Raw genomic sequence first — 48,514 nt, 5'->3', positions numbered from 1 at the left:
CGCAGTTTATATGTTGTAAAGGTATATCAATTTAAGATAAGCCAAGCTCAAGCAGCTTGGCTTTTTTATGCCCTCAGGAATATTGATTCCTTTCAGTTTCGGTTTTTAATTCCATTCAGAATCAATCTTGTGGAGTTTTCTATATTTAAAGAATCAAACAAGATCCAAGAGAAAGTTGTATTCTCGAACTCGATCTGTTAGAGCAACAAGGCCAGGCATACTTTGTCTGGCCTTGTTTATGTCCTAAAGGTATGACGTTAGGCGAAATTGGTCGTTTGAACGCACTGGGAGAAGGTCCATAAGCAGAATGGAGCTTTGTCTTGGGGCTTGTTGAGGATCGATACGACTTGTTTTTAAATAAGGAGTTTGCATTTGGATGGATTAGAAAATGCAAATTGTATTCACGAAGAAGTATTTTATCTCAAGTTTGAAATTGGACGGAACTCCGCCTGTTCCAATTGAAGCTGAGGTCGAGAAGTTAGACAATAAATACCTTCTCAATGTTTTAACGGACGGTATCTATCATTTACTAATTTTGCAGTTAGATCGTTCCTGAGAGGTTTCTTAGGAACGATCTAACGACCAAGCCTTTGTTTCACGGAAGTTTTTTTATCGAAAAATAAAGAATTTCCAAAATTCTGAGGGAATATACATTCTTTTTCGCTCTTAACGGAACCGGAAGAAGTATGGGAAAAAAAGAATACATACTTTCTTCACAGCACGTTCGCTCGCTTTCAAAAAAAGGATCCTTCGAGAGTAAGGCAGAATCCAAAATAAAGCGAGCTTCTTCTTCCGATCTTTGGATTCCAAAACGCTTTGTTCCTACATTAAACAGACGAATTGCAAAATTTGGGTCTCTAAAGAATTTTTTATCCATCATTCTATCGAAGAATCGTTCCAAGTTTCATTCGATGTTTGCGTTTTCAAAAAGTGAAAAGACTATTTATCAAAGTACAAATCTTAATCTGATCCGATTCTCGTTTCGTCCAGATTCTTCAGATTGGGCCGAGCTTAGAGTCGTTGCGAGATATTATGGTCTTTCCATTTGCAATCTTTTTATAATGCTTCTTCAGATTGATGAAGGTCAGTCTCTCGACGACCGTAGTAGATCCATATTCGAGGAGAATAAAGATTTGAGAATCAAAGGAAAAGGAGGCGGAATTTCTTTGATTCAGAGTATTCTTCCTGGAAGAAAGTTTATTTCATTCTCTTTTTTTTCCGAAGGGAATGTAAGGAGAAATTCCATTTTCGATTCTTGAACCTTTACTAAGACGGATCTTCCGAGGGAGTTGGGCTGGTCTTCCGTCCAAAAGGAATCACAGAAAAACATTTCTTAAAAAAAAGAAGTTATCGAGAAATACCCAGTTCAAGCCGAGTGTAAAAAAAAAAATGGAAAAGACGATTTTTTTTCGAAAAACCGCTACCTTTGAAACTCTCTTGGAACCGTAAACGGTATGAGGACAAAAAAAGAAAAACAACCAATCAGACATCTAAGGCTTTTAAAGCCCCATCGTTCTAAAAAAGATCTTTCTTCGGAGAAAGAATCTTTCTTTTTCGAAACCGGAGGATTTCTAAAAAAAATAGGTTCACCTTCGGATTTGAACGTTCCCAAAGAATTGATTCCTTATTTGGAAAAAAGAATTCTCGCCGCAGGTTCGCTAAGAATGCTTCTGAATCAATGTCTTAAGAAAAAAACTCTCTTGGTTTTGATCCAATTTCATTTTCCAAGAAATAAGATCGGTTATCAGAAGCAAAGGCTGAGACTGATCCGATTCTCCTTTCGCCCGTTTGAGGAAGATTGGATCGAACTCAAAAGGTTATCCTTTTTCCATGGAATCTCAATGTGCAGAATGTTCGTAAAACTTTTAGAAATGGATCTTTACCCGGAGTCAAAATTTGCGGAGAATCCCTTCTTAGAGAAATCGGAAGTTCTACTTCCTCCATTTCCCGAATTACGACTTAAAACGGGGACCTAAAAATAAACTTTAGGACTTAAGAAATTCTCGATGAGAGGGGAATTAGAAGAATATTACTTTTCAAATAAAAAGAATCAGAGGGGAACTTCCGCGCCGCTCTTAAGATCTAAATTTGAGAATTTTGTAAATATTTTCTTGAAACTGAAGATTCGAGTCTTAAAGTGTTCGAATCTTAGTCGTTAAGAAAATTTTGGAGTGTAGGATGTTCCGAGAAATGAAAAGAATTATTGCTTTTACTCTTACTTTTGGTTTATTGCTTTTTTCTTCTTCCACTGTTTTTGCAGCAGGGACTTATTCAGAAGGTTGGGCGGTAGTGAGACTCATACAATTTGAGAGCCGTGGGCTTATGTTTGATTCTCACGAAGGTCTTCTTGAATTTACAACCTTTGATAAAGAAGAAAAATGCGACGCTTCGAAAGACGAATGTTTTTCCCCTCTCAAAGAAAAGGTAGAATTTAGTGTTCGCCCGGAGAATGGAGAAGTTGTAAATTTTTTGAATAATAATTTGAATCAAGAGATTCTTGTTCAATATAGAATTCATAGATTTGAACCGATTGCGCTCTCAACGGATTTTGAAGTAATCGGCGCCGTTAAACAACTGCCATCGATTCCAAAAGACGTTTCGGATAAGATCATTGTGGATAAGTCGGGCGCTAAGCGTAATTTCTCTGTTGCTGGAAGAATTCTAAAATTAGAATATCAAGGAACTTTGATCGGAACCTATGAGGGTCTCTATCTGGATGAAGTTCGAGGAAAAGTTCACCCTTTTTCTATCACGAATGAGAATGTCGCTACCTTTGCTTGGGACACGATGAAGTTCGGAGCAAAATACTTTATCGGTGTTTCAGTAGCTTTTGCAACCGGTTGGAGAAAATCCGATTTTGATATTTTCGAAATCAATTATAAATCTCCTGCTGGTGGCGCTTATCCTGAACTGAAGAAGTGATTTCGTTTTAACGAAAGGATTTATTCAGAGAGGACGGAACTCCGCCCTCTCTGAATAAAGAGGACTTTGACGGAAATACTTTTTAGAAGAATTTAACCTTTTTCTTTCTCAAGAGATTTTTCCAGATCAATCAGATCTGTCAGCCATTCCGAAATATTCCCAGCTCTGTCTTTAATTCTCGCTTGAAGTAAAACTCGCCTCTTAAATTTTCCGAAAGCCTTTGGAATTCTTACGAGAATCATTTTCCGATCGGATTCAAATTCAAAAGGATAATTTTCTCCATCTAAGAGGATTTCAGCGCCTCCTCCATAGCCGGAGCCTATATCTGATACGGAATACATTCTTTCTATAAAGGAATCTGGTCGGACCTCCGCCGTAAATCTATGACGGGAGATTAGATAAGGGTGTTCGATCTTTGGTTTTGAACGATCTTCTAAGACCGCAATGATTCCGATCTTATTTAAAACCGCACTCGTTCCTTCTCCGAGAAAAGTTGTCTTAAGGACGCCCCAGCGTTTTGTTCCTTCTTCAAAGAGATAAAGATTTTCCCCTTTTCCCATTCTTCGCCCTTTCCAGAGCAATTTAGCTTCTCCTGACCAACTAATTCCGGTCGATTCGATCTCGATCAAGTCGCTCTTTAGGATTAACCCTTCCGGTAAAAGGTGATCCGGCGGTGTTCCGACCTTCTCAAAGAGAATCTGGCCTTTTCCGAATGTGTTTCCTTTTGGAGTATTCAGTGAAAATCTTTTGTCTTTCGAGAAATACTCGGTCGCGGTAGCTTTTTCGATTCTTCCCTTCGATCCCGTATTTCGAATTCGTAGTTTCAGAGATGAAATATTCTCCTCTTTATCTCCTGCGATGATCTCAAGAGGAATCTCTTCCCCCTCAGGAAAATATCGTAAGTCGATGCTCGATTTTTGATTTGGGAAAAGATTGTATACATAGACAGGGGGATTAAGAGAAGAACGATTAGAATCGTAGATTGATTGGTGCTCCCTTGCTTCCGCATAACTCATCTTTTCAAATTTTCTCTCGTAGAGAGTTTGAAGTCCGGAGAGAAGTTTTGCGAAAAAGACATTATTCTTATTCCTAGAATTCATTCGATCAAAAGCGCCTAACTTGATCCAGACCTCTCCGCCGATCTTGAGAGGTTCGGAATCGTTTGTTTCATAAATTCCGTTTTCTTTTTTTACCAGGGGAATGCGAAACTTCTGTCCGTCGGACGAATCAACGTACAAAACTAACATCTCAGGCGGAGTTCCGTCCTTATCTGTCATTCTAAGATACGCGAGAGGATTGAATGTGTCTCCATTTCCGTGAAGTTCAAAATGTAAATGTGGAACTCCCGTTCCGGATTCTCCAATTCTTGCAAGCGCTTGTCCTTGTTTTATGGAGAATCTCTGATCTGAAAATTTTATTGAGAAAATCCCGTCGCTCAGAAGATGGAGGGCTTGTCTTAGATTCTCCAATTCTTTTTTTGCTCCTTCTAGATTGAAAAGGTGGGCAAACTTTGCTCTTAGACCGGAAGGTGAGCGAACCATCAAATTTAAACCGTATCCACTCGGAGATTCCGAGATCGATTCTACAAAACCGTCGAAAGGTGCGATGGCCGGAAGACCGTTCACATGAAACGTTTTAAAGTCGGCCCCCATGTGCAAATGGTGAACCCTATATTCCGCAAAAGAACCGGAAATCGGAGTTTGAAACTCCATCGGGAACCGGAGCTTTCCCTGAAGTTCGGGAAAGAGCTGAAGTTCTGGTCGGTCCACCGCCCCCAATCCTTCTACGAATAAGAGTAAGATCCATAAGGAGAGACTTTTAAAAACGAGAAATCGATTCATCCTTCCGAGAAACTGGAGCTCAATTCGAAATTTGTAAAGCCGAAAAGCGCTTCCGAAAAATCTCTTGCCCGGAGGTACGACCAAGAAAGATCCTTCTAACTATGTCCTTTGGCCGTCTGGCAGTTTCGATTCTAACAATCCTCTCCCTTTTTAACTGCGCATATTTAACGAGAGAACCAAGAAATCCTCCGAAGATCGACGGGGTTCCGATCCCCGATGACCAGAGAAGAATCTACGTACAAAACTTTAGAAACAATTCTTATGGAATGGGAATCCAAACCCTCCTTACCGAACTCGTTCGATCGGAAATCGATTCGAGAGGAAGGTTTATCCAAACCAGAGAAAAGTCTCTCGCCGCGTATAGACTCTACGGAGAAGTGGTTCATTATCAGCTCGTAGGAAATCTCTTAGACCAGGGAGGACAGTCGATCTCTCGAGAATTGCTCGTGATCGTAAGATTGGAACTCCAGAAAGCCGGAGGACAAAAAATCCTCTTGGAAAGAGAGGAAATTCCTGTTAGAATTATCTTTTCAGATCAAGTTGGATTTCGAGAAAGCGAAAGCCAAGCCCAGTCCCGTCTCCTAAAAATTATGGCAATCCGGATCGCAGAAGAGATGGAAAGAGCCTGGTATTTTTCTATTGCCGGAAAGATTGATCCCTGATAATCTTGACCCGCCCCTTGAGTAATCTCTTTATGAACCGAGAAAAACAAGAAGCCATTCTTAACAAAACCGAACCCGCAGTCCGCATGGAAATGCAGACCTTTTCCGAATACCTTCAGAAAGAAGGACTCAAGATCACCAGTCAAAGGATGTTGGTCGCGGAGAGAATTTTTTCCCTCCACAATCACTTTACCGCAGAGGGGCTCTTGGAAGAATTCAAAGACCAGAGGGACCAGATCTCGAAAGCGACGATCTATAGAATTCTCTCCATCATGGTTTCTGCAGGACTTCTCCAAGAACATAACTTCGGAAAAGATTACAAATATTACGAACACATCATCGGTCACAAACACCACGATCATATCATCTGCACGGTCTGCGGAAAGATTGTAGAATTTGTAGACGAGAGAATCGAACAGCTTCAAGAACAAGCGGCGAAAGACAACGGATTTAGAATCACAGGTCATAGTTTAAACATCTACGGGACTTGTAGCGAACACACTTCCGGTAGATGATTTTTAAAACGACTTCCGAGGATCCAAACACTCGAGCCAGAACTGGGATTCTCGATCTCAACGGAGTGAAGCTAAATACACCCGTCTTTATGCCCGTAGGCACACGCGGTGTCGTCAAAACGCTCGATACGGAAGACCTGGAGGAACTTGAGTATTCTCTAATATTGGGGAATACATATCATCTCTATCTTCGACCGGGAACTTCCGTCTTGGATCGTTTTGGAGGTTTGAAAAAGTTCATGACCTGGAAGGGAGCGCTTCTCACGGATAGCGGAGGATATCAGGTATTTAGCCTCAATTCTCTTTTTAAATATGAAACGGACGGAGTTCGCTTTCAATCCCATATCGACGGAAGTCGCCATTATTTCACACCCGGTTCCGTGATCGATGTTCAGAGGAGCATAGGTTCCGATATCATGATGGTCTTGGATGACTGCGCTCCTTTTGATTCGAGTTCGGAACGTCTGAGACAATCCTTGGACCGAACTCATCGCTGGGCTGAAATGTCAATCGAACACTGGGAGAAGAATAAGAATTCTCAACATCTCTTTGGGATTTTTCAAGGTGGAATCGATCTGGATTTTCGTCTAGAGAGTTTGAAAGCGATCGCCTCATTGCCGTTTGACGGAATTGCGATCGGAGGACTTTCGGTTGGAGAACCGAGAAAGGATTTTATAAGAATCTTAGATGGAATTTCTTCCCACACCGATCGAAGTCGTCCCCTCTATTTGATGGGAGTAGGAACCGTCCCAGATATTTTGGACGGGGTGAAGAATGGAGTCGATATGTTTGACTGCGTACTTCCGACCAGAAACGCAAGAAACGGACAAGTTTTTACTTCTTTAGGAAAGGTCAATCTCAGAAATGAGAAATGGAAGAACTCCGACTCACCGATGGACCCGAATTGTCAGTGTAAAGTTTGCAAGAGATACAGCATCGGCTATATCAGACATCTTCATCACGTTGGAGAAATCACTGCATTTTCTCTTTCAACGTTTCATAATTTATTTTTTATGAAAAACTTTCTCTCCGAGATACAAAAATCCATTCAAGAAGGAGAATTTTTAGAAACCTATGCCAGATGGAAAAATTTGTATGAAAAGCCTGAATTTTCCGGTTGACTATTTAAAGAATCGCCTTTCCTTTAGTAGAGCTGGCCGGAAAGAGACAGAAAGGAGTTGCTGATTATTTATGGAAATAACCAGAAGAGAAAGCGGGAACATTGTGATTCTGGACATAAACGGAGAGATCGATCTCTACAATGCCCCAGAGATAAAAGATGTAATCGCTAAACTCATCGAGGAACAAAAATATTATACCATTATCAATTTGGAAAAAGTTTCCTACATTGACTCGTCTGGTATTGGTGCACTGATTTCCAGCCTCTCCAACCTGAAGAAATATCAGGGGGGACTCAAAATTATCAATGTCTCTGGATCGGTAAGAAAAGTGTTCGAACTCACAAAACTTACTTCTTTTTTCGAGATTTTTGATAATGAAGCAGAGGCAGTGTCTGCCTTCAAGTAAGATCGGATTTTAAATTTATCCTACCTTTTCTGAAACCTGGTGCCGCAATGAAATCAATCCAAAGAAAAATATCCTCCGTTTTTATAATTTTACTCACAGGTGTCCTGATCGCCTGTGGAGCGGAACTTCCGATTCAGGAGCTAAGCGACGCAAAGAATTCGATCACGAGAGCGAAATCTGCGGGCGCCGAGAAATATGCTCCGGCAGAATTAGAAGAAGCTCGTAAGAGTCTATTGAATGCACATCAAAAAGCTTCGGAAGAAGATTTGGCGGAAACGAAAAAGTCTGCGGAATATGCAAGAGCGAAGGCTTTAGACGCTTCCGAAAAGTCGTTTCCTTCCACTGTAGACGAAGCAAAAAAAGAATCGAGTATGGCAATCGACTCCGCTGACGAAGCTTATGCTTCTCAACTGGCGTCCGAACCGTACAATGCTGCGGTTCAACTTCGGAAAGAGGGAGATACGCTTCGCGAAACTGCTGACAGAACCTTGGAATCGTATCCGAGAGAATCCGGAGACGACGCAAAATTAAGAACTCGTTTGGCCGCGTTTGATCAATACGAAGCATCGCATCAGAAATATGTAGAATCAAAAAGAATTGCGGACGAATCCAAGGTGTTGGCTCTTTCCCAGAAACAACAACTCATTGATTCTCTTGCAGACATCGAAAAAAATCTGAATGACGCTGATAAATATGCCGAAGGAAAAGATCCGGAAGTAACGGAGACCAGAAATCGTCTGGAATCTGCGAAAGCGAAGATTGAAGAAGGAAAGATCAAAGACGGCTATGCCGAAATGGATGATATCCGAAAAAAATCCGGGGAACTCGTAGCAAAAAACATAAAGGCCTATGCTGAAAAGCAGAAGGAACTTGCAAAGCAGAGCATTGCATCCGCTACGACAAAATTGGCTTCTTTCGATAAAACAAAAATCAACGCATCCAGAGATTTCCAAGTATCTCATCAGAGAGCTGAAGAAAATTTAAAGGCGGCGGAAGAATCCAGAGTTTCCGCAGAGGATCTTTATTCTTCCGAAAAATATGAAGATTCCATCGCTCGTTCCGAAGAAGCAATTCGTCTTTCCAGAATCGTAGTGGATCAGTCTGCTGAACTCGCCGAGAGAATGGAAAGAAAAACCGGGGATAATGTCGCGAATCGTGATACTAAAACTGAAAAAGATGGAAAGGACAAGACGGAAAATACCACCGACGGAAAGAATTCTTCTCAGAAAATGGGCGAGGACGGCTTACCGGAAGGTTGGAAACGTTATGTGGTTCGCAAAAAAGTTCCTGCGGACTGTCTCTGGAGAATTGCAAAAGATAAGAGACACTATGGAACTTCTAAGTTTTGGAAACGGATTTTTGAAGCGAATCGCGGAAAGATTAAAAATCCAAACTTGATCTTCCCAAAACAAGTATTACTCATTCCTCCTGCAAAAGGACCAACGAAGTTTGATAAGAACAAGGTTCCAAGCAAGAAAAAACCTGCGGCGGAAGAAGTAGAGGCGATTGAACAAAATCAAAAACCTGCAACTTCGGAAGAAGTCGAGCCTGAAACCGGCGGCGAAGATGCGGAGAGCAAAAAGAAAAATGAAGTGAAAGAGCCGGAAACTTCCGGAGACGACGCTGGTTCGGAACCTGCTCCTGAGGAAGAAAACGCCGAAGAGGAAAATCCCGAAAATCTACAGTAAGAATTTTGGTTCTTCCTTAAGACGAAGGCTTGGTCGAGATGACCAAGCCTTTTTTGTGTCCGGAGTTCCGTCCACTTTTTTCAGAGAAGGCCTCCACCTTCGAAAACCTGTCTTTTCCAAACGTTTCCTTTTATCTTAAAAACTCGAAAACTACGCCGATCACGATCGGAATACCGGCCAAAATCGCCGCAACAAGGTTGGTCCGACCCTGTTTTTTGCATTCTTCCAACTTCTCCATCTCGTCCTTTGTCGAATCTTCGCTGATCTTTTGAGTTTTTTTAGAAATAAAATCCAGATAGGTATAATTTCCCATCAGACCGAAGACCAGAATCCCGCCACCGAATGCCGAGTGCGGAAGATCTTTTTCAAAAACATAAGTAAGGATGATAGAAGCCCCGAGAATGAGACCGTAGTAGATGATAGCGATCGAATACATCTTTCTGTAGGCATACCATACCGGTCCAAAAAAAACGGAAGCCCAGTTCCAAGAGTAAATTTTCATGGCCGAAGAGTTTTTTCTCATCCTTTCCCATTTTTTAAAATAGAAGTCGGCTTGGTTCCCGATAAATTCCCGATTTAAGTCCTTCTCATATTCGTTCAAAAGACTTTCCAATCTTTCCTTTCCTCTTCCTTTCACATGGATCTCCTATTCTGATTTTTTCGAGCTTCTCGAGGGTTATTATGGCAACAGGTTTTTGGAAATTTTTTGATTCCTAAATTCTCTCTTTTGTTTTACGTTAGATTCTCTTGAAGATTTTCAATCCGATTGTTTTTTATTTCTTCTTTCGCGGAAATTCCCGGGAATTTTTCCTAAGAATTTTCCGAAAACGGAAAATTTGTTTCTGAAGAGGACGTTCCGCGACTCTCGCTTCGTTTTTTGTTTGAGAATTCCGAAAATTGAAACCTCGAGCTCTTTTTTTGGATAAGATTTTTGACATTCCCTTCTTAATTTTGAAAATTCTTTCCTTTTCGGACTTAGGGGACGGAAGTCCTTCCGCAAAAGCGGATTCTTATTTTGTCATTCTCTTTGAAATTCACTTGATTGTGGCTTCTAAATTGGAAAACATTCTTTTGTATTGAAATGAAGCGCGCCTATACTCATCCAATTTCTTCCGTAAATTATCAAGACTACGAAACCTTAGTCGCCCTCGCCTGGCAGGAAGATTGTCCCGAAGAGGATATCACCTCCGTTTCCCTTTTTTCTCCCGAAAAAAAAGCGAGCGCCAGCCTGAACGCGAGAGAATCCGGAATTCTCTGTGGAACCGGTGTATTAGAAGTATTGAATGTTCTTTCCGGAAATTCCATCCAATACGAATTTTTTAAAAAAGACTCGGATTCATTCGTCAAAGGCGATACACTTCTAAAAATTCAAGGCAGTTTGATCGGAATTCTCCGAATCGAAAGAATTCTTCTGAACTTTCTTCAGTATCTTTCCGGGATCTCGACGCGCACCGGAGAAATCGTTTCCAAATACGGAAAAAAAGGTCTTATGATTTTGGATACGCGCAAAACTCTTCCCGGATATCGCAAACTCTCTAAGTATGCGGTCTATTGCGGGGGAGGAAGTAATCACAGACTCAATCTTTCGGAGATGGCGATGATCAAAGACAATCATCTCGCGATGTATTCCTCCGCGCACGAACCCGTCGGTAAAATCCGTTCCAAGTTTCCGGGAAGACTCGTGGAAGTGGAAATCGATTCTCTCTCACAACTCGAGGACGTGATGACATCCGGCGCCGACGTGATTCTTCTAGATAATTTTTCTTTGGAAGATACGAAGACGGCTTATACGATCTTGAAAAAAAGGGCTCCGAAAATTCAGATCGAATTCTCCGGAGGGATCACCCCTGAAAAGTTGGAAGTGCTTTCCGAATTTTCGGGCGCAGGTGTGAGCATGGGTTATTTGACTCATACGACTCGTTTTCTGGACCTCGGTCTGGATATAGAACAACACTGAGGATGGGATTTTTGAAAGCTCCCGCATCCAAAGAAATGCTTTTAGAAGGAGTCCGCGAGACTCTCGGAGACAACGCTTACGAATCCGTCTTAAAGGCGTATGACGTGTCCGAAAGGGCTCATCAGGGACAATTCCGTCTTTCGGGAGAACCGTATATCGTCCATCCGCTCCAAGTCGGTTATCTCCTTTTCGAACTCGGTCTGGACGAAAAGGTCATCTGCGCCGGACTTCTTCACGACGTAATCGAAGATACCGAGTATTCTCGGGACGATATGATCCGGGATTTCGGAGAGGACATCACGGATCTCGTCGAAGGTGTCACTAAAATTTCCAAGATCAAAAGCCAATCGAAAGAAACCGAAGCGGCTGAGAATATCCGTAAAATCATCGTAGCTACGATTAAGGATATAAGAGTTATTCTTATCAAACTCGCCGACAAAACTCACAACATGAGAACCCTTTCTTTTCAACCGGCGGAAAAACAAAGAAGAATCGCGCAGGAAACCCTTTCTCTCTACGCGCCGATCGCGGGAAGACTCGGGATTTATAAGATCAAATCGGAACTAGAGGATCTTGCGTTCCAGATTCTCAATCCGGAAGAATACCAAGACGTTAAGAAAAACATCAATTCTAAAAAATCGGAACGGGAAGGTTTTATAGAAACTCTGAAGATCATCCTTCTTCAGAGACTCTCCGAAATTCAGATCGACGCCGACGTGGACGGAAGGGCTAAACATTTTTATTCCATCTATCGTAAGATGAAACTAAAAGAAAAAACGTTTCACGAAATTTTCGATCTTCGTGCGATTCGGATCATCGCAAACGAAGTAAAGGACTGTTACGGTGTATTAGGAATCGTGCATACACTTTGGAACCCGGTCCCGGGTCGTTTTAAGGATTATATCGCGACCCCGAAGACTAATATGTATCAGTCGCTTCATACCACGGTGATCGGACCGGACGGAAAACCTCTCGAAGTACAGATTCGAACGAGAGAGATGAACGATATCGCCGAATACGGAATCGCCGCTCATTGGATGTATAAGGAAGGAAAACCTTCGACAACCGGAAAAAGCGTAAAAGTAAAATGGCTCGAACTCCTCAGCTCTTGGCAGGATTCGGCTTTGGATCCGAAAGAGTTCGTAGAAGAATTAAAATACGATCTCCACGAGGACGAGGTCTTCGTCTTCACGCCGAAAGGCGAAATTCTCCAACTGCCAAAGGGCGCCACGATCCTGGACTTTGCGTTTCGGATTCATACCGATGTCGGTTTAAAAGCCAAAGGCGGAAGAATCAACGGAAGAATGCTTCCTCTTCGCACCGAGATCCGTTCCGGAGATCAGATCGAAATCATCACTGACAAAAGGACAAAACCTTCTCCGATCTGGCTTCGGATCGTAAGAACTCCTTCTGCGAGACAAAAACTCCGGGCTTACTTTCGAAGACTCAGAGAAGAAACCAAAAAGGATCTTCAACAAGAAGCGGAGTTCGCCGCGGAGATTACGCTTAACGCGGATGTGCTTGAAGAACTGAAGAAAAAGCCTTCTTCGAGACCTACGAAACAAGTCGACTTAGCTGCAGGCAAAGTTGTCGTCGCGGGTCTTCGAGGAATTCCGGTTCGACTTTCCGGTTGTTGTTCTCCTCTCCCCGGAGACGAGATCATCGGATTTGTCACAAGAGGAAGAGGTGTGAGCATTCACAAAAAAGGATGTACCACCGCCAAACAACAGGAACAAGAAGAATCCATGCGAGTCATCACGGTGGAATGGGACTACGGTCAGAGCGAATCGATTCCCGTTTTGATCGAAGTCAAATCCAAGGACCGCCAAGGAATTTTTATGGAGATCGTGAAATCCATTTCCAACACACAGACCAATATCCGAGAATCCAAAGCCTCCACGGATCAGAGAGGAAATCTCGTTGCCAGTTTTGAAGTGGAAGTGGAACATTTGGACCAGCTCAAGGAAATCCTGAGCAATTTAAAACAAATCCCGGACGTTTACCAGGCTCATCGAATTAAAAATTAACACGAGGTGACTTTTTTTGAAAAAGATCTATCAACTTTTTATTTACTCTTCTTTTCTTTTTATTTCCGCAGGCGCCCTCATTCAGTGTGGAGAAAAAGAAGAAGCCGATACTTCTGCGGTTGTAGAAGACGTTCCTTGGAAGGGAAGTTCGGATTCGATTCCGGCGGCGCTCCGAGTTCAAAATCCGATCGTTTCTCCGGAAGCGAAAAAGGGCGGAACCTTTCGGATCTACAGTCATCAATTTCCGAAATCATTGAACTATTATTTGGATCAATTCTCCACGACCGCCCATATCTTCGGTCTGATGTTTGAGCCGCTTCTCGACTATCATCCGATCACTCTCGAACCGATTCCTCATCTTGCTTCTTCTTGGAAAATTTCTCCGGATAAAAAGAAGTTTTCCTTTACCATCGATTCGAACGCTACCTGGTCGGACGGAAAACCGATCACGGCGCATGACGTTCTTTTTACTTACGAAACTTTGATGGATAAGAATAACAATACTGCGGTTTTTCGCATCGATCTTTCCCGTTTTGAAAAACCCGTTGTTCTCAGCGATCGAGAAATCGAATTCACTCAAAAAGAAATTCATTGGTCCAATTTTAATACGATCGCAAATTCCCTCTACGTTCTTCCGGCGCATCACTTTCAAGGAAGGAACTTTGATAAGGAGAATTTCGATTTTCCGGTCGTTTCGGGGCCTTATTCTATGTTGTCCGCAAAAAAAGGCCGTTACGTAAAAATGAGAAGAAGAGGCGACTATTGGATGCGGGCTTATCCTTTTTACAAGGGCCTCGACAACTTCGATACGATTCTTTTTAAGGTCTATAACGAAGAGCCGATCGCGTTTCAAGCATTCAAAAAAGGTGATATAGATATCTACCCTACCTACACGGCTTCTTTTTGGGTAAAGGACGCGGTGGGGGATAAGTTCGAAGAAAACTACATTCTTAAACAAAAAATCTACAATTCCAAACCGATCGGTTTTCAAGGTTTGGTTTTTAATACTCGAAGAGAAATTTTTTCCGATGTGAGAGTGAGAAAGGCGTTTGCACATCTCGTGGATCGAAAACTTCTCATCGAAAAACTGGCTTACAACGAATACGAGGAAACGAACGCTTTTTACCAAGATCTTTGGCCAGCAAATTCTTCTCCCAATCCTCCGATCGATTTCGACGTGAAAAAAGCGAGGGAGCTTCTCGCTCAAGCGGGTTGGAAAACAAACGCGAGAGGAATTCTGGAAAAAGACGGTAAAGAATTCAAGTTTAGCATTTTGGAAAGAGATAAGAAGTCCGAAAAATATCTGACTCTGATTCAAGAAAGAGCGAAAGAAGTCGGAATCATCATCAGTCTCGAATCTACCGATCTCGCGGAATGGAGTTCGCGGATGGATAAGTATGATTTCGATATGACCTGGGCCGCTTGGGGCGGAGGGATTTTTAAAGATCCGGAAGCGATGTGGTATTCTAAATACGCGGAAGAAAAAGGACAACCGAATCTTGCGGGTTTTAAGAATCCTGAAGTCGATAAACTCATCGAACAACAGAGGGCCGAATTCTCAGTTCCAAAAAGAAACGAGATTCTTAAAAAAATAGATAAGATTCTTACATCACAAGTTCCTTATGTTCTTCTTTGGAATACGAGCGCTACAAGAATCATGTATTGGAACAAATTCAAGTTTCCTAAAAATCCGCTCGGTAAATACGGGAGCGAAAAAGAAGCCTCTTCGCTTTGGTGGTTGGATCAAGAACGTTCTTCCCAACTCGAGGAAGCGATCTTAAAAAAGACAAAACTGGCTCCTATTTCTGAAAAGGTTTTCTTTCAGTAAGATTAAGTTTCATGGCTCAGAGAAATCGTTTAGGAGAGTTAGGCGGAGTTATACGCGATTTTTTAAGTTCGCCTAAAATTCCCAACTTTATCGAGCTCTTGGAGAAAGGGCTTGATAAGGAACTCTTCTACGATCCTGAAAAAGCAAAACCTGAAATTCCGATCGAAGATCTTCCTGTCGATTTTCGTCTGAGAGAATCGGGTTTTGTAAGAAAAACTTACGAAAGATTGTTCCCGGTTTCGCATCTATTTCGCATAACGCACCGCTATGAGAGAGAATATCTAGACAACTTTATGCCTCTTTCCGCCGAAAAATATATCGGAAGGGGCTCTTATAAATTCGTTTATGCGCTTCCTTGGAATCAGGTCGTTAAAATCGGAAAGTCCAAACTTCCTTCGGATCCGATTTTCGGTTCCTTATACAAACACGTGAATAAGAATCTGGATCGTTATCTGAAACCCGAGGAAATTCATCTGATGGATTTTTTGAAATCCAATACCTGGACGAGATCGGCTAAAGAGGACATTCAGTTTAAGTTTTCCAGACTAGGTCTCGAGCGTCTTCATTATTGGAAACTGAAATCTCTCATTCCGGATTTGGTTCTTCCGACTCGTTACTTTATGGGTCTTCGCGCGAGAAAGACTCCGTTTGGAATTCCGATTCTTACCCTTACGCCTTGCGACAATCAAAACCTTCTTCCCGGGAAACACTTAAAAGAATTCATTCGTCTCAACGAGAAGATCCGACAAAACCCTTTGCAGGACGCGTTCTTTCCGAAGTGGAAGTTGAATTTTGACACTCATAAGTTCGGAGTGATCAGCCGTTCTAAGTTGAAAAAGATCGCTCTGGATTTTCACAGGGTGATCGAAGTGACAAAACACCTCGCGGAAGAGGAGAAGTTGATCTTCGATATTCATTCGGAGAATATCATCATTACGTTTCCGGATTTTTCTCTTAAAATTTTTGATTATCACGTTTTTGACGAGCATCTCTATGAACCGAGTAAGGAGAATCCTTCTCCCGAGATCGACCATATCAATACGATCCGTGAATTTGTGCGCTCTTTTGAGTTAGGTTGAAACGTGGACGGTAGACCGTCCGCTTCTTTTACGGTAAAACCGCGCTTGAGAGGAGGATGCTGGGTCGTCGGATCCTAAATTCTAAAATTGAAATCCCGTTTTTTAAATCTACAATAGTAATCGTTTAGAGGATTCTGACTGGCGGAGTTCAAATTCGTTTTCACGAGAATTTCGATCGACCCTTTGTCAGACCAAGGATTTCTCGTCACAAAGTGGACGGAACACCGCACACGTTTCCCCTTTTGCGGCGAATCCAAATCTCATTTTGTCGGTCCAATTTTTCTTTTTACAGAAAGGCCTTCTATAGAAGAGTGGACTTGAATTCACTTTCCTAAAAGGACCTTCCAGCAATGATCGATCGATATTCCAATCCTGCGATTTCCAAAATTTGGGAATTAGAAAACAAATTTGAAATCTGGAAAGAGATAGAAATTCTCGCCTGCGAAATCCGGATGAAACGCGGAGAAGTTCCGACCGAGGATTTCCAAGAAATCAAAACAAAAGCAAAGTTCAAAGTGGATGAAATTCTTGAGATCGAAAGTAAGGTTCACCACGACGTCATCGCATTCTTAACGAATATGAATTCCTACATCGGACCTGCCGGACGTCACGTCCACTACGGACTTACGTCCTCCGACATCGGGGACACGGCTCTCTGTGTGCAGATGGTTCAGGCCATGGATCTTATCCTAAAAAAAACCGACGAGTTGATCGTTGCAGTAAAAGAAAAGGCGATTCAATACAAGGATCTCCCTTGTATCGGACGCTCTCACGGGATTCACGCCGAGCCGATGACGCTCGGACTCAAGTTCGCATTATTTTTTGAAGAATTAAACCGAAATCGGAAAAGAATGGCGGACGCAAGAGAAGAAATCGCGGTCGGAAAACTTTCCGGTGCGGTGGGAACATATTCCAATATCGATCCGGAAATCGAAGCTTATGTTTGTGAAAAGATGGGACTTCGTGTGGACCCGATTGCAACCCAGGTAGTTTCGAGAGATCGTCATGCGTTTTATCTTTCCGTTTTGGGAGTAACGGCTTCCTCTTTGGACCGTATGGCAACGGAGATCCGGCTTCTTCAAAAGACAGAAGGAAGAGAAGTGGAGGAACCTTTTTCAGTCGGGCAAAAAGGCTCATCCGCGATGCCTCACAAAAGAAACCCGGTTATCTGCGAAAGAATCTCGGGGCTTTCCAGAGTCATCCGCGCGAACGTAAACGTTGGGCTCCAAGACGTTGCTCTCTGGCACGAACGGGATATTTCCCATTCATCCGCGGAAAGAGTCGTACTTCCGGATTCTACGATTGGATTGGAATATATCCTGGATAAGATGCTCTTTGTGATCAAGAACATCCACGTCTATCCGGATGCGATCGAAAGAACGTTAGGCGTCACACGAGGGTTGATCTTTTCGCAAAAGGTTCTTCTTGCGCTTATTGAAAAAGGAAAAATTGTCCGAGAGGACGCGTATATCATCGTTCAAGAACACGCGATGGCTGTCTGGGGGAATCCATCCGAAACTCTGAAAGGAAGACTCGAAAAAGATCCTCGAGTCAGTCAGGTTCTTACGCAAAAAGACCTGGATGATATCTTTAAGATCGAACCTTATCTCGAAAAAGTCGGACTCATCTACAAACGTCTGGGATTGGGTTAGTGCAAAACGTATCCGTATTCGGGCTCGGTTATACCGGGAAGCGTATTGCTGAAAAACTCCAAACGCTTCCTAAAATCTCACTTCGCAGTTTCTCCTCTAAGACCCGGATTTTCGAGACGGAGAATTTTGATTTCTCCGATCGTGATTCTCTCGCGGCGTTTTCAAAAAAAGTTTCTCCAAAGGAAATCGATCTTGGGATCGTAACGTTTCCGGTTCAAAAACTAAACGATCCATCTCTTTTTCTCGAAGTTCTTTTTTTATCGGTTAAGAATTTGATTCTTCTGGGAACGACGAGTATCTATCGAAGAGACCCGGATATCGTAGAATCGACTCCTGTTTTGAGCGATCACGACCGATTCTCCTTGGAGGAAGAATGGTTGCAGAGAGGGGGCAAAATTCTTCGTCTCTGCGGGATCTACGGACCCGGAAGAAACCCTGCGGATTGGGCGAGAAAAGGATTGGTTAAGAAGAATTCGAGACAACTCAATCTCATCCACGGCGACGATATCGCTCAAACCGTAGTTCGTCTAACACAGTTGATTCGAGAAAAAGGTTTTGAAGTCCTTCCGAACGTTCTCAATCTCTCGGACAATCAGTGGCACACTTGGAAAGAAATTTTTTCCTTCCTGGAAGAACACCGTAAAATTCCTAAATCCGAAATCGTGGAATCCGAACGAGAAGACAGTTTTATTGATAGCGGACTCTTACGGAGCTTGCTTCCTGATTTACAAACAAAAGACTTTTGGACAGAGTTGGAAAATCTGGAAGGAATCATTGATCTCTGAAATTACAAATATCCTCCATTTTTTTTCGATCGGCGGACTTATCTCGCTTCTTCTCTTTTTTTCGTTACGTTATTGGTATGATATTCGAGGAAGGATCGCGGTCTTTTTTATTCTTTCCATTCTTTCTTATCTAATTCTCAACCTGGACGTAAACGTTCAGATCCCTCCGATGATTCGAAATCTTCTTTTTCTTTCGGTTTTGGCTTTGCCTTTTTTTTATTGGCTCATTACGTTAGCCGCCTTTGAGGATCATTTCGAAATTAAAAAATGGTTTTGGGCTCTTCTTGCCGGAAAGCTGATCCTTTCGACGATCGCGACCTATCCGACACTGGGACAAATTTCACTTCGTGGCCCGGTCGAGTCCGAGAAGATTCTTTCCAGTATTCTTTTACCATCGATCTTTTCCCTCGGTTTTGTTTTGACCGCAATCATACAGACTTACATCGGAAGAAAGGACGACCTCGTAGAGTCCAGACGGACTCTCAGACAAATTCATATTCTCATTTCCGGAACGGTGATCGCGCTCAATATCTTCTCCCATCTTTTTTTGAGAGGAAAAGAAGTTTCCGAAATCTTAGATCTGATCAACGGAGTTCTCGCCTGGGGACTCATTCTTGCGTTTCAATTTTTGATGTTCGAACTCAAGGACGGACTGATCCAAAAAAAGGCCGGGGTTGTGGAAGAGGAGAAGCCGCTCGCACTGGATCCGATTCTTCAAAAAAAACTCATCGATTCTTTCGAAAAAGACAAGATGTATCGTTCGGAAGGTTTGACCATACGGAGTCTTGCGGATGAACTTCAGGTGCACGAGTACAAACTCAGAAGGCTCATCAACGGGAATCTCGGGTTTCGTAATTTTAACGACTTTCTCAACCGGTATCGGATTCAAGAAGCCTGTGAGATCCTGTTGGATCCGAATAAGGATGAGATTCCAGTCATTCGAATCGCGATGGATCTTGGATATCAATCCTTAGGTCCGTTTAATCGGGCTTTTAAGGAGCTTACCTCTCTCACTCCGACCGAATATCGAAAAAATCGAGTCGAACCGAAAATAAACCTAAACGATTTTGAAAATAGTAAGCCCAAATAAATTCTTCAGGCCATAATTATAAATGAAGTTCTTTGAGTCTTATCTTAGAGAAGCCGGAGAGAATAAAAATGACGGAATTGATTTCAAAGGTCGGTTATACCGGATTTTTCGGGATTGTATGGGGCACGTTATTCCTACGTTATTTGCTCTTTGCCGGAACCGCTTTTCTGGTGGTCTGGATACTTTTAGGTAAAAAACTTTCGCACAAGCTCATCCAAGGTAAAAAACCGGAATCCGAGAGGATCCGGCATGAAATAAAATATTCCCTGATAACATTTTTTATCTTTGCCTTTTCTGGAATTTTTACCGCCTGGTCTCAAGTAAACGGATACAATTTGATCTATGAAAACGTTTCCGATTACGGAACCGCGTATTTGATCTTTAGCATTCTTGCTTTGATCTTTTTGCACGATACCTACTTTTACTGGACTCATCGAATGATGCATCACAAACTCCTATTCAAAAGTTTTCATCTCGTTCATCATAGATCGACAAATCCTTCTCCATGGGCCGCGTTCTCTTTTCATCCGTTGGAAGCAGTCGTAGAGGCCGGAATTATTCCTCTCGCCTCCGTCTTGTTTCCACTTCATCAGGGAGCGATGCTCGTATTTTTTATTTATATGACTTCGCTTAACGTTTTGGGTCACCTATCCTATGAACTGTTCCCTTCCTGGTTTTTAAAAAGTAAATTTACGAACTGGCACAATACGACGACACATCACAACATGCATCATAAATATTTCAACTGCAACTATTCCCTCTATTTCAATTTTTGGGATAGAATGATGGGAACAAACCACGAGAAATACAAAGAAACTTTCGAAGACGTTGCGTCTCGAACTTCGAATTCCACCGAGGCGGTAATATCCAATCCGATGCGAAAAACAAAGGAAACCGCCGCAGTGTGACCTCTTTCGAAAGATTTTTTTATTTGAGGGGAAAAAAGATTCGTGTCGTATAACCGTCATTAGACGCCACTTCTTCCAAACGGCCTTTTAACTGGTGTGTAAGAAGAGAAATCAATTCCATACCTAGGGAATCTTTATTGGGTGGAGAATTCGGATTTTTGCCGGGTCCGTTATCGCTTACTTCGAGACAGGACAAATTCTGTTTCCCCATCGTAAAACTTACCGAAAGTTTTTTAATTCCCTGTATCTGCGGAAACGCGTGTTTCATAGAATTTGTAATGAGTTCGTTCAGAATCAATCCCAAAGGAATTAAGATTCCTTGATTTAGAACGAGAGATTCGCAATGAACGGTAGTCTGAAGGTCTTTGTCGTCGTATCCGAAAAAAAGCATAAGATTGGAAATAAGTTTTTGAATATAATCCGGAAGAAAAATCTGACTCTCCACGCTTTTCGAATACAATGTTTCGTGAATCATCGCCATGGATGCGATCCTATTTTGACTCTCCTCTAAAACTTTTTTTGCCCCGGGTTCGGTAGAATACTCCGATTGAAGTCCGATCAAGCTGGATAAAACCTGCATGTAGTTCTTGACCCGGTGATGGATTTCTCTTAAGAGTAATTCCTTCTCTTTTAAGGAATTACTGATCAGCTCCTCCGCTTGTTTGGGCAACGAGTAATCGATGATGACTCCTTCGAGCGCCAGTAATTCTCCGTTTGAATTAAAAACGCCGATTCCCTGTTCAAAACACCACTGAATCTTCCCGTCCTTTTTCCGGATCCGATACGTCAGTTGATAAGGAACTCCAGCTTGGATAGATTCGGTGACCCCGGATTGGACGAAATTTCGATCTTCTTCTAAGATGATATCTCCGAAATCCAAGGTTTTGTTTTCTAAAAACTCGTTCGGAGAATAACCGGTAAGTTGTTGGCACCCTTCGCTGATATATTCCATGCTCCAGCGAGGCGGATCGTTTTTACAACGATATACGATTCCGGAAATGTTGCTGATGACGGTGGAAATCTGCCTTTCGCTTTCCTTTAGTTTTTCCTCGACCATCTTCAAAGAAGTAATATCTACGATCATCGCGAGCGCTCCGTCGTAATTGCCTAGATCATCATACAACGGATTTGCCGAAGCGATCGCGAATTTTTTTTCACCCAGCCGATTTACAAAATTATATTCGGATATTTCGGTTTTTCCTTTTTTCCTTTCTTCCAGGCGAGCAGCGACTGAACTTCTGCGTTCCGGTTCGACAACTTCCAAAATATTCATACCGAGCATGTCTTCGGATTTTATTCCATAGAGATCGCCGATTTTCGAATTCGCAAACGTTGTTTTTCCCTCCTTGTCTATGATCCAAATCCCTTCTTGGGAAGTCTCTATGATCTTTTTGTAAAGTGAGTCGAACCTGGTCTCCGATTCTTTCGACCACTCGAAATATATCAGCAAAATTGAAATCGCGGAGCTCAGTCGGAAAAATCCGCCTAACAAGAATCCTACGACTGCAAGACTTGGAGTGTCGCGTATAAGAGGATAGTCGAGGATATGGATTCCCCAGAGGATAAAGTTCCATCCCACGATTTGGTTTCCTCGATAATACGCGGAAGGAATTTTTAGGAATAGAATACCCGAATAAATATGAGCGCCGCCGACAATCAAGTAGATCGGAGTCGAAGCGAGGACCGAACCTTGGAAATAAATTTCTTCGACGATAACCCACAAAAAACCGATCGGAAACGCCGAGTAGATACTTTTAGGAATTTCCTTTTTTAGAAAAAGAAAACAACCGGCCAGTAAAAAGAAAGCGCTGGTTATATCCGCGAAATGGGTTACAACCGAAATCCATTCATCGGGGCCGAGCGTTGCGCGATAAAGGTTTCCAAAAAGGAAAATCAATTGGAAAAACCACGATAACAACCAAAATAAGAGGAATTTATGTTTCTCGGTCAAATATAAGAATAAATAGACAAGATTGAAAATGATAACCGCAGTAAGTGCAAAAAAAATGGAAGGAATGATCCAGGAAGGCTGCATAGAAGATTTAAAATCAATGCTAGAGTAGACGGTTCTTTCACAATCCTGCAATTCATTTTCTAGGAATCCGACTTTCAAAGTTTGGCTTTTGTCCATCCGATTCTTTTTGCAGATCGTAGAACGAATAAATCTATGAGCGGAGAATTCGAATTCTTAGGATCCAACGTCGATGGACCTCCCGAGTTGTAAGTTCGAGACGAGAGTAAGTACGAAACTATCCTTTCTAGTTAGGACCTCGTTAAAGAAATACTAACTTTTTTTTCGTTCTTATTGAATCGAATATTCCCGAAGACAATAGTTTCCGGAAGGATGTTTGTACTCTTTTCTGAGAGTTGTATTTTTGCCGACTGCGGCGGAACGGATCGCAAACTTATCCATCATTTCCTTTTGGCCGCAGCTCGGAGTAATCACAAGCACGGCTGAAAATTCTTCCCAAGTCTTCCATTTGTGTCTGGAATCGTTGCGATACTTTCCCTTTGCAAAAGTTTTCATTCTCATAAGAAGATCGATTTCGGAGGCGATCAATCTTCCTTTTTTGTCGAAGTTGAATTCTTCGTGAAATCCGTTAAAGACTATGTATTTTCCTTCCGCAGAAATTTTGCTCGTGAGATCCCTGGCGGGCTGAAAGAGGTCGGTTTGAAATCCTTTCAAACAAAAATACTGAACCTTTTCAAAACTTTTAGTCAAAAGTCCGCCTTCGCTTACATAGAGACTCGCACTCCACAAAAAAACGATCAAGCCGAGACAGGTCGCGGCGATTCTTTCTTTTTTAATCGGACTTTCGATAAAACGAAATACCCAAAGGGAGAATATCGTAAACAGCGCGGGCAAAGGAGGGAATACGTGGCGAAGTTGTTTGTTTCCGGTGGTCGCATCTATAATGATATATTGCAAAAATAGAATACTTGTAATTGCTACGAGAGGATCTCGAAACGTTTTAGTTATCGATGTAAGAATCGAATCTTTCTTTTCCTGAATTCGGTTTTTAAAAAACCAGACCATCAGTGCGATTACGCCGAAGAAAAAAATTCGAAAGATCCAGGGTTCCTGAAAGACGTGACTGACCGGACTTGTCGTGGTCGGCGAAGAAAAAAGCGCGAACACAAAACTTTTCACGTATTCGTTTACGATCATTTGCGCGTTGATAAGACTCATCACTCGATCGGGATTGGCAAATATCCACGCAAGAGAAGGAGCGATTGCATAAAGATAAATCACTCGAATGGAAGAGGGAGCGATCTTTTTCCATTCTTCTTTTTGATAGTAGAGAAAAAAATTGAAGTCGATAAAAAGAAGAACGGAGCAGTAGTAGATGATCAGTTTGAATTGTCTTTGATCCAGGTTTAGGTTTGTCGCCACTCTTAGGATCGGAAGCGAAAGAACAAGCGCCACGACAAGGATCAGGAAAATTCTTCTGAAACCTTTGTAACGTTTTGCGAAAGCAAACTTTACGATTTCGGAATATTCTTTCGGTTTGGAAATCGCTTCGTAGGCTACGATCGCGATAAACAAAAGAAGGCCGTATGGATATTTCGTAAAAAACAATCCGAAAAGAGACAACACAACCGATAATTCGATCCTTTCTTTTTGATCGAATTCGCTTCGATACGGATCATCTTCGGTTTGTTTATAAATTTTATAAAGAGTATAATAAGTCCATAATAGAAAGAACATCCCCTGTGTTTCGAGCATCGAGGATAGGCTGTAAGAAGGCGCCTCCGTTGTGTGAAGCGTCAGAGCCAAGGTAAGAATCGAAACAAGTCCCGCTTTCCAAGCAGATCCCGTAATTTTAAAAACTATATAAAGAATCGCGGGAAAACAAAGGACGTAAAACACGAGTCCTAAAAATGAATCCTTCCAAGTGATCGGCATATCGCCGGGCGTCAAAAGGAGTAAAAGGGAAAGAAAGGAACGAAGGGGAGGCCAGGTCGGAGATTCTAAAAACGGGAAAAATGCGCGCCAAATTCTAAATTCCTTAAAATCCTGATACTGGTCGAGGACTACATTGAGTCTTATGTTTTCGTCCCAGGTCAAAAGATCCTTGAGGCTACAGGTCCTGATAAAAATTTCCCAGTTTGTATAACCCATGTAAAACGCAAGTCCCAGGGATAAAAAACAAAGTAGAATGCCCGGAACCGGAAATTTGTCTTTTTTCATCTTCGTCTCCGTAAAAAGGGATGGTGTTCCACTTTTATCTTTTCTTTGTCTGTTTTGCGTTTTTGGAAGAATACACGTTTTCGATCACATACAGAGGTCTGTTTTTAGACTCGTCGTTGACACGACTTAAGTATTCCCCGATCATCCCGAGGGCGAGAAGCTGAGTTCCGCCTAATATGAGTACTACGATCATCATCGAACTCCAGCCTGTGATCGTCTCGGAAGTAAAAATTCTTAGATAAATGACGAATAACGCGTAGATCGCGCCGCCGAAAGCGGTGAAAAAACCGAGATAAGAGGACAACTTTAGAGGAGCGGACGAGAAGGACGTGATTCCGTCTAACGCGAACTTGAGCATCTTTCCTACGGAGAATTTTGTGACTCCCTCGAATCGTTCCTCTCTTTCGTATTCGAGTCCGGTTTGTTTATATCCGATCCATGAAATGAGTCCCCGTATATAACGATGTTGTTCTCTCATGGAACAAAGAACGTTCGTAACTCTTCGGCTCATGATTCTAAAATCGCCAGTGTCGATCGGAATGTCGAACCTCGTGATCTTCTTTAGAATTCTGTAAAATACGTGAGCGGTCAAAAGTTTGAACCAGGATTCTCCCGGTCTTTTTTTTCGTTTTGCGTAAACTACGTCGTATCCTTCGAGTAGTTTTCCGTAAAGATCTTCCACAAACTCGGGAGGATCCTGTAAGTCGCCGTCCATAACAACTACGGCGTCTCCTCTTGCGGTATCGATGCCGGCTGTAATCGCCGTTTGATGACCGTAGTTGCGGGATAGATTTACGAGATGAAAGCCGTTTGTCTGCGCGCAGAATTTTTTAAGAACTCCGAAACTATCGTCTCTGGATCCGTCGTTGACAAAGAGAACTTCTAAGTCGTCTTTTTTGAAGGAACGATTTTGGATCAAGAGGTCTTGGAGAATAAAAAGTCTTCTCGTAAGTTCCGGAATGGTTTTTTCTTCGTTGTAGATCGGGATGACAACGGAAAGGAGAGGAGGTCTTTCGGCCATAAGATGTACCCGTTAGGATTGCAGGAGTCGGCTTTTTGTCCAGAATTATTCCCCGGCTTTTGTCCCAAGACTTCTTGCTCTCTTCTTTGCCGGTATGTCGCTGAAATCGGGTTTTTGCCCTGATTTTTAGTGCTATGCTTAAAAATTCTCTTTACAAATTGCTAGGAAATTAAATTATACTTGCATCCAATATCCAAGTCAGGGTTATGAAAATTAAAGTCACCACGAAAAACGACGTCCACATCATCAAGATTGAAGGGCCGATCAAAGCAGGGAATGAGTTCGAGCTCGGACAAAAAATAGAAGAATACATTTCCAAAGGTGACGTTCCGAAATTTATCATCGATTTGAAAAAAGTTCCCTTTATCAACTCCGCCGGTCTTGGTATGTTTTTGAATATTTACAAACACATCGACGGCTTAAAAGGAAGAATGGTTTTTACAAACCTCAACTCCGATATAGAGAACTTAATGGAGATTACCAAGCTCGCCAGCATCTTTGAAATTTATAAGACTCTGGAAGAAGCTCTTGAATCTTTTGAATACTGATCCAATCAGAAGTCGTGGAAACTTTCAAACGTCATTTCCAACGCCATAAACGACTTTATTACTTTTTCTTTAGTCTATTATTTATTTACAAATTAGTCTTCAACCGATTTACGGGACAGTTTGTTTTTGACAAGGTTCTATCGGGTTCCATTCGAGGAACCGCGAATTTTACGGTAACAAAGTTTTCCCTTTTTTACGGAATCACTCTGGAAGATCTGATCTTGAGGTCGGATGTTTCCTTTGAAAACAAACCCGTACTTTCCCTAAAGGAACTGGATCTTTCCTACAATCTTCCGTTGATCTTTTTGGGAAGGGCCAAACTTTCGAGGATCGCTCTCGTCGGTCTCAACCTGGATCTAAGACAAAAAAAAGGAGAATGGAACGTTTCCAAACTTTTTCCTCCTTCGAACGAATCCACAGAGAAAGAAAAACCTTCCGATCCTTTGGAAGAGATAGCGACTTATCTTCCGGTAAGCGCGTATCTCAAGTTCGAACTCAAAGATCTTTTTGTCCATGTCACATCCGAGTCCGGTCTTTCCTCTTACAAGGCGGGACTAGAAGGATTCAATCTGGCGCTGGAATTGGATACGGTTCGTTTTCGCAAAATTCCGATGAATCTTAGAATTCTTCAACTCATCGATACGCTTCGTTTTCAAATGAATCCAGAGAAGACGGTTCAGATCTACTTTGAAGACAATTCTAAATCTCTCAATCAACCCTTTCGGATGAATCTCGAACTCACAAGAGACGATTCAATTGCGGGCGGTCTTCTCGTATCGAAAGCCGATATCGGTTCCGATGCGGTTCCGATCCGTGTCCGCAATCAACTCTTGGCTCCTTTCGGTTTCGCGTTCCGTTATCAACTCGGTTATCTCGAAAAGGAAGATAAACTCAAACTCGAAAGTTTAGAATGGAAGGTCAATCAGGACGTTTGGTTACAAGGCGCGGGTGAGATGACGGGAGTTTCTTCTAAAGAAAGGGAAGTTCGATTCTCCATTCAGAAGTCTTCGATTCGTTTAAAACCGCTTTCCGATTTTTTATCCACGATTCCCGGAATTCCAAAAATGAACTTGGATGGAGAATTGAGCCTGGCGCCGATTACGATCTCGGGAAAAGATACTCGTTTGAAAGTGTCCGCGGATATTTCCGCGAAAGATCTTTTTGTTTCCATCGGCGGTAAAAATCATAGAATTCCGACCTTACGTTTGGCGGCGGATTCTATTCTTCATCCTCTCACACAAGAAACGGCAACCGCGTCTAAACCGCTTCCGATCCTCGAAAATCTGGAATTGAAAGAATTGACCCTCGTTTACAACGGGATAGAACTCGCCGCGACCGGGAGTATTTTCCGAGGATCCGAACTTGATCTGAATCTCGCCGTTCAAAAATTAAATCTTACCGATTACGTAAAAACTCTCAACGGGATTCTCGGGCTTCAGCTTAAGATCGGCGGTTCATTCCATTCTTTGAATATACTCGGAGGGGTTCAAATCGGCGGTTTCCGTTTTCCGATGGGAAGGGGAAAGTCCTCGCCGATTCCGGTCGGACTCGATCTAAAATCACAGATTCAATTTGAAAAACCGTTTGTCCCGAGTATCGTAAAACTCGATTCTTTTTCTATTCTCACAAAGGGTGTGGAGGGAAAAGAATCTCTTTCGATCTTTGCAAAAGGATTTCTTTCTTTAGAAAAAGGGTTTCGAATGTCCCTTTCCTCCTTACAATTGAAAACCACACTCGATCGCCTAACGCCTACACTTCCCCTATCGCTTCGCGAAAGTCTGATTCCTGTGAGAAACAATTTAGGAAATCAGATTCATCTCGACGGAAACGCGGATTACGCTCTTGTCGATGGAGCCCAATCCGTTTCGGGAAAACTTCTTTTTGATCTTCCGGGAATCCAAGTGCAGGATTTAAAACTGGATCTGGAAGTGAAGATCGCAAAGGATTCTTCCATTCATCTTCCTAAACTGACTCTTACTGCGTTTCAATCCAGATTTCGGATGGAAGCGAGCGGAAATCTTAGAAAAGCCGCAAAGACGGAAGAGGGAGTGTTCGGCGATCTTATTCCCGATCTCAAAGGCGGCGTTGTTTTTAAATCCGAAAAACCCGCTTATCTTTTTAAAGGGATTACGTTTGCGGGACTTTTTTCGATCGACTTCCGTCTGAAAAATTCCGTCGTTAGCGGAAATCTTCTTTCTAAAAATACGAACATCGGTTATGCGAATTCCTTTTGTCCTGGCGAGGACTGTAAACTCTATCAGATCGAGGGAATGAACGCGGAATTTCCGTTTGTCCACGATCTTGCTCTCAGAACGACCGCAAATCTCATCGACGGAAACAAGGAAAAATTCATCAAAACCTATGGAAGAATTCCAGTTCCGAATTTTACGATCAGACAGATCGTAGGAACTCATCCGTCGATCAACGGACTCCCTTTCGACTACGTAAAGCCGAAGGGCGGTCAACCCGGTCTCTCGGCGAGAATCGATTACTCCGAAAACTTTCTCAAATTAGAATATTTGAAAATTCTAACATTAGACGGACTTGTCGCGGGAAAGGACATTCTCGTAAACGTCGGAGAGGGAAAACCAGAGAAGATGGAATTTAGCGCGGTCGTTCAAATCAAGGACATCGACCTAAAACAACTTCTTCCTCCGAAAAGCAGATCCAAGATCGACGACGGAAAAATAAAGGCGGACCTCAACGTTTCGGGAAGAAATCTCGCGGATCCGATTCCGAATATCAATCTTTTCTTTAGCGTCTTTCAGATCGGTCAGGACTTTGCGAAAAGCGCCGTGAACGTCTTCACTCCTTCGAACGTTTTTACCGATTTTATCTATAACAGCTACGCAGTGGACAAGATCGAAGTCGAGTTGTCAAAGGGGCTCGTCTATGCGGTCATTCAATTCAAACGTTCTATTTTAAATACGATCATCAATTTGGAAAACAGTCAGATTTCACAACAAAGAATGCCTCTGGCAAATTTCTTAAAAAGGGCAAGATCCGAAATCGACACGTATCAGTGAAGGAGTCCCAACATGAAACAATTTCTTTTCCATCGAAACTTTAACATCCTATTTTTAGGAATTTTATTCTCCGGTTGTATCATCAAGTCTCCTCTGATCACGTTTACCCAAACTCAGACTTCCTCCGAAAAACAGATGATCGGAGAGGATAGGATTCTCGAAAAGGACGGTTGGCTTATCTCTTCGATCAAAACTTCCTCCGCGGGTTCGGAGGTCTGGAAAAAGGATTATTCGGGAGATTCTTATTCTCAAGGAGATAAGAATATTCTAATGTCCTTAAGAGCTCTCGCCTATCTCGCCCCCGAGATCAAAACTTGGAAAGAAGAGGGTTTTCTTGCCGAGGGGAGGGACGGTAGACTTAGAATCAACCCTTCCGCCGGAGACGCGGGAATCAAAAACGAACTTTCGAAAAAAGAAATCAAAACTCGGATCGACTCCCTCGTAACTCTCGCAAACGAACACAGAATCAAGGTGATTTCCACAAAGATGAGCGCCCAGACAAAAACGGATTCGAAAGAATCGTCCGCAAATCTTCGCACGCATCTGGAACAAACCTGGTATCGTCTTGTGGAAAAAGGGGAATACTACGAGCAGTCTCCCGGTAAATGGATTCGTAAGGAGTAGGTGATGATTCGTTTCTCCTGGCTTTTCGGTTTTATTTTTTTCTGTCAATGTGCGCTTTTGAAATCGAGCGCGAAAATCAAGCCGCTTGAGTTCAATTATTCTTCGATCGCGGTAAACTATTTTACTCCCGAAAACGAAAAACCTTTTCCGCTCACTGTTCAAAGAGGAAATAACTTATACAATTCCGCGACTGGGGACGGGAGATATCTTTTTTATACGACGGGACAAAAGGGAAACTACGATATCTGGTTTCGCGATCTCAAAAGTTCGATCACCGTTCCGGTCACCGAACATCCCGCGCCCGAATTAAAACCCGCGATCAGTCCGGACGGAACCAAATTGGTTTTTGTTTCCGAGCAGTATGATTCTTCGGGGGATATCGTTATGCTCGAAATGGAACCTTCTTATTGGGCTGAAAAAATTCTCCAGGGAAAAAGATTTCTAAATTCCGATTTTATTGTATTAACAAATCCTAATTTTGAAGATCCGGGTAAGAAGGACGGCTTTGTCGATACCGATCCTTCCTTTTCTCCGGACAATCGCCGCGTCGTTTTCTCTTCCGATCGTCTGAGTCCGGGCGTTCAAAATCTTGTAGTCTTGGATACCGAAGAAAAGGAACCGATGAAACTTCTCACTCAGAACGGAGGAACTTCCCCCGTTTGGTCGGTGGATGGAAAAACAATCGTCTATCTTTCGTATGAGAATTCGAACTCCGGCGATATCTATGTTTTGGATTTGGCTTCGGGAAAAAAGGAAAGAATCACATCGGATTCTTATCTTAATTTTTCCCCTTCGCTTTCCACGGATAAACGTTATTTGTTTTATACTTCGATTCGAAACGATTCGAACAAAAACGGGCGTTTGGACGAAAGGGACAACAGTTTGATCGTGAGGAAGGATCTAAAAACCGGAACGTCGCGCCAGCTTACTTCCGGAAACGATTCCCTTTTTGACTCCAAATTTTCAACGTTTAACGGAGGTTCGATTCTTTTTACTGCAGCATATTATAATACTCTCAATATCTATTTTATTCCTGCGTCCGGCTCAGTTTCCAAAGAGAAAGACATCATCTCACAATACGAACTCGCCCTTCAGTATAGGGACAAACAAAGTTTTGAGGACTTTCTTTTGGCGGTGGATGCGATCGAATTTTATTTTTCAGAGGATCCGATTTTCCCCGCGATTCACTCCAGGGCGCTTCTTCTCAAATACAAGGAAGCCCGCGATTCCGGAAGAAACACGGTCGCTGAAAATGTGAAGAAGGAAATTTTTTCATCGCGTCTTCATCCTTCCGAGGGTCTTGCCTACGGGTTGTTTTTGGCGGAAGAGCGCAGATCTTTGAACGGATCCGCGATCCAAGAACTGAAAAAATACTATGAACAGATTAAAATCGTCCCGTCGGTTTCCAAAGACGTTCTGGCTTCGCTTTTGGAAGAGGAAGCCGATTTTTTTCAGAGAGCGGGCGATTCGACTTCGTCTCTTAAACTATATCAGGAAATTCTAAATTTATATCCGAATTACTATCGAATTCGGGACATCTATCGAAAATCGGGAGATCTCCAGTTTAAAAACGCAGCGGTTAATTCCTACAAAATTCCCGAAACGTTTTATTCGATCGCAAACGATCCTAAAGCAGGTAAAGAGGATCTCAAACTTCTCTACGCGCAAATCGATCGTGAAGTTTTGGAAGGTAAGAATTTTTCGGAAAGAATGAGCGCCGCGGATGTCGGAATTTCGACCAATTCCTTGGAAAAAAAATCGATTCGTTTGTTTCAATATTTCTTATATATCAAGGCTCTCGGCCTGAACGGAAAAGGCTCCTTTGAAGAAAGTAATTCTTTGATGAACTCCTTTCTTTCCTCGGTCCCGGAAACGGATCCTCTTTTTTTAAAAGGACATCTGCTCAAATCGGACAACTTCAAAGGTTTGGGAGAAGTTCAGAAATCTTTCGACGAACTTCGGATTTATTTGGAGAAATACGATCCGCTTTTGGGAGTGGATCTGGAAGAAAAAGAGATAGAACGTTCGTTTATATACTTTGAAAACAAAGCAAGGGACCACGATCGAAGAGGGAATCTTCAAGACGCGGCTTTTCACTATTTTTACAATACCGAGAATATGTTTCTTGTAAAGAGCAGAAACCTTTTTTTGGAGACCTTATATAAGGAATACGCCGTATATTACCAAAGAATGATGGTTGATTCCGTCTTTAAACTCGCTAGTTTTTTAAGCGAAGAAAAACAAAAAGCTCTACTGAATCAAATCGACATCATCGATATTGCGAGTGTGGATCCTCTCGCGGACGAAGGGCTCGTTTATATCAATCAGTATTATAAGGTGGCGGTTCCGAGATCCCGTCCCGTTTTGGATTTAGCGACGCTCTATGGATATTCCTATTATTTGGTAAATCGAAGCGTGATCCGCGAAACATACTATAACGCCGCAGATTCGATGACTTCCGCGAGAAAGGAGGAAATTCTCAGAGACTTTAAACAAGCTGAATATGAATTGAGATGGATCATCTTCGCCGATCCTCGTTATTACGAAGCATATCAACTTTTGGGTTGGATGTATCAATACATTGACATTTTAAAGGGAAGAAAATCCGGAGAGGATCAGCCGACGGACGAAGAGAAATATGCGGGCGTTTATAAAAAATATTTTCCCGAAAAAAACTTCGAAGAGAATATCGAACTCTACAGCCAGGTTCTCGAACTTTTAGGGGAGAATTTCGAAAATAAAAAGGCTCTTTCCGATTTAAGATTGAATCTCGGAAACAACTACTTCCTATTAAAGAATTATCCGAGAGCCAACGAACAGTTTTCTAAAGTCGATTCTTTTTCCGACTATATCATCTCCAAAACTCAATTCGAGAACTATCGTCAGAAGGCGATGTTCCTTTTTAATTCTGCAAGATCTTCCATTTACGTCGCCGATTATAAGTCCGCCGTGGGAAAACTCAAAGCAGCCGCGGCTTTGTATTTTGAAAACGAGTCCAGAAAAACTCTTACGGGAAAGGATAGCCCCGAAAAACTTCAACAATACAAGTTCAAACTCGCTCTTCTTTTCACGTTAACCGGTCTTTCCTATATGGAATCCGGAGAATTTTCGAACGCGGTTTCGTTTTACAAAGACGCACTTTCTCTAAACGGAGACAAAGGTTGGATCGACCAGGTCAATCTTCACAACGGGCTCGCGCTCTGTTATCAAAAATTAGGAAAGTTTAAACTATCCGAATCGCATCTGCAAGAGGCTGAAAAGATATTTTCCGGAAGAGGCGGAGCGGATTGGATTCCAAAGGGTGTAAAGATTACGTTTTGGGATTATTTCTGGGACTTTGTTTGGGACGTCGCGGTTCCGGACGGGGTAAGAATCTCCGGAGAAGGAAGATTTCCGGAAGCCATTTCGCCTAAGTTTCAACCTTTGATGACTAGCGGCATTCGAGTCAACAATCTCATTCAATCGTATGAAATCGAAAAGGCTATCGAAGAGATCAACTTGCGTCTTTCCTACGTAAAGTCCAAGGGGCTCGGTTCCACACTTGCAGGGGCCCTTATCCGCTCCAATTCGTTTAACGATTTGGGATATTTGCATTTCAAAAGAGATGAATTTAAGACAGCGATGTCCCTTTACGAGGACGCGGAAAAGTTCGAATCCGATCAAGGATTCGTGTCGAAGGCGCGTATTTCCTTTCGAAGAGGACTCTATTCTTTTTTCGGGCATTTGGAAAATTCCAAAGAAGACCCGAACTTGGAATCCGAAACCTTACTTTCGGCGCTCGACACTCTGCTCGGCTCGAAACGGAGTTTTGTGGACCATTGTTTGGGCGATACTCAATATATCGAGGAGGTGATTCACTCGGAAAGAAAAAAATGTCACCTTCGATTTTACGCCGCAAATCCGGATCATGATCCTACGCTTGCATTAGTATATTATTATTTAGGAGTGCAGTTTTTTCGTCTTGGCGATTCCGCTTCCACCTTTGAGATGTTCGGATTATCGGCAGGGCTTTTGGAAAATCCTTCCCAAGTTCCCAAGGAGATCGTCGGATTACCCGCGGATCCGTATACGAGAAAGGAGAGAATTTTTCATTCTTTGAGTCGGGCCGCCTTATACGTTCGATTGGGGGACGAAGAAAGGGCGAAAAATCTCTTGGACATATCTGCGGAATCCGCAAACGAATTTTATTATATCCAGGAATGGATCGAATGTCTTGTCGCTCAGGCCGAAATCTTTCGAAATGAAAAAAATTACGCAAGGGCAAAGGAAAAAATAGAAAAAGCCTCTTCCCTTCTGCTATCACATCCGCACCTGATCGGAGAACTTAAGTATTTTGTAATACGCAGACTTTTTAAAATACAATCGGAGATTTATTTTGAGTCAGGAAAGGTAGCCGACGGATTCAAAAGTCTTGATCGACTTCGTAGAATCAATCTGTATCGCCAGTTTGTAAGAATTCCGCACGAGTCTGAAGACTCAAGTTTTACGGAGGACGTAAACCATCTTCAGAATCTTCTCAAAAAACAAAAACTCGCCTACGCGGCGATTCAGAACCTTTTGGAAAAAAAGGAAAAGTCGGATTCCGCACAAAAAGACCATCAAGGTTTCGTAAAAGATCTGGAAAAAATTCTTTCCGATATGAAGGCTAAAAACCCGAATCTGGACGGTTATTTGGGAATTTTTTCGGAGGAACCTTCCGTGATCGGCCTCTTATCGAACGGAGAAGGGTATCTTAGAATGGAATTATCCGATTCTAAGATGAGAATCTATCGAGCCAATTCAACAACGGAAGAATATTTGACTTTGAATGGAAGTCCCGAAGAGGTTTTGAAACAGATCGCAAACTCGGGCAAAATCCCTCTTACAAGTCAGAAGGTTTGGTTTGTTCAATTGGACGAAGGAATCGACCTCCGATCCTTACAAAAGATTCTTCCGGCGGAACACTCCTTGGTTTTTAGACCTTCTCATCTAAAACCCCTTCAGGAAAAGGACTTCAGACCGCTCAGATCCGCGGCTCTTATCGAAGGATCGCCTAACAACGATTCTACTTTAAAAATAAATAAGACGGATTCTAACCGGATTCGTTCCCGATTGTTGGATACGGATTTGATAGTTTCCCCGTTTCCAAAAGTGGAAGGTGATAATTCCTTCGGTGAAAGTTTTTCCGAGAAAGAACTTGCCTTAAAAGATCTCTTTCACAATCGAAATGAAATCTCTTCGGCTTTGTTTTACGGTAATACGTTTGCAGATCTTGGTAAATTAGCCGAGGTCTACGAACTCCTAAACGCTTCCGGAATCAGAAACGTCGCGCTTTGTCAGTTAGAACAAAATTGTTCCGAAAATCCGCCGGAGACGGTTTTTGCAAAATCGCTTCCGGGAAGTTTCTTTTTAGGGGCGAGCGTTCTGAGGAACAAGTCGGATCACAAGATCGGAAACAGTTTTTACGAATCCGCGAGAGATCATGAAAGAAAAGAACAGATTCGGGAGGCATACGCTCACGCTTATTCCTATCGTTCGGTGAGAAAGGAAACGAATCCGGTCGTATCGGGAGAATTGGATCAACTCCGTCTGAAGTGGAAACTTTCACCGGGGGTTTCGTTAAAGGACGTTTATTCCGAGGTTCTGAAAAATAAGGAGGAAAAGGATTCGGTTCTTTTTTCGGCGCTTCTCGCCTGTTATCTGGATCGTGATCTGCAGGATTGCGAATCCTATTCTCCAAAGGATATAAATGATTTAGAAAAAAGGAATATTCTTTTGTCATTGTATTCTCTTAAAACCGGTGTTCCGGTGTCGCCGGCGTCGCTTCGCGTTGCCCCGAAGTGGATCGCTCCTTTTTACGATCCTTACTTGTATTACAAACATATACTTAGAATTTCAAGAAATCTTTACGAATGGGAAGTCGGCGACTTCGTTTATAAAAGCGCGCTTCAGTTGGCGAAAGATTCCGAGGAAACAAAGAAAGTCGAAGAGATTCAACAGAGTCTTTTGGCTCAGAAATACTTTTTGCAGGGAGCAAGTCTTTCTAAAAATCAGATTTTTAGAAAGGAAGAATTGTATCTTATTCTTTCCGGAAATTGGGACGCGGCTTTAGAAGTCCTAAAGAAAAAAGAAGCGGAAGAAGATACCGGAAAATTTCGAGAAAGATTGTTTCAGAATTGGAAACGTGAAATTACGGGAGCCTGGTTTTCTCCGTATTCTTTGTATTCGGAAGTTTACGGAAATTCTTCCAAACTGTTCGAATCCTTGGACCCAGAGGAGAGAAGTCTTCTTTATCATTTGATTTTATACGTTGTGCCGTTTCAGGAAAACGAGGAAGCCGATCTTTTAGCGGATTCTCTTGTGGAATACGAATGGGGAGTCGGAGCCAAGTCGAGGGCTCTAAGAATGGTCCTGGGTTATTCCCAAGCGCTTTTGTCTCGGGGAGAATTGGAGAAAAGTCGAAATTGGATCGAAAAAATCGGTTCCAAATATAAGATCGGGGACGATTTCAAAAGTATATTCAAAGATAAGAATGTCTTTTTAGAAAAGTTATCTTTTCATAAAAATCAAAAAGCCGAAACCGTTTCGGGGATTGAAAGGGGAGAATGGCTCCCGCATTATGACAGGGCTGTTTCCAAATCTCCTACCGAGTTTATCGAATTCTTAAACGCTCTCATCCATTCCAAAAAGGGAAAAATTTTTCACTCCAAAGATCGAATCGAACTTTTGGACTTAATCACTTTTTTGCAGAAGTTATCCTTTCGAAAAAATAACTCGGAAGTTTTTTTCGATCTTGCTTTGGCGAAAGATTTGGTTTCGATGAGCCGTCCTTTGATCTTAAATCACAACGCCGATTACAAGGATATTCCGGTGTTCGCCTCGGTTTCGGAACGACTCAAAGAAAAACTTCCGAAAGATCAGGAATTTCTTTCAGTGATGGATCTCGGTTTGGAATCGTTTTACATCCGTTTTGTGAAGGGAAAATCGAAAGGGGACCTTGCGATCAAGGACAATCGTAAATTTCGAGCCTCGCTTTTTCAATATCTCGAAGAAGCTTCCAAAGGCGGTTACGAGGTTTTGCTTCGGGAAGAATTGGAAAACGAATATCGGAAAAACATCAAACTCACAAAGAATAAACTCACTTATCTCTATTTGAGTTCGTATCATTTTCGGGTTCCTTTGGTTCCAAGAACTGAAGATCGTTTTTATCTTGTGAACGATCCGGAATCTCTTCTTACCAATCCGATTTTTTCCACAAAGGAAGAATTCAACCCGGATTATCAGATTCAATTTTTAGCAAGTTCCAAAACCGAGGAATCCTGGCAGAAAACTCTGAACGATCTTCAATACTTGGAAGTCGGCTCCGGTAATCTCGGCTCCGATCGCCAGAGTCGTTTGTATGTTCTTCAATATCCTCTCGAAATCGTAAATCAAGTCAGCCTTACGATCGGAGGAAAGAACGTTTCCGATTCTTTCAGCGCTCCAAAAAAAGGAAACTGGATTTTTACTTCCTCTTTTCTGGAAGAAGATCGATACGATATCGTGAATTACAGGGACGCTTTTTATTGGATAGCTCAGAGTTTTGTCGGTCCGGGGGTCGTATTTATAGGGGATCAAACAGATACGGCTCACGTGGATTTTTTGAAGCGCCTAACAAAGAGAAGTCGAACGAGAGTTCCTCTCTACATTCGTTTTCAGGAATCCTTGGATGCGATCAAGGAAGTTTATCCACTGGATCGTGTTTGGAACGGCTATCGACTTTATACCAACAGTTTTATTTTGGAAGAATGAGGTTTAGATATTCTTCTTCGAAGTTACTCGGGGAGGCCTAAGTGATTGGACGATTGCTTCGAATCTGAGTAAGCTTTTTTTTCACAAGTTGGAAAGTGATTCCGAGTCCACTCGGATTTTAAGAGGAATTTTGTAGGAGTTCCTACATTTGGTGGTAAGTTTTTTACTTGTAAAGATAAGGTTTTTCTGATAGAGCAAAGTCACCCGAAGCCTCCCACCACCTCTCCTCCTCCACCCAATCAGGGCGGGGCGCGCGGCTTTCACAGAGGATCGTCGTTCTTACGACGGATTCTTCTAAAGATTCAGTCCACTTGCGGTTAAGATTTCGCTTTTTTTGAGCGAACGGGTTTGTTCTTTCGAAACGTATCTAGAGAACGTTTACTGTAAAAGTTTTTTTCTCTCCTCTTTGGAAAGCGCGACTAACGTTCTCATTCTTTCGTGGAATTTCGAAAAATCGTTTCCTACGGCCGCAAATTCTTTTCTAAAAAAATCGGTTCCGGAATGATAACGCAAATATCCGATAAAGTCCTCGTTGTTCCATTCTCTCTTGGAGAGTTTTTCCATTCGGATCGTTTGAAATTCGTTCTTCTTCGAAAAGAGAAGATTTTTGAATTCGTTTATCAATTCGAACTTTTGTTTTCTTTTTTCTTCGTCTTCCAAGGGAGATGTATAAAGTGTTTTTAGACGATTTGCGGTTTGGACGAGAATTTCCTTTAACTTTTTGGATTCTTCCTTTCGAAGAAGAATTTCCTTTTTTTGAGGACTTTCCTTTCCTTCGACGGATTCCAAATAACGAAAGGTTCCTTCCTCTTCCACAAAACTCGCATAACTCTCGTTAAAGACCGAATCTCCTGGAAAGTAGACGGTCGCGTGCGCCATCTCGTGAAAGACTAAGGAGGCGACTTCGTGAGATTTTCCTTCCAATTGGGAGGAAAAGATCGGATCTTCGAACCAGCCAAGAGTGGAATATCCCGCGGTGATCCGAATTCTTGTATCGAATCCCTTTTCTTTGAGTTCCTTTTCCTCTTCTTTGGCTTTTTCCAAACTGAAATAACCTTTGTAGGGAACGGTTCCTGCGATCGGAAACCACCAGGTATAAGATTCCAACTTGAGCGGATAACACGCGGCGACGTGCCAACCCAATTCTTCCCTCTCGAGTGGAACGAAGGATTTAAAACCGGCAGCGGGTTCCAGAGCCAGTTCTTTGATTCCGAATTCTCGGAAGTTTTCCACTTCCCTGAGTTTCAGTCTTAATTCTTCTTTTGTGTTTGGATCTTTGAGAACTTCTTCGATCGGAGTTCTTTTGAGAAGAATGTCGAGTTGTCCCGTTCCCAGATGCCATAAATATCCGACGCAGTTCTGAAAACACAAAGCTAAAAAAAGAAGAATCGAGATTCTTACTATATGGATTGCCGTTTTCGATTTACGGTTGTTCTGAAAATCGAGAGGATAGAATTTAGGTTCTAACATGGAATTATTACGCACACTTCCGAGGATTGTAGTCTTAAACGGAATTCTTTTGACCGCTCTCGTTTTGATTCTGATTTTTCCGAAGGATTGCGCCTTGTCTTCTCTTTTCTCCGGCAAAAGACCCATCTCACCCGGAGAACAAAAGTCTGCGATCGAAATTCAGAATTCTTTTCGCAACGTCTATCATCTCGTAAAAGATTCGGTGGTCTCGATCCGAACCAAAAAGAGCGAATCGATCTCCAACCCTTATCACTATTTCGATTTTAGAAATGAAAGACTCGCTTCTTTTGGGAGCGGCTTTTTTGTCCACGACAAGGGATATATCGTCACAAACTATCACGTCATCGAAGGCGCGGAGAGCATCGAAGTGATCACCTCGAACGGCGGAATTCATTCCGCAAAGTATGTGGGGAGTCACGAAAGAGCGGATATCGCACTTTTAAAGATCCGAGAAGGTTCCGGTTTGAAGCCGGTCGTTTTTGGAGATTCGGATCGGATCGAAGTCGGGGACTGGGCGATCGCGATCGGTTCTCCTTTCGGACTCGAACGTTCCTTTAGCGTCGGAGTTGTCTCCGCAAAGTATCGGGAAGACTTGGACGAGACCGGACAGACTCATATTCAAACCGACAGTATGATCAATCCCGGAAGCAGCGGCGGACCTCTTTTGAATATCTACGGAGAAGTTATCGGAATCAATCGTCTGATCCGGAGCGAGACTGGACGGAACTCCGGTATCGGATTCGCGATTCCGAGCAACTACGCTCTGAAGATTATACGGATGATCGAAGCCAATCAGGGCCGGCATATTCGTCCTGCGATTTTGGGGGTGATGGCGACGGTTCCGCTTCCGGATCACCGAACGGCTCTGGGAATACCGGATTCTTGGACGGGGGTTTTGGTTTACGATATGGATCCTCAGTCTTCGGCGGAAGTCGGTGGAATCAAACGTTATGATTTTATTCTCGAGGCGAACGGAACTCCGATCAAAAATATTAATGATCTTCGCGAACAGGTTGGAATAGTGGGACTTGGGGGCAAGATCAAGCTCCGTATCTACCGGGATAAAACGATGATGGAACTTCCGGTGAAATTGATTCAGAAATAAAAAAACTTGAGTTGGACGTGAGAAAATTCGGGCGATTCGCTCGCGAATTTTTTTTCAAAGACGGCTCGCGACCGCGCTTTACGCTGCAATTCCTAACGGAATTTCCGCTACAATCGCTATCGCGGTTTCTAAAAAACTCATGCAAAATTGATAATATATAAAAGAGGGCAGGACGGGATGAGAAGAAACATCGTTCACAGCGGAGCCGATGCTCTGATCTATGAAATCAGACAGATCGTAGCCGTCGCAAAAAAGCTGGAGGCGCTGGGTCTTCAGATCACTTACGAAAACATAGGAGATCCGATTCAAAAAGGAGAAACCATTCCTTCTTGGATGAAAGAGATCGTTTCCAATCTGGTTCTCAAGGATAAATCCTGGGCCTATACGGCCACACAAGGATACGAACCGACCCGTAAATTTCTCGCGGAAAAAGTAAACGAAAGAGGCGGAGCCCAGATCACAGCGGACGATCTTTTATTCTTCAACGGTTTGGGAGACGCCGTCGCGAAGATCTTCGGTTTTATGAGAAGAGAAGCCCGTGTTTTAGGTCCGAGTCCGGCTTACTCCACGATATCCTCCGCGGAAGCGGCTCACAGCGGATACGAACACCTCACATACAATCTTCTTCCCGAAAACAACTGGATGCCGGATCTTGAGGACATCGAAAACAAGGTTCGTTACAACGACTCGATCACCGGAATTCTTCTTATCAATCCCGATAATCCGACCGGCGCAGTATATGACAAAACTTTAATGAAGAAGATCGTGGCGATCTGCGAAAAATACGATCTTATGCTGATCTGCGACGAAACCTACGCACACGTAAACTATTCGGAAGCGGGACCTCTTCATCTTTCCGAAGTCATCGGAGACAAGGTTCCAGGGATGGCGCTTCGTTCCATTTCGAAGGAGTTTCCTTGGCCGGGAGGTCGTTGCGGCTGGTTGGAAATTTTTAACAAGGACAAGGATCCGGTTTTTAGCCGTTACGTAAAATCACTGTTAGACGCTAAGATGTTGGAAGTCTGTTCTACGACGCTCCCTCAGATGGCGATCCCGGAAGTTTATTCCCATCCCGAATTTGTTCCTCATCTCAAAAGAAGAAACGAAAAGTTTAGAAAAAGGGCACGTCTTGCGACCGAAGCCTTTGCGGGACTCAAGGGAGTCAAGGTGATCGAACCGAAGGGCGCCTTTTATCTGACGGTCGCTTTTGAAGACGGGGTTCTCGATTCTTCCATGAAGTTAAAGGTGGAAAATCAGAAGGCTTCCGATTTTATTCAACCTCTCCTTGCGGAGGCGGCGAACGATAGAAGGTTCGTCTATTATCTTCTCGCTTCGACCGGGATCTGCGTCGTTCCTTTGTCCGCGTTCTGCACCAAGATGGACGGTTTTCGGGTCACCCTTTTGGAAGAGGACGAAAAGAAGTTTGATTGGATCTACAAAACCCTTCGAGAAAAGATCGGTGAGTATATCGCTTCCGCCTAACGCAAAAATTCGTTTGAAAATGGGGTCATCCGTTTGAAAGAACCTCTCAAGATTGGGTTGATGGATTCCGGGATGGGCGGACTTTCCGTACTTAAGGAAATGCTAAAGTATGGAAGGGATCTGGAAGTTGTCTATTTTGGTGATCTAAAAAATAGTCCTTACGGTGAAAAAAGCGCTCAGAAAGTCCTGGAATTGGCTCGAGACGTCTGCAATCGGCTTCTGGAAGAGGACGTGAATGCCATTCTTCTTGCTTGTAATACGGCGACCTCCGCTGCTGCGGAAACTCTGAGGAAAGAATTTAATATTCCGATTTTCGGGATGGAACCCGCGATCAAACCTGCGGTTTTACAAAATCCCGGTAAAAAAATCGCCCTTTTGGCGACACCCGTCACTCAGAAAGAGGCGAAACTCCAAAAGCTCAAAAGAGAATTAAATGCCGACGATTTGATTCTTCCGATTTCTTGTCCCGGTCTTGCGGGTCTCGTGGATAGAGGGGACTTTTCCGGCGCGGAAGAATATTTAAAGCCGATTCTAAAAAACCTCAAAGAACAAAACGTGGAGATCGCAGTTCTTGGATGCACACATTACGTTTTTTTAATGGAACTTTTTTTAAAGAATATGCCGGAATTAAAATTGTATGATGGGAATTTCGGGACGATCAAACACCTTCTCAATTCCTTCGGAGAACCGATTTCCGATTCCGAATTTTCGGAAAGGGTTCAGACAAAATACAAACTCATTCTAAATAGCGAGGAAAAATTCCATTTTTCGCTGGCGGACAATCTTTTGAATTCGAAGAGCGGAGTTTGATTTCTTGGAGAACTCCGATTCTTCTTTTGAAAAGAAAACTTCCGAGGCCCTTCGATTGCTCTCCGGGATCGCGCAAAAAGACCCTCGTTGTCTCGAAAAATTCTACGATCTTTACGGAAATCTTCTTTATTCCGTAATTTATAAAATTCTAATGCAGAAAGAAGAATCGGAGGAGATTCTTCAGGAAGTGTTTACGATCCTTTGGAACAAAGCCGAACAATTCAATCCTGAACGTTCTTCTCCTTTGACTTGGATGACCGCGATTGCACGTAACGCGGCGATTACAAAAATCAGATCCAAAGATTTTAGAAATCGAAAACAGACCGGGGAATTTAAGGAAACTCTCTTATCCGGTTCGTCGGAAAAAGACACCTCCTTCCAGGAAGTTTTTGATTCTTCTTTGAGAAGTCGGGTTCAGGAGGCGATCGCGAATCTTTCTCCTGAGATCGCGATTCTTCTTAGGGAAGCGTATTGGAGCGGGCTCAGTCAGAGCGAAATCGCAGAAAAATTTCAACTTCCTCTGGGGACGGTGAAGTCGCGAATTAGGACTGGACTTTTAGAACTCAGGGATCAACTCAAAGGTTGGAATGTTTGAAATGAAAAGCCAAGTGGGGAATGGGATCGGAATTCGTTTTCCGGAAGAATGGATCTCGTCGGAACTACGACAATTTTTCTGTGAAAGCCGCGCCCCCCACCCTGATTGGGTGGAGGAGGCGGGCTCGCGGGAAGAAGCGGTCGACTTTTCTCTATCAGAGAAATTAGAATCTTGCAAGGAAAATTCTTCCTCTCCGACTTTGTCGGAACTCCCACATCCACTTCCTATTGGGTTTGCAAAAATTTCCCCTTTCACATTGGGAGGGATACGAAAGAAAAAAAGAATCCAGACCGAAAACGAAACGCCAAAAAGAACGATCCGATTCTGCACCGTAAACGTAGGAATCTAATGAAGCAAAGGAAACCAATTCTTTAGTAAGGAATTCAAAGATGAGCCAAGAAAGAAATACGGATTCAACTGAGAACTGGGAAGACTTCGTCTTTCCCGGAGAAGTCTTTGAAACTTCTCCTTTGCAAAGGGAACTAGAAGAGGTCTTTCATCGTTTTGGACTTTCTTCTCTTTCGGAGGTGAAACCCGACTCTTCCTTAAGGAAAAAAATTCTTTCCCATGTTTTGAATCAAACAAGCAAAGAAGAAAATTTTCTTTTTGTCCGTAAATCGGATTCTCCTTGGAAAAACTCGGCGTTCCCCGGAGTGGAATATAAAATTCTAAACAAAGATAAAACCCGCAACACGGTCACTCTTGTAATTCGTATGAAAGCGGGAGCGGTTTTTCCAGGACACTCCCACGGAAGCGGCGAGGATTGTTTTTTGATTTCGGGAGATCTGAACATCGCGGGAACGATCCTCCACGCCGGGGATTTTCACCGGGCAAACGCAGGTTCGGTGCATAAAAAATTCTCCACATCCTCCGGCGCCGAATTTCTTATCGTTTCGGGCGCTTCGGACTTTGCGGAATCCGAGAAATATTTTTCCTAAATTTCAAAAGCCCTTTCTTTGGAAATAAATTTCCAAAGTTAATTTTAATTTTTTTGAAATAAATTTCCTAAATTAAAACTAAAATTTCGATCCGATTTTTCCGAATTCGTGTATAATACGAAAACTCCTCTTTAGAGGATTCAATCGGAGTATCTATGATTCGTTTCATAACCGCGATTGCGGTTTTATTCTTTTTGAACGTTTGTAAACCGAGGGTTGCGGAAAGTTCGGACGCGGTCGTTACCTTTCTCAAGGGAAAGGCTTCCATCGTTGAATCCGGAAAAGAACTTTCACCGCTTGCAAACGTCGCTGAAAAACAATCGGTGAAAACCGAAAGCGACGCAGTGTTGGACTTAACTTCCAAACTCGGAAGTTTTCGTCTTCTGGGCGGAAGCACGGCAAAGGTGGAATCCCTCAACGCTGAAACGGTTTCGTTTCAGGTTTCGGAAGGGAATGTCCTGATCAAAGCTTCCAAATTGACTAAGGGCCAGAGTCTTTCCGTCGATACGCCGACCGTTGTCGCAGCCGTGCGTGGAACTCAGTTTTGGGGAAGAGTCAACGGCAAAGAAGAATCCGGAACCTTCGCCGTAAGAGAAGGTTCCGTAGAGATTACTCGTAAATCCGATAACGCAAAGGTTTTGATCGAAGCCGGGCAAGCCCTGGATCTGAAACCGGGTGATAAGGATTTAAAAACAAGAAACGCGGCAAAAGAGGAACTCTCCGCAATGGAGCAGATAGACCAGATGAAATGATTTCCTGAATTCCCGAATCTTCGTCCTTAAGTGCCGGATTTCCCGTATGGATCCGGTTTTTTTTGTGTGCAGGGATATTATCTTTTCCAAGCTATTCTAAAAAGAGTCGGGATCCTAAGAATGGAAGAAAAGATCACATACAAAAGCGCCGGTGTGGACACGGAGAAGGGAAGAGAGTTTGTTCAAAAGATCAAACGTAATGTGGAATCCACTCACGGTCCCAGAGTCCTTGGCGGTCTCGGCGGTTTTGCCGGAGCCTACGACGTAAGCATTCTTAAAAAATACAATCAACCCGTTCTTCTTTCCGGGACCGACGGAGTCGGAACCAAGATAGAACTCGCAAGACTTCTCAATACCTTCAACACCGTCGGGATCGATCTTGTGGCGATGTGTGTGAACGACATTCTTGTCTGCGGAGGAGAACCCTTATTCTTCTTGGATTATATCGCCTGTGGAAAATTGGATCCGGAAAAAATGGATCAGATCGTCGCGGGTATCGTTCAAGGTTGCAAGCTGTCTAACGCGGCGCTTCTCGGAGGAGAAACGGCGGAACATCCCGGAACAATGAAAGAAGACGAATTCGACCTCGCTGGTTTTGTGGTCGGCGCCGTGGAAAAGGATCTGATGATCGACGGAAGTTCCATTCGTCCCGGGGATCAGATTTTAGGATTAGAATCCAGCGGTCCTCATAGCAACGGATTTTCCCTGATTCGCAAGCTGCTTTTAAAAGATGGAAAACATCTTCCGTCCGATCCCGAACAAGTAAAATTCCTAAAAGACTACGCTCTCAAACCGACTCGGATCTATGTGGAAAGTATATTAAAACTTTTGCAAAAGGTTCCCGTTAAGGGAATGGTTCATATTACGGGAGGAGGATATCAGGAGAATGTTCCGAGAGTCCTTCCCCAAGGCTCAAAAGCTAAGTTTTACAAAGAGAAAATTCCTTCCGGATACTTTTTTGAAAAAATCAAAAAAGATCAGAAACTCGACGAGCTGGAGCTTTTTGCAACCTTCAATATGGGAATCGGTTATATGTTGGTAGTTTCCGAAGAAAACTTACAATCCGCAAAACAATTTTTAGAATCCTCCGGAGAATCGGTTCACTGGATAGGAGAAATCATTTCCGGTAATAAAGAAGAAGTTCAGTTCGTCTAACAGCGAAGATATGATCAATCTCGCCGATCTGTTGCGGTCCCCGCTTCTGGTTCTTTCCAGAAAAAATCCCTTTATGCTTTCTAGGCTTACGTTTTTTTACGTGATCCTAGGCGTTGTAGGAGGTTTGTTTTCCGCGGCATTTTGGATGCTCATCGAATATCTTACACGCTGGGCTTTGAACGTTGAAGGAATTCTTACGATTCCTTTTATGACGATTTCCGGACTTTTGATCGGTTTGATCATTCACTTTCTCGGGGAACCCGGAGAAATCTCATTAGTAATCGATAATATACGTTTTAGAGGCGGCAAACTCGAAGCGAGCCAAAACCCTTCGATGGCCCTTTCTTCGATCTTGAGCATTTCTTCCGGAGGAAGTGTGGGCCCTGAAGCGCCCCTGGTGCAGATCACCGGATCCTTTGGTAACTGGTTTGCCGAAAAACTCGGTTTAACCGGAGAAGAATATCGTTCCATGACCATTGCAGGAATGGCAGCGGGTTTTACTTCTCTTTTCGGTTCTCCATTGGGTGGCGCGTTATTCGCCCTTGAGATACTGCAACACAGACACGTCGTCGAGTATTACAAGGCTCTTTTGCCTGCGTTTTTGTCGAGCACCTCGGCCTTCTTCGTTTTTCTCTGGATGACTCACGCAGGACTTCAACCCACTTGGCGTTTTCCTCAGTATGTTCCGGGAGATATTCAAGATTTCTTATATGCTCTTTTACTCGGCGGTCTCGGCGCGGCGTTAGGTTGGCTGTTTCACGGTCTTTTTTTGACGAACCGTTGGATCTATTCTAAAATTCCGGGAAAGATCTACTGGAAGACGACACTTGGTGGTTTGGTTTTGGGAATCATCGCCTGGCAGATTCCGTTGACTCGTTTTTTCGGACACGATCAACTCAACCAAATCGTGGAAGGAAGGTTTAGTCTCGTCTTTTTAGCGGGTTTGATTTTTTGGAAAACCTTTGCGATCACGACTACGGTAACGACGGGTTGGAGAGGAGGGGTGATCATTCCTCTTTTTTTTCTCGGAGCTTGTGCGGGGAAATTTCTTTTTGGAATTTTTCCCACGGAGAACGAATCCTTTTTGATGATCTGTCTTATGGCTGCCGTGAATTCTTCCGTCACCAAAACTCCGATTTCCACTACGATTCTTTTGTCAGAATTAACTGGTTTGTATAGTTTTACTCCGGTTTTGATAGCCAGTCTGAGCGGCTATTTTTTGTCTCCCAAAGAGCCTTTTATTTCCACGCAGGGGAAAGAAGGTTAGAATTTTATGATCGCCGTCGAAATTTGGACCGTAAATTTTTCGAAAAAACTTCTTTAACCGGAGTTCCGTCCATCTCGATCTAAAATCCGCTCTTGAAATTGCCAAGAAGACAAAAACTTGTTCTCGAACCGATCGCGTAACGAGCACCAATAGAAGAGAGATCACGAGTTCTACAAAATGTGGGAACTCCCATAAAAATTGAACAACATTCCTCCGTTAGAAAGTTTATAAACCCCTAAAAGAGACGTAATCTGTGGGAACTCCATCGTTTTTACTACGAGCTTACTCCGTCGTTCAATGCGACACCTTTTAAGGTTCCGCGAGAAACTCAAAAATTTTCAAAATCGGAAGACTTGTTTTTTTGTTCCTACATTTTGTCTTTAGAATATTCAAAAAAGAACATTTGTTGTGAATCTTTTCCTTCGATGGAAGGGGAATTTTAAAGAGGATGGACGGAACACCGTATTTGATACGGTGTTCCTCCCTTTTACTGTTCGACGCAAAGAAGATTCAGGTTTTGGTTGCAGTTCCAACCGTCGATCGTAAACGCACCTCCTGGCGTTTCGTTTGGATTGGTAGCTGTCGTATTTCCCGCTTGACCAGACGGGATTCCGTCGCCCGAGGACCAAGCGTTGCAATCCGAGCTGACTTCCCAAGGAAAGGTCCCCGGTCCGCCGTTGAATCCGTTCCAAAAGAACTTTTGCGCACCCGCATCGATTCCATTTTGAAGAGTGTCTACGACGATAGAATTAGAATTTGTAGTAAACGTGATCGTAGTTCCGTCACTTCTTCGATACTGCTTGTTTGGATAAAGAACCCAGTCTTTTAAACCCGGACTTCCGTCGGCTACGGAGACAACTTCTCGAACGTTCCCCGATACCAAAAGCGCCTTGTAAGTTCCGTTGAGTCCGGCCGGTTTTGCGGCCGTACACTTCGCGTCCGCTCCTGAGATTCCTCCTAAGTTACCGTTGTATCCTGTTCCATTGTTTGTTGCCAGGAAGGTTCTACAAAAAGCAGAGTCCTTGCATGATGTAGGAACGTTTGCTCCGGCGTTTCCATTGACTAAAGAATAGAGTAAGACCAATAGGCTTGTGTCGTCATCCTTCGATTCTTCGCAGGAAAAAAGTGTAATCGAAAGCGAAATTACACAGAGGAAGGTAAAAAGTTTTTGAAACATCAATAGCTCCTTTTGCTTGATTGCAACGAACGGAAATTTCGAACTCCCGGAGAGGAGTGAATCCCGATTCGTTTTCAATGACTCTTAACAAATGGAACTTT

38 protein-coding genes are annotated in these 48,514 nt (G+C 42.9%); 31 read left to right on the top strand and 7 right to left on the bottom strand.

The window, feature by feature from the left end; genetic code table 11:
* From JWG44_RS09580 to lsa26, 4 genes are all read left to right on the top strand, one after another.
* On the top strand, positions 1–201 hold a 201-nt coding region (locus JWG44_RS09580), incomplete at its 5' end, for a hypothetical protein (RefSeq protein ID WP_205274728.1).
* Between the two features lie 485 nt (positions 202–686).
* Positions 687–1,259: a DUF1564 family protein gene (locus JWG44_RS09575; protein ID WP_205274727.1), complete on the top strand. Its 573-nt coding sequence runs from the start codon at positions 687–689 to the stop codon at positions 1,257–1,259.
* A gap of 195 nt (positions 1,260–1,454) precedes the next feature.
* Positions 1,455–1,976: a DUF1564 family protein gene (locus JWG44_RS09570; protein ID WP_205274726.1), complete on the top strand. Its 522-nt coding sequence runs from the start codon at positions 1,455–1,457 to the stop codon at positions 1,974–1,976.
* A gap of 202 nt (positions 1,977–2,178) precedes the next feature.
* Entirely contained in the window at positions 2,179–2,922 is a 744-nt protein-coding gene (gene lsa26, locus JWG44_RS09565) for a surface adhesion protein Lsa26 (RefSeq protein WP_205274725.1), read from the top strand.
* Positions 2,923–3,014: 92 nt separating this feature from the next.
* On the opposite strand, the gene JWG44_RS09560 is transcribed toward lsa26, so the two are convergent.
* Positions 3,015–4,763 carry a M23 family metallopeptidase gene (locus tag JWG44_RS09560; protein ID WP_205274724.1) on the bottom strand — a complete coding sequence of 583 codons (1,749 nt, stop codon included), beginning with the start codon at positions 4,761–4,763 and terminating at the stop codon, positions 3,015–3,017.
* Between the two features lie 101 nt (positions 4,764–4,864).
* Here JWG44_RS09560 and lptE point away from each other — a divergent pair, with 101 nt between their 5' ends.
* The 5 genes from lptE to JWG44_RS09535 all read left to right on the top strand — a co-directional run bounded on the left by lptE (position 4,865) and on the right by JWG44_RS09535 (position 9,155).
* Positions 4,865–5,425: an LPS assembly lipoprotein LptE gene (gene lptE, locus JWG44_RS09555; protein ID WP_232371576.1), complete on the top strand. Its 561-nt coding sequence runs from the start codon at positions 4,865–4,867 to the stop codon at positions 5,423–5,425.
* A 32-nt stretch (positions 5,426–5,457) separates the two neighbouring features.
* Positions 5,458–5,940 carry a Fur family transcriptional regulator gene (locus JWG44_RS09550; RefSeq protein ID WP_118970913.1) on the top strand — a complete coding sequence of 161 codons (483 nt, stop codon included), beginning with the start codon at positions 5,458–5,460 and terminating at the stop codon, positions 5,938–5,940.
* Positions 5,937–7,061: a tRNA guanosine(34) transglycosylase Tgt gene (gene tgt / locus JWG44_RS09545; RefSeq protein WP_205274723.1), complete on the top strand. Its 1,125-nt coding sequence runs from the start codon at positions 5,937–5,939 to the stop codon at positions 7,059–7,061. The genes JWG44_RS09550 and tgt overlap by 4 nt, the downstream gene beginning before the upstream one ends.
* A 70-nt stretch (positions 7,062–7,131) precedes the next feature.
* Positions 7,132–7,467: an STAS domain-containing protein gene (locus JWG44_RS09540; RefSeq protein ID WP_002745051.1), complete on the top strand. Its 336-nt coding sequence runs from the start codon at positions 7,132–7,134 to the stop codon at positions 7,465–7,467.
* Positions 7,468–7,514: 47 nt separating this feature from the next.
* The gene (locus tag JWG44_RS09535) at positions 7,515–9,155 is read left to right on the top strand and encodes a lipoprotein LipL71 (protein WP_205274722.1); all 1,641 of its coding nucleotides are present in this window, start codon (positions 7,515–7,517) and stop codon (positions 9,153–9,155) included.
* Between the two features lie 130 nt (positions 9,156–9,285).
* Here the strand turns inward: JWG44_RS09535 and JWG44_RS09530 are convergent, their stop codons facing one another.
* Complete coding sequence (locus tag JWG44_RS09530) at positions 9,286–9,792, bottom strand: DUF2628 domain-containing protein (RefSeq protein WP_205274721.1); 507 nt, start codon at positions 9,790–9,792, stop codon at positions 9,286–9,288.
* 260 nt (positions 9,793–10,052) lie between these two features.
* Here JWG44_RS09530 and JWG44_RS09525 point away from each other — a divergent pair, with 260 nt between their 5' ends.
* From JWG44_RS09525 to JWG44_RS09485, 9 genes are all read left to right on the top strand, one after another.
* A complete protein-coding gene (locus JWG44_RS09525) occupies positions 10,053–10,235 on the top strand; it encodes a hypothetical protein (protein ID WP_205274720.1) in 183 nt (60 codons plus the stop codon).
* Between the two features lies 1 nt (position 10,236).
* The gene (nadC, locus tag JWG44_RS09520) at positions 10,237–11,112 is read left to right on the top strand and encodes a carboxylating nicotinate-nucleotide diphosphorylase (protein WP_408611940.1); all 876 of its coding nucleotides are present in this window, start codon (positions 10,237–10,239) and stop codon (positions 11,110–11,112) included.
* A gap of 2 nt (positions 11,113–11,114) precedes the next feature.
* Positions 11,115–13,139, top strand: coding sequence for a RelA/SpoT family protein (locus JWG44_RS09515; protein WP_205274718.1), 2,025 nt, complete (start codon positions 11,115–11,117; stop codon positions 13,137–13,139).
* Positions 13,140–13,155: 16 nt separating this feature from the next.
* Positions 13,156–14,967: an extracellular solute-binding protein gene (locus JWG44_RS09510; RefSeq protein WP_232371575.1), complete on the top strand. Its 1,812-nt coding sequence runs from the start codon at positions 13,156–13,158 to the stop codon at positions 14,965–14,967.
* Positions 14,968–14,978: 11 nt separating this feature from the next.
* Entirely contained in the window at positions 14,979–16,046 is a 1,068-nt protein-coding gene (locus tag JWG44_RS09505) for a hypothetical protein (RefSeq protein WP_205274717.1), read from the top strand.
* A gap of 350 nt (positions 16,047–16,396) precedes the next feature.
* A complete protein-coding gene (gene purB, locus JWG44_RS09500) occupies positions 16,397–17,698 on the top strand; it encodes an adenylosuccinate lyase (protein WP_205274716.1) in 1,302 nt (433 codons plus the stop codon).
* Positions 17,698–18,483 (top strand): Rossmann-fold NAD(P)-binding domain-containing protein, encoded by a 786-nt coding sequence (locus tag JWG44_RS09495; RefSeq protein ID WP_205274715.1) that lies wholly within the window; start codon positions 17,698–17,700, stop codon positions 18,481–18,483. Before purB ends, JWG44_RS09495 begins: the two co-directional genes overlap by 1 nt.
* Positions 18,473–19,573, top strand: coding sequence for an AraC family transcriptional regulator (locus tag JWG44_RS09490; RefSeq protein ID WP_205274714.1), 1,101 nt, complete (start codon positions 18,473–18,475; stop codon positions 19,571–19,573). Before JWG44_RS09495 ends, JWG44_RS09490 begins: the two co-directional genes overlap by 11 nt.
* 68 nt (positions 19,574–19,641) lie before the next feature.
* Positions 19,642–20,481, top strand: a complete 840-nt coding sequence (locus JWG44_RS09485; RefSeq protein ID WP_205274713.1) for a sterol desaturase family protein — start codon at positions 19,642–19,644, stop codon at positions 20,479–20,481.
* 19 nt (positions 20,482–20,500) lie between these two features.
* On the opposite strand, the gene JWG44_RS09480 is transcribed toward JWG44_RS09485, so the two are convergent.
* The 3 genes from JWG44_RS09480 to JWG44_RS09470 all read right to left on the bottom strand — a co-directional run bounded on the left by JWG44_RS09480 (position 20,501) and on the right by JWG44_RS09470 (position 25,694).
* Positions 20,501–22,516: a PAS domain S-box protein gene (locus JWG44_RS09480; RefSeq protein WP_205274712.1), complete on the bottom strand. Its 2,016-nt coding sequence runs from the start codon at positions 22,514–22,516 to the stop codon at positions 20,501–20,503.
* 267 nt (positions 22,517–22,783) lie between these two features.
* Positions 22,784–24,673 (bottom strand): hypothetical protein, encoded by a 1,890-nt coding sequence (locus JWG44_RS09475; RefSeq protein WP_205274711.1) that lies wholly within the window; start codon positions 24,671–24,673, stop codon positions 22,784–22,786.
* Between the two features lie 34 nt (positions 24,674–24,707).
* Complete coding sequence (locus JWG44_RS09470) at positions 24,708–25,694, bottom strand: glycosyltransferase family 2 protein (RefSeq protein ID WP_205274710.1); 987 nt, start codon at positions 25,692–25,694, stop codon at positions 24,708–24,710.
* A 206-nt stretch (positions 25,695–25,900) separates the two neighbouring features.
* Here JWG44_RS09470 and JWG44_RS09465 point away from each other — a divergent pair, with 206 nt between their 5' ends.
* The 4 genes from JWG44_RS09465 to JWG44_RS09450 are packed head-to-tail and all read left to right on the top strand — an operon-like array spanning position 25,901 to position 37,662.
* The gene (locus JWG44_RS09465; protein WP_000695903.1) at positions 25,901–26,242 is read left to right on the top strand and encodes an STAS domain-containing protein; all 342 of its coding nucleotides are present in this window, start codon (positions 25,901–25,903) and stop codon (positions 26,240–26,242) included.
* 14 nt (positions 26,243–26,256) lie between these two features.
* Positions 26,257–29,268, top strand: a complete 3,012-nt coding sequence (locus JWG44_RS09460; protein WP_205274709.1) for an LIC_11026 family protein — start codon at positions 26,257–26,259, stop codon at positions 29,266–29,268.
* Between the two features lie 12 nt (positions 29,269–29,280).
* A complete protein-coding gene (locus tag JWG44_RS09455; protein ID WP_205274708.1) occupies positions 29,281–29,892 on the top strand; it encodes a DUF1318 domain-containing protein in 612 nt (203 codons plus the stop codon).
* 3 nt (positions 29,893–29,895) lie between these two features.
* A complete protein-coding gene (locus JWG44_RS09450) occupies positions 29,896–37,662 on the top strand; it encodes a PD40 domain-containing protein (protein WP_205274707.1) in 7,767 nt (2,588 codons plus the stop codon).
* A gap of 378 nt (positions 37,663–38,040) precedes the next feature.
* Here the strand turns inward: JWG44_RS09450 and JWG44_RS09445 are convergent, their stop codons facing one another.
* Positions 38,041–39,132 (bottom strand): aminopeptidase, encoded by a 1,092-nt coding sequence (locus tag JWG44_RS09445; RefSeq protein ID WP_205274706.1) that lies wholly within the window; start codon positions 39,130–39,132, stop codon positions 38,041–38,043.
* On the opposite strand from JWG44_RS09445, the gene JWG44_RS09440 reads away from it, so the two are divergent.
* From JWG44_RS09440 to JWG44_RS09400, 9 genes are all read left to right on the top strand, one after another.
* Complete coding sequence (locus tag JWG44_RS09440) at positions 39,131–40,237, top strand: S1C family serine protease (protein WP_205274705.1); 1,107 nt, start codon at positions 39,131–39,133, stop codon at positions 40,235–40,237. The two genes, JWG44_RS09445 and JWG44_RS09440, sit on opposite strands and share 2 nt — an antisense overlap.
* Before the next feature lie 177 nt (positions 40,238–40,414).
* A complete protein-coding gene (locus JWG44_RS09435) occupies positions 40,415–41,719 on the top strand; it encodes a pyridoxal phosphate-dependent aminotransferase (protein ID WP_205274704.1) in 1,305 nt (434 codons plus the stop codon).
* A gap of 33 nt (positions 41,720–41,752) precedes the next feature.
* Positions 41,753–42,529, top strand: a complete 777-nt coding sequence (gene murI, locus JWG44_RS09430; RefSeq protein WP_205274703.1) for a glutamate racemase — start codon at positions 41,753–41,755, stop codon at positions 42,527–42,529.
* A gap of 4 nt (positions 42,530–42,533) precedes the next feature.
* Positions 42,534–43,124, top strand: a complete 591-nt coding sequence (locus tag JWG44_RS09425; RefSeq protein WP_205274702.1) for a sigma-70 family RNA polymerase sigma factor — start codon at positions 42,534–42,536, stop codon at positions 43,122–43,124.
* Between the two features lies 1 nt (position 43,125).
* Positions 43,126–43,473, top strand: a complete 348-nt coding sequence (locus tag JWG44_RS09420) for a hypothetical protein (protein WP_205274701.1) — start codon at positions 43,126–43,128, stop codon at positions 43,471–43,473.
* Positions 43,474–43,513: 40 nt separating this feature from the next.
* Positions 43,514–44,062 carry a cupin domain-containing protein gene (locus tag JWG44_RS09415; protein WP_205274700.1) on the top strand — a complete coding sequence of 183 codons (549 nt, stop codon included), beginning with the start codon at positions 43,514–43,516 and terminating at the stop codon, positions 44,060–44,062.
* A gap of 143 nt (positions 44,063–44,205) precedes the next feature.
* A complete protein-coding gene (lsa19, locus tag JWG44_RS09410) occupies positions 44,206–44,814 on the top strand; it encodes an adhesin Lsa19 (RefSeq protein WP_205274731.1) in 609 nt (202 codons plus the stop codon).
* A 120-nt stretch (positions 44,815–44,934) separates the two neighbouring features.
* The gene (purM, locus tag JWG44_RS09405; protein ID WP_232371577.1) at positions 44,935–45,969 is read left to right on the top strand and encodes a phosphoribosylformylglycinamidine cyclo-ligase; all 1,035 of its coding nucleotides are present in this window, start codon (positions 44,935–44,937) and stop codon (positions 45,967–45,969) included.
* A gap of 73 nt (positions 45,970–46,042) precedes the next feature.
* A complete protein-coding gene (locus tag JWG44_RS09400) occupies positions 46,043–47,236 on the top strand; it encodes a chloride channel protein (RefSeq protein WP_408611942.1) in 1,194 nt (397 codons plus the stop codon).
* 487 nt (positions 47,237–47,723) lie between these two features.
* On the opposite strand, the gene len is transcribed toward JWG44_RS09400, so the two are convergent.
* On the bottom strand, positions 47,724–48,413 hold the full coding sequence (gene len / locus JWG44_RS09395) for an endostatin-like outer membrane protein, LenA/LenB family (protein ID WP_205274698.1): 690 nt from the start codon (positions 48,411–48,413) through the stop codon (positions 47,724–47,726).
* Positions 48,414–48,514 lie beyond the last annotated feature (101 nt).

This window comes from Leptospira ainazelensis (assembly GCF_016918785.1).
GTDB classification, from domain to species: Bacteria; Spirochaetota; Leptospiria; order Leptospirales; family Leptospiraceae; genus Leptospira; species Leptospira ainazelensis.
This window is presented reverse-complemented; position numbering and strand designations above follow the sequence as displayed.

What these genes read in the sequence shown, in the direction of transcription:
- JWG44_RS09575 (WP_205274727.1), top strand. Translation starts at nt 687, where the DNA reads ATGGGAAAAAAAGAATACATACTTTCTTCACAGCACGTTCGCTCGCTT.
- JWG44_RS09570 (WP_205274726.1), top strand. Translation starts at nt 1,455, where the DNA reads ATGAGGACAAAAAAAGAAAAACAACCAATCAGACATCTAAGGCTTTTA.
- lsa26 (WP_205274725.1), top strand. Translation starts at nt 2,179, where the DNA reads ATGTTCCGAGAAATGAAAAGAATTATTGCTTTTACTCTTACTTTTGGT.
- JWG44_RS09560 (WP_205274724.1), bottom strand. Translation starts at nt 4,763, where the DNA reads ATGAATCGATTTCTCGTTTTTAAAAGTCTCTCCTTATGGATCTTACTC.
- lptE (WP_232371576.1), top strand. Translation starts at nt 4,865, where the DNA reads ATGTCCTTTGGCCGTCTGGCAGTTTCGATTCTAACAATCCTCTCCCTT.
- JWG44_RS09550 (WP_118970913.1), top strand. Translation starts at nt 5,458, where the DNA reads ATGAACCGAGAAAAACAAGAAGCCATTCTTAACAAAACCGAACCCGCA.
- tgt (WP_205274723.1), top strand. Translation starts at nt 5,937, where the DNA reads ATGATTTTTAAAACGACTTCCGAGGATCCAAACACTCGAGCCAGAACT.
- JWG44_RS09540 (WP_002745051.1), top strand. Translation starts at nt 7,132, where the DNA reads ATGGAAATAACCAGAAGAGAAAGCGGGAACATTGTGATTCTGGACATA.
- JWG44_RS09535 (WP_205274722.1), top strand. Translation starts at nt 7,515, where the DNA reads ATGAAATCAATCCAAAGAAAAATATCCTCCGTTTTTATAATTTTACTC.
- nadC (WP_408611940.1), top strand. Translation starts at nt 10,237, where the DNA reads ATGAAGCGCGCCTATACTCATCCAATTTCTTCCGTAAATTATCAAGAC.
- JWG44_RS09515 (WP_205274718.1), top strand. Translation starts at nt 11,115, where the DNA reads ATGGGATTTTTGAAAGCTCCCGCATCCAAAGAAATGCTTTTAGAAGGA.
- JWG44_RS09505 (WP_205274717.1), top strand. Translation starts at nt 14,979, where the DNA reads ATGGCTCAGAGAAATCGTTTAGGAGAGTTAGGCGGAGTTATACGCGAT.
- purB (WP_205274716.1), top strand. Translation starts at nt 16,397, where the DNA reads ATGATCGATCGATATTCCAATCCTGCGATTTCCAAAATTTGGGAATTA.
- JWG44_RS09485 (WP_205274713.1), top strand. Translation starts at nt 19,642, where the DNA reads ATGACGGAATTGATTTCAAAGGTCGGTTATACCGGATTTTTCGGGATT.
- JWG44_RS09480 (WP_205274712.1), bottom strand. Translation starts at nt 22,516, where the DNA reads ATGCAGCCTTCCTGGATCATTCCTTCCATTTTTTTTGCACTTACTGCG.
- JWG44_RS09475 (WP_205274711.1), bottom strand. Translation starts at nt 24,673, where the DNA reads ATGAAAAAAGACAAATTTCCGGTTCCGGGCATTCTACTTTGTTTTTTA.
- JWG44_RS09470 (WP_205274710.1), bottom strand. Translation starts at nt 25,694, where the DNA reads ATGGCCGAAAGACCTCCTCTCCTTTCCGTTGTCATCCCGATCTACAAC.
- JWG44_RS09465 (WP_000695903.1), top strand. Translation starts at nt 25,901, where the DNA reads ATGAAAATTAAAGTCACCACGAAAAACGACGTCCACATCATCAAGATT.
- JWG44_RS09455 (WP_205274708.1), top strand. Translation starts at nt 29,281, where the DNA reads ATGAAACAATTTCTTTTCCATCGAAACTTTAACATCCTATTTTTAGGA.
- JWG44_RS09450 (WP_205274707.1), top strand. Translation starts at nt 29,896, where the DNA reads ATGATTCGTTTCTCCTGGCTTTTCGGTTTTATTTTTTTCTGTCAATGT.
- JWG44_RS09440 (WP_205274705.1), top strand. Translation starts at nt 39,131, where the DNA reads ATGGAATTATTACGCACACTTCCGAGGATTGTAGTCTTAAACGGAATT.
- JWG44_RS09445 (WP_205274706.1), bottom strand. Translation starts at nt 39,132, where the DNA reads ATGTTAGAACCTAAATTCTATCCTCTCGATTTTCAGAACAACCGTAAA.
- JWG44_RS09435 (WP_205274704.1), top strand. Translation starts at nt 40,415, where the DNA reads ATGAGAAGAAACATCGTTCACAGCGGAGCCGATGCTCTGATCTATGAA.
- JWG44_RS09420 (WP_205274701.1), top strand. Translation starts at nt 43,126, where the DNA reads ATGAAAAGCCAAGTGGGGAATGGGATCGGAATTCGTTTTCCGGAAGAA.
- JWG44_RS09415 (WP_205274700.1), top strand. Translation starts at nt 43,514, where the DNA reads ATGAGCCAAGAAAGAAATACGGATTCAACTGAGAACTGGGAAGACTTC.
- purM (WP_232371577.1), top strand. Translation starts at nt 44,935, where the DNA reads ATGGAAGAAAAGATCACATACAAAAGCGCCGGTGTGGACACGGAGAAG.
- JWG44_RS09400 (WP_408611942.1), top strand. Translation starts at nt 46,043, where the DNA reads ATGCTTTCTAGGCTTACGTTTTTTTACGTGATCCTAGGCGTTGTAGGA.
- len (WP_205274698.1), bottom strand. Translation starts at nt 48,413, where the DNA reads ATGTTTCAAAAACTTTTTACCTTCCTCTGTGTAATTTCGCTTTCGATT.